Annotated in this window: 50 protein-coding genes and 1 other RNA gene (2 of these 51 running past the window's edge); 30 read left to right on the top strand and 21 right to left on the bottom strand. The window is 66.3% G+C overall.

Translation table 11 applies throughout. The features are described from left to right. Nucleotides 1–344 carry the start of a glycoside hydrolase family 15 protein gene (locus ABIE24_RS01900; protein ID WP_354496246.1) on the bottom strand. The gene continues 1,507 nt to the left of window position 1, outside the view, so 344 of the gene's 1,851 nt are visible here — the first part of the coding sequence; its start codon is at nt 342–344; the stop codon falls past the left edge of the window. A 144-nt stretch (nt 345–488) separates the two neighbouring features. Continuing rightward, nucleotides 489–629 carry a hypothetical protein gene (locus tag ABIE24_RS01895; protein WP_354496244.1) on the bottom strand — a complete coding sequence of 47 codons (141 nt, stop codon included), beginning with the start codon at nt 627–629 and terminating at the stop codon, nt 489–491. A gap of 169 nt (nt 630–798) precedes the next feature. On the opposite strand from ABIE24_RS01895, the gene ABIE24_RS01890 reads away from it, so the two are divergent. From ABIE24_RS01890 to rnpB, 7 genes are all read left to right on the top strand, one after another. After that, nucleotides 799–1,551 carry an enoyl-CoA hydratase/isomerase family protein gene (locus ABIE24_RS01890; protein WP_354496242.1) on the top strand — a complete coding sequence of 251 codons (753 nt, stop codon included), beginning with the start codon at nt 799–801 and terminating at the stop codon, nt 1,549–1,551. Continuing rightward, on the top strand, nt 1,548–2,420 hold the full coding sequence (locus tag ABIE24_RS01885) for a 3-hydroxyacyl-CoA dehydrogenase family protein (protein ID WP_354496240.1): 873 nt from the start codon (nt 1,548–1,550) through the stop codon (nt 2,418–2,420). Before ABIE24_RS01890 ends, ABIE24_RS01885 begins: the two co-directional genes overlap by 4 nt. A gap of 109 nt (nt 2,421–2,529) precedes the next feature. Next, nucleotides 2,530–2,895, top strand: coding sequence for a hypothetical protein (locus tag ABIE24_RS01880; RefSeq protein ID WP_354496238.1), 366 nt, complete (start codon nt 2,530–2,532; stop codon nt 2,893–2,895). A gap of 307 nt (nt 2,896–3,202) precedes the next feature. Next, a complete protein-coding gene (locus ABIE24_RS01875) occupies nt 3,203–4,138 on the top strand; it encodes an aggregation-promoting factor C-terminal-like domain-containing protein (protein ID WP_354496236.1) in 936 nt (311 codons plus the stop codon). Nucleotides 4,139–4,230: 92 nt separating this feature from the next. Beyond that, the gene (locus tag ABIE24_RS01870; protein ID WP_354496234.1) at nt 4,231–5,049 is read left to right on the top strand and encodes a Nif3-like dinuclear metal center hexameric protein; all 819 of its coding nucleotides are present in this window, start codon (nt 4,231–4,233) and stop codon (nt 5,047–5,049) included. A gap of 43 nt (nt 5,050–5,092) precedes the next feature. Further along, complete coding sequence (locus ABIE24_RS01865) at nt 5,093–5,830, top strand: zinc ribbon domain-containing protein (protein WP_354496232.1); 738 nt, start codon at nt 5,093–5,095, stop codon at nt 5,828–5,830. A 157-nt stretch (nt 5,831–5,987) separates the two neighbouring features. Then, nucleotides 5,988–6,351: RNase P RNA component class A (gene rnpB / locus ABIE24_RS01860), an RNA gene on the top strand. Nucleotides 6,352–6,357: 6 nt separating this feature from the next. Here rnpB and ppgK read toward each other — a convergent pair. Both ppgK and map read right to left on the bottom strand, forming a co-directional pair. Next, nucleotides 6,358–7,122: a polyphosphate--glucose phosphotransferase gene (gene ppgK, locus ABIE24_RS01855; protein WP_354496230.1), complete on the bottom strand. Its 765-nt coding sequence runs from the start codon at nt 7,120–7,122 to the stop codon at nt 6,358–6,360. Continuing rightward, nucleotides 7,122–8,003 (bottom strand): type I methionyl aminopeptidase, encoded by an 882-nt coding sequence (gene map / locus ABIE24_RS01850; RefSeq protein WP_354496229.1) that lies wholly within the window; start codon nt 8,001–8,003, stop codon nt 7,122–7,124. Before map ends, ppgK begins: the two co-directional genes overlap by 1 nt. A 36-nt stretch (nt 8,004–8,039) precedes the next feature. Between map and ABIE24_RS01845 the strand changes: the two genes are divergently transcribed. After that, nucleotides 8,040–8,228, top strand: coding sequence for an SPOR domain-containing protein (locus ABIE24_RS01845; RefSeq protein WP_354496227.1), 189 nt, complete (start codon nt 8,040–8,042; stop codon nt 8,226–8,228). Between the two features lie 9 nt (nt 8,229–8,237). Here ABIE24_RS01845 and panB read toward each other — a convergent pair whose 3' ends face one another. After that, on the bottom strand, nt 8,238–9,083 hold the full coding sequence (gene panB, locus ABIE24_RS01840; RefSeq protein ID WP_354496225.1) for a 3-methyl-2-oxobutanoate hydroxymethyltransferase: 846 nt from the start codon (nt 9,081–9,083) through the stop codon (nt 8,238–8,240). A 115-nt stretch (nt 9,084–9,198) separates the two neighbouring features. On the opposite strand from panB, the gene ABIE24_RS01835 reads away from it, so the two are divergent. The 3 genes from ABIE24_RS01835 (at nt 9,199) to ABIE24_RS01825 (ending at nt 14,012) form a co-directional block, all read left to right on the top strand. Next, complete coding sequence (locus ABIE24_RS01835; RefSeq protein ID WP_354496223.1) at nt 9,199–10,554, top strand: glutamine synthetase family protein; 1,356 nt, start codon at nt 9,199–9,201, stop codon at nt 10,552–10,554. An 11-nt stretch (nt 10,555–10,565) separates the two neighbouring features. Beyond that, entirely contained in the window at nt 10,566–13,583 is a 3,018-nt protein-coding gene (locus ABIE24_RS01830; RefSeq protein ID WP_354496221.1) for a bifunctional [glutamine synthetase] adenylyltransferase/[glutamine synthetase]-adenylyl-L-tyrosine phosphorylase, read from the top strand. A gap of 93 nt (nt 13,584–13,676) precedes the next feature. Beyond that, on the top strand, nt 13,677–14,012 hold the full coding sequence (locus tag ABIE24_RS01825; RefSeq protein ID WP_354496219.1) for a hypothetical protein: 336 nt from the start codon (nt 13,677–13,679) through the stop codon (nt 14,010–14,012). A gap of 72 nt (nt 14,013–14,084) precedes the next feature. Here ABIE24_RS01825 and glnA read toward each other — a convergent pair whose 3' ends face one another. Continuing rightward, entirely contained in the window at nt 14,085–15,521 is a 1,437-nt protein-coding gene (glnA, locus tag ABIE24_RS01820; RefSeq protein WP_354496217.1) for a type I glutamate--ammonia ligase, read from the bottom strand. Between the two features lie 133 nt (nt 15,522–15,654). Between glnA and ABIE24_RS01815 the strand changes: the two genes are divergently transcribed. Beyond that, nucleotides 15,655–16,104 carry an RDD family protein gene (locus ABIE24_RS01815; RefSeq protein WP_502916227.1) on the top strand — a complete coding sequence of 150 codons (450 nt, stop codon included), beginning with the start codon at nt 15,655–15,657 and terminating at the stop codon, nt 16,102–16,104. A 662-nt stretch (nt 16,105–16,766) separates the two neighbouring features. On the opposite strand, the gene ABIE24_RS01810 is transcribed toward ABIE24_RS01815, so the two are convergent. Continuing rightward, complete coding sequence (locus tag ABIE24_RS01810; protein ID WP_354496213.1) at nt 16,767–17,477, bottom strand: DUF4191 domain-containing protein; 711 nt, start codon at nt 17,475–17,477, stop codon at nt 16,767–16,769. Nucleotides 17,478–17,632: 155 nt separating this feature from the next. On the opposite strand from ABIE24_RS01810, the gene ABIE24_RS01805 reads away from it, so the two are divergent. After that, nucleotides 17,633–19,036 carry a serine/threonine-protein kinase gene (locus tag ABIE24_RS01805; protein WP_354496211.1) on the top strand — a complete coding sequence of 468 codons (1,404 nt, stop codon included), beginning with the start codon at nt 17,633–17,635 and terminating at the stop codon, nt 19,034–19,036. Here ABIE24_RS01805 and sucB read toward each other — a convergent pair. From sucB to ABIE24_RS01790, 3 genes are all read right to left on the bottom strand, one after another. Beyond that, entirely contained in the window at nt 19,033–20,517 is a 1,485-nt protein-coding gene (gene sucB / locus ABIE24_RS01800; protein ID WP_354496209.1) for a 2-oxoglutarate dehydrogenase, E2 component, dihydrolipoamide succinyltransferase, read from the bottom strand. The two genes, ABIE24_RS01805 and sucB, sit on opposite strands and share 4 nt — an antisense overlap. Nucleotides 20,518–20,585: 68 nt before the next feature. After that, a complete protein-coding gene (lpdA, locus tag ABIE24_RS01795; protein WP_354496207.1) occupies nt 20,586–21,959 on the bottom strand; it encodes a dihydrolipoyl dehydrogenase in 1,374 nt (457 codons plus the stop codon). A 95-nt stretch (nt 21,960–22,054) separates the two neighbouring features. Further along, the gene (locus tag ABIE24_RS01790) at nt 22,055–23,551 is read right to left on the bottom strand and encodes a leucyl aminopeptidase (RefSeq protein ID WP_354496205.1); all 1,497 of its coding nucleotides are present in this window, start codon (nt 23,549–23,551) and stop codon (nt 22,055–22,057) included. A gap of 102 nt (nt 23,552–23,653) precedes the next feature. Between ABIE24_RS01790 and ABIE24_RS01785 the strand changes: the two genes are divergently transcribed. The 5 genes from ABIE24_RS01785 (at nt 23,654) to ABIE24_RS01765 (ending at nt 29,530) form a co-directional block, all read left to right on the top strand. Continuing rightward, nucleotides 23,654–24,592: a proteasome assembly chaperone family protein gene (locus ABIE24_RS01785; protein ID WP_354496203.1), complete on the top strand. Its 939-nt coding sequence runs from the start codon at nt 23,654–23,656 to the stop codon at nt 24,590–24,592. A gap of 82 nt (nt 24,593–24,674) precedes the next feature. Beyond that, on the top strand, nt 24,675–25,988 hold the full coding sequence (locus ABIE24_RS01780; RefSeq protein WP_354496201.1) for an MFS transporter: 1,314 nt from the start codon (nt 24,675–24,677) through the stop codon (nt 25,986–25,988). 197 nt (nt 25,989–26,185) lie between these two features. Next, entirely contained in the window at nt 26,186–27,526 is a 1,341-nt protein-coding gene (locus ABIE24_RS01775) for an RNA polymerase sigma factor (protein WP_354496199.1), read from the top strand. Continuing rightward, nucleotides 27,519–28,814 (top strand): Mur ligase family protein, encoded by a 1,296-nt coding sequence (locus ABIE24_RS01770; RefSeq protein ID WP_354496197.1) that lies wholly within the window; start codon nt 27,519–27,521, stop codon nt 28,812–28,814. Before ABIE24_RS01775 ends, ABIE24_RS01770 begins: the two co-directional genes overlap by 8 nt. Further along, complete coding sequence (locus ABIE24_RS01765; RefSeq protein ID WP_354496195.1) at nt 28,811–29,530, top strand: type 1 glutamine amidotransferase; 720 nt, start codon at nt 28,811–28,813, stop codon at nt 29,528–29,530. The genes ABIE24_RS01770 and ABIE24_RS01765 overlap by 4 nt, the downstream gene beginning before the upstream one ends. Before the next feature lie 100 nt (nt 29,531–29,630). Here the strand turns inward: ABIE24_RS01765 and ABIE24_RS01760 are convergent, their stop codons facing one another. After that, the gene (locus tag ABIE24_RS01760) at nt 29,631–30,710 is read right to left on the bottom strand and encodes a DNA polymerase IV (protein WP_502916221.1); all 1,080 of its coding nucleotides are present in this window, start codon (nt 30,708–30,710) and stop codon (nt 29,631–29,633) included. Nucleotides 30,711–30,841: 131 nt separating this feature from the next. Further along, nucleotides 30,842–31,084, bottom strand: a complete 243-nt coding sequence (locus tag ABIE24_RS01755) for a DUF7455 domain-containing protein (RefSeq protein ID WP_354496193.1) — start codon at nt 31,082–31,084, stop codon at nt 30,842–30,844. A gap of 163 nt (nt 31,085–31,247) precedes the next feature. Between ABIE24_RS01755 and ABIE24_RS01750 the strand changes: the two genes are divergently transcribed. Next, complete coding sequence (locus ABIE24_RS01750) at nt 31,248–33,338, top strand: DNA gyrase/topoisomerase IV subunit B (protein ID WP_354496432.1); 2,091 nt, start codon at nt 31,248–31,250, stop codon at nt 33,336–33,338. Between the two features lie 292 nt (nt 33,339–33,630). On the opposite strand, the gene ABIE24_RS01745 is transcribed toward ABIE24_RS01750, so the two are convergent. Next, nucleotides 33,631–36,111 carry a DNA gyrase/topoisomerase IV subunit A gene (locus ABIE24_RS01745; RefSeq protein ID WP_354496191.1) on the bottom strand — a complete coding sequence of 827 codons (2,481 nt, stop codon included), beginning with the start codon at nt 36,109–36,111 and terminating at the stop codon, nt 33,631–33,633. A 75-nt stretch (nt 36,112–36,186) separates the two neighbouring features. On the opposite strand from ABIE24_RS01745, the gene ABIE24_RS01740 reads away from it, so the two are divergent. Then, complete coding sequence (locus ABIE24_RS01740) at nt 36,187–37,326, top strand: alkaline phosphatase family protein (RefSeq protein WP_354496189.1); 1,140 nt, start codon at nt 36,187–36,189, stop codon at nt 37,324–37,326. A 143-nt stretch (nt 37,327–37,469) separates the two neighbouring features. Here the strand turns inward: ABIE24_RS01740 and sepH are convergent, their stop codons facing one another. After that, the gene (gene sepH, locus ABIE24_RS01735; RefSeq protein ID WP_354496187.1) at nt 37,470–38,516 is read right to left on the bottom strand and encodes a septation protein SepH; all 1,047 of its coding nucleotides are present in this window, start codon (nt 38,514–38,516) and stop codon (nt 37,470–37,472) included. Nucleotides 38,517–38,716: 200 nt separating this feature from the next. Between sepH and ABIE24_RS01730 the strand changes: the two genes are divergently transcribed. Next, on the top strand, nt 38,717–39,010 hold the full coding sequence (locus ABIE24_RS01730; protein ID WP_354496185.1) for a DUF4193 domain-containing protein: 294 nt from the start codon (nt 38,717–38,719) through the stop codon (nt 39,008–39,010). Here ABIE24_RS01730 and ABIE24_RS01725 read toward each other — a convergent pair. Further along, the gene (locus ABIE24_RS01725) at nt 39,007–39,471 is read right to left on the bottom strand and encodes a DUF3093 domain-containing protein (protein ID WP_354496183.1); all 465 of its coding nucleotides are present in this window, start codon (nt 39,469–39,471) and stop codon (nt 39,007–39,009) included. The genes ABIE24_RS01730 and ABIE24_RS01725 overlap by 4 nt on opposite strands. 39 nt (nt 39,472–39,510) lie before the next feature. On the opposite strand from ABIE24_RS01725, the gene dut reads away from it, so the two are divergent. The 6 genes from dut to ABIE24_RS01695 all read left to right on the top strand — a co-directional run bounded on the left by dut (nt 39,511) and on the right by ABIE24_RS01695 (nt 47,655). Beyond that, nucleotides 39,511–39,969 (top strand): dUTP diphosphatase, encoded by a 459-nt coding sequence (dut, locus tag ABIE24_RS01720; RefSeq protein WP_354496181.1) that lies wholly within the window; start codon nt 39,511–39,513, stop codon nt 39,967–39,969. Then, nucleotides 39,966–40,673, top strand: a complete 708-nt coding sequence (locus tag ABIE24_RS01715; RefSeq protein WP_354496180.1) for a DUF3710 domain-containing protein — start codon at nt 39,966–39,968, stop codon at nt 40,671–40,673. Before dut ends, ABIE24_RS01715 begins: the two co-directional genes overlap by 4 nt. A gap of 8 nt (nt 40,674–40,681) precedes the next feature. Further along, nucleotides 40,682–41,407 (top strand): DUF3159 domain-containing protein, encoded by a 726-nt coding sequence (locus ABIE24_RS01710; RefSeq protein ID WP_354496178.1) that lies wholly within the window; start codon nt 40,682–40,684, stop codon nt 41,405–41,407. 156 nt (nt 41,408–41,563) lie between these two features. Continuing rightward, nucleotides 41,564–44,374 (top strand): aconitate hydratase AcnA, encoded by a 2,811-nt coding sequence (acnA, locus tag ABIE24_RS01705; protein WP_354496176.1) that lies wholly within the window; start codon nt 41,564–41,566, stop codon nt 44,372–44,374. Nucleotides 44,375–44,493: 119 nt separating this feature from the next. Next, nucleotides 44,494–46,425 (top strand): 1-deoxy-D-xylulose-5-phosphate synthase, encoded by a 1,932-nt coding sequence (dxs, locus tag ABIE24_RS01700; protein WP_354496174.1) that lies wholly within the window; start codon nt 44,494–44,496, stop codon nt 46,423–46,425. A gap of 60 nt (nt 46,426–46,485) precedes the next feature. Next, nucleotides 46,486–47,655 carry a N(5)-(carboxyethyl)ornithine synthase gene (locus tag ABIE24_RS01695; protein ID WP_354496172.1) on the top strand — a complete coding sequence of 390 codons (1,170 nt, stop codon included), beginning with the start codon at nt 46,486–46,488 and terminating at the stop codon, nt 47,653–47,655. Nucleotides 47,656–47,752: 97 nt separating this feature from the next. Here the strand turns inward: ABIE24_RS01695 and ABIE24_RS01690 are convergent, their stop codons facing one another. From ABIE24_RS01690 to ABIE24_RS01675, 4 genes are all read right to left on the bottom strand, one after another. Then, nucleotides 47,753–49,897 (bottom strand): 3-hydroxyacyl-CoA dehydrogenase NAD-binding domain-containing protein, encoded by a 2,145-nt coding sequence (locus ABIE24_RS01690; RefSeq protein WP_354496171.1) that lies wholly within the window; start codon nt 49,895–49,897, stop codon nt 47,753–47,755. A gap of 5 nt (nt 49,898–49,902) precedes the next feature. Then, the gene (locus tag ABIE24_RS01685; protein ID WP_354496169.1) at nt 49,903–51,099 is read right to left on the bottom strand and encodes a thiolase family protein; all 1,197 of its coding nucleotides are present in this window, start codon (nt 51,097–51,099) and stop codon (nt 49,903–49,905) included. 73 nt (nt 51,100–51,172) lie between these two features. Continuing rightward, nucleotides 51,173–52,372: an HRDC domain-containing protein gene (locus ABIE24_RS01680; protein ID WP_354496167.1), complete on the bottom strand. Its 1,200-nt coding sequence runs from the start codon at nt 52,370–52,372 to the stop codon at nt 51,173–51,175. Beyond that, a complete protein-coding gene (locus ABIE24_RS01675; RefSeq protein ID WP_354496430.1) occupies nt 52,365–52,946 on the bottom strand; it encodes a DUF3000 domain-containing protein in 582 nt (193 codons plus the stop codon). The genes ABIE24_RS01680 and ABIE24_RS01675 overlap by 8 nt, the downstream gene beginning before the upstream one ends. 40 nt (nt 52,947–52,986) lie before the next feature. Here ABIE24_RS01675 and ABIE24_RS01670 point away from each other — a divergent pair, with 40 nt between their 5' ends. Then, complete coding sequence (locus tag ABIE24_RS01670) at nt 52,987–54,174, top strand: alpha/beta hydrolase family protein (RefSeq protein ID WP_354496165.1); 1,188 nt, start codon at nt 52,987–52,989, stop codon at nt 54,172–54,174. A 2-nt stretch (nt 54,175–54,176) separates the two neighbouring features. Here ABIE24_RS01670 and ABIE24_RS01665 read toward each other — a convergent pair whose 3' ends face one another. After that, nucleotides 54,177–54,611, bottom strand: coding sequence for a SufE family protein (locus ABIE24_RS01665; protein ID WP_354496163.1), 435 nt, complete (start codon nt 54,609–54,611; stop codon nt 54,177–54,179). 60 nt (nt 54,612–54,671) lie between these two features. Then, nucleotides 54,672–55,568, bottom strand: a complete 897-nt coding sequence (locus ABIE24_RS01660) for a sulfurtransferase (RefSeq protein WP_354496162.1) — start codon at nt 55,566–55,568, stop codon at nt 54,672–54,674. A 146-nt stretch (nt 55,569–55,714) separates the two neighbouring features. Between ABIE24_RS01660 and zapE the strand changes: the two genes are divergently transcribed. Further along, nucleotides 55,715–56,752 (top strand): cell division protein ZapE, encoded by a 1,038-nt coding sequence (gene zapE / locus ABIE24_RS01655; RefSeq protein WP_354496160.1) that lies wholly within the window; start codon nt 55,715–55,717, stop codon nt 56,750–56,752. A gap of 163 nt (nt 56,753–56,915) precedes the next feature. Next, nucleotides 56,916–57,388: the 5' end (the start) of an ammonium transporter gene (locus tag ABIE24_RS01650; protein ID WP_354496158.1), read on the top strand. 760 nt of this gene lie beyond the right edge of the window; 473 of the gene's 1,233 nt are visible here — the first part of the coding sequence; it begins with the start codon at nt 56,916–56,918; the stop codon falls past the right edge of the window.

Below are 57,388 nucleotides of genomic sequence, written 5' to 3'. Positions count from 1 at the left end.
CGGACGCATCGCATCACCCGAACGAGGCGGTGACGGTCGCTCTCGGAGGCCTCGGAGGAAACGGGCATGAAGTCGATGACTTCGCCCACGCCTTCTTCGGTGAGGAAGCGGGTGATGAGCACGGCGGTGTCGGGGAAATACAGCTGTTTCCTCTCGTACGCCCCGTTGTGCGGGCGTGCACTGAAATGCCCGCCCTTAGCACGGTCGAGGAGCGACCCGAAGATGCTGGGGGAGTCGAATCGTGGACTGCAGAACCAGTCGATCGTGCCGTCCGTCGACACAAGCGCCGAGGTTTGCAGGTCCCCGATCAGACCGTGCTCCGCGATAGCGGGGTATTCATTCATGACTGCGTTCCTTCTCTTTCAGACGTCCGGGCACGGCTTTATCCACGATTTCTCGCGGTGGACGCGGTTGCGCCTCGGTGGAGGGAGCACGGGGCTCCGCCCGATACTGCGCGGGAGATTCCCGTGCCAGTGCGCATCCACGCCTTACTGTTCCTCGACCTGTTCCGCAACGGGTTTCGCACCCTCATCCGCCCTGCTGACGGGCGTCGACAGGTCACGTATAGAGCTGATGTCGATGGGCTGCGTCGTCGGTGGCTCGAACGCCTCCGTGTCGATGGGGTCCATGGTCGTACTTTCCGTTGTGATCGCGAGTGTGAACTGAAGCTTGCGCCCGCTCGGCTGGCGCGGTCCTCACCCAGACCGGATGATTATCCCCACCCACTCGCGCTGGTGTGGGTGCGGCCGGGGCATCCGGTAGTGGACTTCGACTGATCAGCAGTGCGATGGTGGCCTAGTGAAGACGATCACCATCCATGACGAGGACGCGACCATCCACGTCGAACTCGACAGGCCGGAGGTCCGCAACGCCATCGACCGGCTGATGGTGGAGGAGCTTCACTCGGTCTGCACGGATCTGGAGCGTTCTCCCAGAATTCTGATCCTGTCCGGGGCGCAAGGTCCCAGTGGCGGGGTGTTCGCGTCCGGGGCGGACATCGCCGAGCTTCGCGACCGGCGGCGGGACGATGCGCTTGCCGGCATCAATTCCGGTCTTTTCCAGCGAATCGCCAGATTGCCCATGCCGGTGATCGCAGCCATCGACGGCTTCGCACTCGGCGGCGGGGCGGAACTCGCCTACGCGGCAGACTTTCGAATCGCGACAGCGAGAGCCAGGATCGGTAATCCTGAAGCCGGGCTCGGCATCCTTGCGGCGGCGGGCGGGGGATGGCGCCTGGCCGAGCTCGTCGGCGAGCCCGTGGCGAAGGAGATGCTCCTCGCCGGGAAGGTGCTCGACGGTGAGGAGGCACGTGCACTGCGACTCGTCACCGAACTGCACGAACCCGACCAGCTGATCCCCGCGGCCTTCGCCCTGGCAGCCCGGATCGCCGCCCAGGACCCGCTCGCGATCCGCCTCACCAAGAGCGTCCTCGCCGCCCCGCGTGACGCGCACCCGGCAATCGACGAACTCGCCCAGGCCATCCTCTTCGAATCTGAGGCCAAGCTCGAGCGGATGCAGGCATTCCTGGACCGGAAGAAGAGCAAGGAATGAGCACGTCCCTGTCACCGGGCGAAGGCTCGTTTCCCACGACGGTCGGCGTTCTCGGCGGGGGCCGCATGGGTGCGGGAATCGCTCACGCTTTCCTCGTCTCTGGAGCGAAGGTGACGGTCGTCGAACGGGATGCAGCTGCCGCAGACGCGGCGCGTGAGCGTGTGGCCGCGACGCTGACGAAGGCCGTCGAGAAGGGAGCGGTCTCAGAGGGGCTGGACGTGCTGCTCCGCCGATTTTCCGTCTCGACGGACGTCGGCGACTTTCGTACGGCCAGCCTCGTCGTCGAAGCCGTACCGGAGGACTTCGACCTCAAGCGGGACGCCCTGCTGAACGTTGAACGCAATCTCGGCACGGATGCCTGGATCGCGACCAACACGTCCTCGCTCTCGGTGACCCGGCTGGCGGAATCGCTGGCCAGGCCAGAGCGCCTATGTGGCCTGCACTTCTTCAATCCTGTCCCGCCGTCGACGCTGGTCGAAGTCGTCGTCGGGGACCGGACCGACCCGGACCTGTCCAGTCTCGCCAGCGGATGGGTGCTTGGTCTGGGCAAGACGCCGATCGTGGTCCATGACGCGCCCGGTTTCGCGAGTTCCCGGCTGGGCGTCGCGCTGGCCCTCGAGGCGATGCGGATGCTGGAAGACGGCGTGGCCAGTGCGAACGACATCGACACCGCCATGGAACTCGGCTACCGGCACGCAACGGGGCCGCTTCGTACGACTGACATCGTCGGGCTCGATGTGCGACTCGGTATCGCTGAGTACCTCCACGAATCCCTCGGTGAACGGTTCGCCCCACCCCAGATCCTGCGCGACATGGTGGCGCGAGGCGAGCTGGGGCGAAAGTCAGGAAAAGGGTTCTACGACTACTGAGGTCGCGTTGGCAGTTACCGGTGCGGTGGGCGCGACCATGTCGTTCCGAACGTGTCACCCAGCTGAATCCCGCGATCGTCGGAGCCGACGTCGCCTAGCATTGGAGGAGATGATTACTCGACGAGAAGCAGCCCTCCGCCTGGACATTCCGCTGGAAATGGCGGTGCGTCACGGCATCCCGAACCGGCTCTCCGAAGAGGAGGTCTCGGACCTGAACGACAACCCGCCTGCGTGGCTCGCGCAGTCGCGGGCGAACCGCACGGGTAAGAAACCGGTGTGGGTGCAGTTGACGTGCGACATCTGCGGATTCACCGAGTCGGCGCGGCCGAAGAAATGGTGGCCCGAGTTCGCCTACCTGAGCTGTGAGCACCATGGTTCGGACGAGCTCCCGGACCCCCAGCCGGGACAGGTACGCACCGAGATCGACGGCATCGGCAGCCGATTCATCGGCATCGTGGATGACGCTGCGTCCTAACGCCGAGTTGAGCCGTGCACACCGTTTTCACAGGTTCGGTGCAGAACCTTCCCAGTGGAGTCGGACAGTATGGCCACTTCAGCCGCCCGCGCAGGATCCGATCCCGCGGGCGCACAGCGGGCAAGCCCGAGCCGCTGTGATCCCGACACTGACCGTCACCACCATGTAGCCGCTGAGCGCGTGCAGGCCCTGCCCACGTGTTCGCGATGGTTGAAGCTTCCCGTTGAAAGAACGATTTCTGCGAGCTGCTTCACCGAGGCTTCGTTCCCGCTTGTGCTGATCCGCGGGGACACAACCCCGGAGACCCATGCTCAGTCCTACAGAAGAAGTAATCCCGACCGAAGACACCACCCGAGTGTCGAAGAAACGCATCCACGCGTCGCAGAAGCTCAAGCGCGTGACCTCGATCACCGCCGCCCTCGCCGCTGCCGGCGTTCTGGTCGCATCCGCTGTCACCATCCAGGCGAACGAAGCCCACGCTGAGGCAGGAGCCTCGCTCACGAGTTCCATCACAGGGATCACGTCGACGCTCGCCGGAACCACCGAAGAGATCACCGAAGCCCACGCCGACAAGCTGGCCGAGACCACGATCGCCGACGCGAATGCCGTCGTCGCCACCGCCAAAGACAAGGTGGATGTGACGCCGCTGACGGCATCCGTCGCCTCCCTCGCCGGCTACAAGACGCTCAAGCCCGCCACGGTCGCCGTGCTGGCCACCTTCACTGACGGGACCAAGGAGCGGATCCAGGCCCAGGTCGCCGAGGTTGATCGCATCGCCGCCGAGCAGGCCGCTGCTGCTGAGGCCGCACGGGTCGCCGCCGAAGCCGCCGCAGCCGCCGAAGCCGCTGCCGCCGCTGAGGCCGCGCGGGCCGCGGAGGCTGCCGCCGCCAAGGCTGCCGCCGAGGCCGCCGCTGAGCAGACCCGCACCGCCGGCTCTCCCGACGGAGCCCGCGCCATCGCCGCCCAGATGGCTGCCTCCCGCTATGGCTGGGGCTCGGGAGAGTTCTCCTGCCTCAACAAGCTCTGGCAGAAAGAGTCCGGCTGGTCGCACACCGCCTACAACGCGTCGAGCGGCGCTACCGGCATCCCGCAGGCCCTCCCGGGCAGCAAGATGGCGTCGGCCGGTTCTGACTGGAAGACCAACCCCGCCACCCAGATCGCCTGGGGACTCAACTACATCAACGGCGTGTACGGCAGCCCCTGCGCCGCCTGGTCGCACTCGCAGTCGGTGAACTGGTACTGATCCCCCTGCACTGAACCCTGTGCACTGAACCCTGTGCACTGGGCGAGCCGCCTGCCGGAACATTCCGGCAGGCGGCTCGCTAGGCTTAAGCGGTGTCTTACTCCCTCGCCGACGTCTCCGCAGCCGTCGAAGAACTCTGGCCGATCCGAGGCGCGGAAGGCTGGGATGCCTCCGGCCTCATCGTCGGACATCCCGATGACCGGGTATCTCGCATCCTGCTCGCCGTCGACGCGGTCGACGCCATCGTCGAAGAAGCGCTCGCCACAGCGACAGACCTGCTCCTCGTGCACCATCCGCTCCTGCTGCGCGGCGTCACGAGCATCGCTGAGGATCAGTACAAAGGGTTCGTCCTCACGTCGCTGATCCGCGGGAGATGCGCCCTCCTCGCCGCTCACACCAACGCTGACGTCGTCGACGAAGGAACGTCTGGAGTCTTCGCCGAGCTACTCGGCCTGAGCGCCCTGGAACCGATCACGCCCAGCGCCGACGGGTCGACAGGGATCGGACGCATCGGCGTGCTCGAGGAGCCGACCACCCTCGGCCATCTCGCCCACCGTATCGCCCATCTGCTGCCCGCGACCGCGACCGGCATCCGGGTGGCGGGGGAGTACGACCGGATCGTCGAGCGGGTCGCCCTCTGCGGCGGCGCCGGCGACTCCCTGCTCAGCGAGCGGGCAGTCCGATCCGCCGACGTGTACATCACCAGCGACCTGCGCCACCACCCGGCATCCGAGTCGATCGAGCAGTCCCGGGTCGGCGGCGGACCTGCCCTGATCGACGTCTCGCACTGGGCCAGCGAATGGCTGTGGCTCGACCGGGCCGCCCAGCAGCTCGCTACCCTGCTGCCGGATCTGGAGATCGCGGTGAGCGACCTGCGTACCGACCCGTGGGATTTCGTCGTAACCCAGTAATCTGGGCAGGACACCCGCAGCACCACTCAGAGAGAACCCCCACGTGAAATCCAGCCTCGCCGAGCAGAAAAAACTGCTCGAACTGCAGACCATCGATTCGGGTCTCGCCCGTGTCGCCCACCGTGAGCGCAGCCTGCCGGAGACGGCGGAGTACAGCCAGGTGTCGGCGGAACGCACGGCCCTGAGTGGGCGCCTCGCCTCAGAACTGGGCGTTCTCGAAGACGCCAAAACCGAACTGGGCCGCCTCGAATCGGATGCCGCTGTCGTCGACGCGCGGATCGCCCGCGACACCGATCGGGTGAACCACAGCTCATCGGTCAAGGATGTGACCGCCCTCGAGACTGAACTCGAGTCGCTGCACCGTCGCAAGAACAACCTTGAAGACATGGAACTCGTCGTGATGGAACGGGTCGAGCAGGCCGAAGCACAGCTCGCCGCCACCCGGTCCATCGACGAAGCACTCCAGGAGAAGCTCGCCGACATCGCCGCTCGACGCAAAGCCGCACTCGATTCGCTGTCACAGGAGCGGGCCACCTTCACCGCCAAGCGCGGGATGCTCCAGGACTCGGTGGCCGCAGACCTCCTCTCGCTGTACGAGAAGGTGCGCATCCGCGGCGGAACCGGTGCTGCCCTGTTCCGCGCCGGCACCTGCGGGGCCTGCACGATCAGCCTGACCGGCAATGAGCTGCAGAAGATCCGCGCCGCCGAAATCGACGAGGTGCTGCAGTGCCCGGAATGTTCCGCCATCATGGTGCGCACGGAGGAGTCCGGCCTCTGGTGACCGCCCCCCGCTGACGGCATACGGGAGCGTAGTCACCCGTTCCGGTCGCAGTCACCCGGCGCACCGGGTGACTGCGTCCGGAACGGATGACCTGGCCGCGAGCACTCGTACCCGGGCACCGGGCCACGGATGCCGCGCGGTAGGCTGGAAACGTGAATGGGTCGGCAAGACGACCGCGTCGCCAGCAATGGCGCCGAGGAACGTCCGGGCTCCGCAGAGCAGGGTGGTGGGTAACACCCACCCGGGGTAACCCGCGAGACAGTGCAACAGAAAGTAGACCGCCGGGCGCGCAAGCGCCAGGTAAGGGTGAAACGGTGGTGTAAGAGACCACCAGCGGCCGGGGCGACCCGGCCGGCTCGGTAAACCTCGCCCGGAGCAAGGTCAGACAGAGGACTATGGGGCTGCTCGTCCCGTCCTCGGGTAGGCCGCTGGAAGGCTGCGGTAACGCAGTCTCGAGAGAGATGGTCGTCCAGGGCGCGAAAGCGCCTGAACAGAACCCGGCGTATCAGCCGGCCCATTCACCCTGTTCAGTTCAGCGGCGGGATGGTGCGCACCGCGAGTGCGGCCGCACCGAGGATCCCGGCGTTGTTCCGGTGTACCGCCGGAACGATCGGCGTCGTCAGCTGCAGCAGGGGCAGGAACTGGGAATGCTGTTTCGAGATGCCACCGCCGACGATGAAGAGGTCGGGGGAGAGGTAAACCTCGAGCGCACGGTAGAACTTCTGCAGTCGCTCCGCCCACTCGGACCAGCTGAGGCCGTCACGTTCCCGGGCAGCGTTCGAGGCCCGGGTTTCGATGTCATGGCCATCGATCTCGAGGTGGCCGAGCTCGGCGTTGGGCACCAGGACGCCGTTGTGCAGGATCGCCGTGCCGATTCCGGTACCGAGCGTCGTCATGATCGCGACCCCGTCGACCCCGCGCGCCGCTCCGAAGGACGCTTCAGCATAACCGGCAGCATCCGCGTCGTTGGCGAAGGTGATGTCGCGGCCGAGCGCCGTTTCGAAGAGTTCCTCGGCGTGCAGCCCGATCCATTTCTTCGAGATGTTGGCCGCAGACAGGGTGACACCGTGCTTCACGACGGCTGGAAAGCAGACGCCGACCGGGGCATCCGGATCGAGGCCCTGAAGCTGGTTCATCAGCTCGACGGTCGTGGCCAGGATCGCGTCGGGTTTTCCTCCCTTGGGCGTCGGCAGCTTGATCCGGTCGGTCAGCAGGTCACCGCTCGCAAGGTCGACGAGAGCGCCCTTGATCCCCGTGCCGCCGATGTCGATTCCAACGGCTGTTCCGGCCATCACAGCGCCGCAGACGTGGGCAGGGTGAGGATGTCCGCGCCGCGTTCGGTCACGACGAGGGTGTGCTCGAATTGTGCGGTAATGCTCTTGTCCTTCGTCGTCACCGTCCAGTTGTCACCCCACATGTCCCATTCGTGCGTGCCGAGCGTGAGCATCGGTTCGATGGTGAAGACCATACCTACCTCCATGACGGTGTCGTATTGGGGAGCGGAATCGTAGTGGGGGATGATCAGACCGGAGTGGAACGCTTCGCCGACGCCATGGCCGGTGAAGTCGCGGATGACGCCGTAGCCGAAGCGTTTCGCGTACGACTCGATGGCGCGACCGATGACGTTGACCTCCCGGCCGGGCGCGACGGCCTTGATGCCGCGGCGAAGGGACTCCTCGGTCCGTTCGACCAGGAGCCGCACGTCCTCCGAGGGTTCCCCGGCGAGGAAGGTGCGGTTGCTGTCACCGTGCACGCCGTCGACGTAGGCGGTGATGTCGATGTTCACGATGTCGCCGTCCTCGAGCACGGTGTCGTCGGGGATGCCGTGGCAGACGACTTCGTTGACGGAGCTGCACAGCGACTTCGCGAAACCCCGGTAGCCGAGGGTTGAGGGGTACGCGCCATTCTCGACGAGGTAACGGTGGCCGATCTCGTCGAGTTCGTCGGTGGTGACCCCGGGCCGCACGTTCTCACCGACGAGAGCGATGGCATCCGCGGCGATGCGACCGGCACGGCGGATTCGTTCCACGGCCTCGGGCGCGTACACGTCAGACCCGGTGAACGGGCGCGGCGCGGTCTTGCCGACATACTCGGGGCGCGGGATGCCCGGCGGCACGTTTCGGTGGCTTGTCGAGGCTCCGGGAATCAGATGGCCGTTGCGGTCCTTAGGCATAGGATCAAGCTTAGCCATCCAGCGAAGGGACAGCTCATGACTGAGGATCCGTCGAAGCAGTACTGGTACAACCTGAAGACCGGCGCCGTCGAGCGGGGTTACGTTTCACCGGCCGTCGACCGGGCGGGCCCGTTCGCCACCGCGGAGGAAGCAGCGCACGCGCCTGAGCGCCTCCGTGAGCGAGCTGCGGCGTGGGCCGCGGAGGAAGCCGCCGAAGACCGCTAGCCCCGGCGCTCAGCTGTAGCTGTGCTCCTCGCCCGGGTACACGCCTTCGGCGACTTCGTTCCTGAACGTGGTGACAGCATCCGTCAGCGCCCCGCGCAGATTCGCATACTGCTTCACGAATGAGGGGATGCGGCCGGTGGTGAGGCCGGCGAAGTCGGTCCAGACGAGCAACTGCCCCGACACGTGCGGTCCGGCGCCGACGCCGATGGTCGGAATGTCGAGTTCTGCGGTCACCCGCGCGGCGGCTTCGGCGGGCACCATCTCGAGGACGACGGCGAACGCGCCGGCGTCCTGCACGGCGCGGGCGTCCCGGAGCAGCTGCTCCAGTCCAGGGCCGCGGCCCTGGATGATGTGGCCGCCGAGGCCATGCTCGCTCTGCGGGGTGAATCCGATGTGGCCCATGACCGGGATGCCGGCAGACACGATCCGACGGATCTGCTCGTGACTGCGTTCCCCGCCTTCGAGCTTCACCGCCTGACTGCCGGTCTCTTTCATGAAGCGAAGAGCCGTCTTCAGGGCATCCTCGGGGCCGTTCTCGTACGACCCGAAGGGCAGGTCAGCGATGACGAACGCGCGTTTCGCGGCCCCGGCGACGGCCCGCGTGAGGGGAATGAGCTCGTCGACGGTCACCGGGAGAGTCGTGTCGAACCCGAGTACCGTGTTGCCGGCTGAGTCGCCGACGAGGAGAAAGTCGATCCCGGCCTCATCGAAAATGGTCGCCGTGAGCATGTCGTAGCTCGTCAGACCGGTGATCTTGATGCCCTGTTCCTTCGCGCGCTGGAAGTGACGGGTGCGGACACGAGCAGGGCCGGGCGTTGCAGCGGGTGCGGGAACAGGCTTCATTGGCTCAGACATGGCGCCAGTCTAGCGAGGCTCCCGCAGCCCCGGACGGCCCGGCTGACCACGCCGGGGGCCCGAAACCGGATACCCTAAGAACGCAGCAGCGCGACGGACTTTTTGAGGGGACCAGATGGATAAGCAACGCGACTTTGTTCTTCGTACGATCGAGGAGCGGGGAGTCAAATTCGTCCGCCTCTGGTTCACCGACGTGGTCGGCACGCTCAAGTCGGTGGCGATCGCCCCGGCTGAGGTCGAAGGAGCGTTTGCCGAGGGCCTCGGCTTCGACGGCTCCGCGATCGAGGGACTCAGCAGGTCGTACGAATCCGACCTGCTCGCCGTGCCCGACCCGACGACGTTCCAGCTGCTGCCCTGGCGCGGTGAGATCGACCCGACCGCTCGCATGTTCTGCGACATCACCACGCCGGACGGCCTGCCTGCGCTGTCCGACCCGCGCAACGTGCTCAAGCGCACCCTCGAGAAGGCTGCAGACCGCGGCTTCACGTTCTACACGCATCCCGAGATCGAGTTCTACCTGCTGAAGTCGGCCCAGATCGGGCCGGAGGGTCCCATCCCCGTCGACTCCGCCGGCTACTTCGACAACGTGCCGGGCGGAACCGCCCACGACTTCCGCCGCCGCTCGGTGCGGATGCTCGAGGACCTCGGCATCTCCGTCGAGTTCAGCCACCACGAGGCAGGCCCCGGCCAGAACGAGATCGACCTCCGTTATGCCGATGCTCTCACCACGGCCGACAACATCATGACCTTCCGCACGGTCATCAAGGAGGTCGCCATCGAGCAGGGCGTCTACGCCACCTTCATGCCGAAGCCTCTCTCCGACAAGCCGGGCTCAGGCATGCACACGCACATGTCGCTGTTCGAAGGCGACACCAACGCGTTCTACGAAGCAGGCGCCACGTACCAGCTGTCGAAGATCGGCCGGCAGTTCATCGCCGGCCTGCTGCACCACGCGCCGGAGATCACCGCCGTCACCAACCAGTTCGTCAACTCGTACAAGCGGCTGTGGGGCTCGGTCGGCAACAACGGCCTCGCCGAAGCGCCGAGTTTCGTCACCTGGGGGCACAACAACCGCTCCGCCCTCGTCCGGGTGCCGCTGTACAAGCCCAACAAGACCGGAAGCGCCCGCGTCGAGTACCGCGCCATCGACTCGGCCGCCAACCCGTACCTCGCGTACTCGCTGCTGCTCGCGGCGGGGCTCAAGGGCATCGAAGAGGGCTACGAGCTTCCGCCGGAGGCCGAGGACAACGTCTGGAGCCTCAGCGACGCCGAGCGGCGTGCGCTCGGCTACGCGGCTCTTCCGGCCAGCCTCGACCACGCCGTCCAGCTGATGGAAGAGTCCGAACTCGTCGCAGAGACCCTGGGCGAGCAGGTCTTCAACTATGTGCTGCTCAACAAGCGACAGGAATGGGCCGAGTACCGCGCGCAGGTCACTCCATTCGAGCTGTCGAAGAACATCGAGATCCTGTAGATCGACCTCAGATGCGACGGGACCAGGCCACCCTCACCGAACTCGCCCGGCTCGGTTTCGCCGCGCTGAGCGAGGTACGGGCGCAGCTCGATGAGCTCGGTGAAGCTGTCCCCGTCGACCTCGACGAGGTCCTGCCCCTCTTCGCCAAGGCGGCAGACCCGGACCAGGCCCTCCGGGGGCTGCTCGGACTCGCCCGCAACCACCCGGATGCCGTGGCCGGCGTGTTCGGGGTGCCGGAACGCCGGCTTCCGCTGATCCGGATTCTCGGGGCATCCGTCGGACTCGCTGATTTCTTCGCCCGGCACCCCGCCGAACTGGCGGCGCTCGGCGAGTGGGACGGCGGGCTGCCCAGCCGGCGCGAACTCGTGGAGAGCCTGCTGGAGTCGGTCGGCGCGACCGACGGTTTCGCCGCGTACGGTGAAGACGAAGGCTATACCCGGCTGCGGGTGCGTTACCGGCGCTGGCTCGCCCGGATCGCTGCCCACGACCTCGCCGCCGAGAATCCGAGGGACGTCTTCGACGCCGTGGCGACGACCCTGTCGGATGCCGCGGCCGCGGCCCTCGAGGCCTCGATCGCGGTCGCACGGACCCAGCTGACGACCGCTGCAGTCGGGCCGGTCCGGTTCGAGCGCGACGAAGTTCGCCGCACCAGGTTCTCCGTCATCGGCATGGGCAAGGCCGGGGCGGGGGAGCTGAACTACGTCAGCGACGTCGATGTCATCTTCGTGGCCGAGGGGAACGACGAGCAGGGCCTCAGCAACGCACGCGCGGTCGACATCGCCACGAGGATCGCCGTGCTGTGCATGCGCGGAATCAGCCAGCCCGACATCGAACCGGAGCTATGGGAGGTCGACCCCAACCTGCGCCCGGAGGGCAAACAGGGCGCCCTCGTCCGGACCCTCGAGTCACACCTGGCCTACTACGACCGCTGGGCGAAGAGCTGGGAGTTCCAGGCCCTCCTCAAAGCCCGCGCGTTCGCGGGCGACCTCGATCTCGGCCGGCGTTACGTTGACGCGATCTCACCCCTCGTCTGGTCGAGTGCCGGCCGGGAGAATTTCGTAGGCTCCGTACAGCGGATGAGGGAACGGGTGACCGAGAACATCCCGACCAACGAAGTGCATTACCAGCTCAAGCTCGGGCCCGGCGGGCTCCGCGACGTCGAATTCACCGTGCAACTGCTCCAACTCGTGCACGGCTCGGCCGAGCCGGGAGTGCGCGAACGCGGCACGATCCGCGCCCTCGAAGCGCTGTCAGAGCACGGGTTCATCGGCCGGGAAGAATCGGCAGAGTTCGCCGCCGACTACCGCCTGCTTCGGGTGCTCGAGCACCGTCTCCAGCTGCACCGCCTGCGCCGGACCCACCTCATGCCGCGGGACCCGGACGCTCTCCGGGTGCTCGCTCGGGCGTCGACGTTCGCGCCGACCGGTGAAGCGCTCGTCGCCCTGTGGGAGCGGACCAAGCATGAGGTGCGCGCGCTCCACGAGCGACTCTTCTACCGGCCGCTGCTCTCCGCCGTGGCCGCTCTGCCCGAGGAGGAAGTCCTGCTGAGCCCGGAGCAGGCGGGAGCGCGCCTCGCCGCGATCGGATTCGTGGACCCCCAGGGCGCCCTCACGCACATCGCCGCGTTAACGGCCGGGATGAGCCGCCGGGCGATCATCCAGAGGAACCTCCTGCCGGTGATGCTCCGCTGGCTCGCCGACGGGGCGGACCCGGACTACGGCCTGCTCGCCTTTCGCCGGCTGAGCGAATCCCTCGGCACGACCCACTGGTTCCTGCGGATGCTCCGCGACTCGTCAGGTGTGGCCGAGAAGCTCACCCATGTGCTCAGCGGTTCGCGGTTCATCGGCGAACTGCTCGACCAGATTCCCGAAGCGGCCGCCTGGCTGGAGCAGCCGGGAGAGCTCCGGGCACGATCGCTGGGGGCGCTCCAGGAGGAGATCACAGCCATCCTCGGCCGTCACGACACGGATGCTCCGGCGGCGAAAGCAATCCGTCGGCTCCGCCGACGCGAGATCCTCCGCCTCGCCCTGGGGTCTGTGACCGGTGACCTGCAACTCGGCGACCTCGCCAGCGGCCTCACCGACGTCACGACGGCGACGATCGAGGGACTACTCCTGACCATCCGCCGGGCCGAGGGCCTCGGCTCCGACTCCCTCGAGTTCGCGGTGATCGGCATGGGCAGGTATGGGGGAGCCGAACTGGGTTTCGGCTCCGATGCGGATGTCATGTACGTCTATCGGGCGACCAGCCTTCCCAACGAGCAGACCCACCTCGCCGCCAACCGCATCATATCCGAGCTGAACCGGCTGAGCGAGGACCACCGGCTGCCTCTCGACCTCGACGTCGGGCTCCGGCCCGAAGGCAAGAACGGGCCGGTGACCCGTTCCCTCGAGTCGTACCGGGCGTATTACGCCCGGTGGTCGCTGACGTGGGAGGCGCAGGCGCTCCTGCGGGCCCGGGGAGTCGCAGGGGACAACGACCTGCAGCGGGACTTCGAGACCCTCGCCGACGGCATCCGTTACCCGGAGGACATTGAGGAGAGCGCCGTTCGCGAGGTCAAACGGATCAAGGCGCGGGTCGAGAACGAACGACTGCCGCAGGGCGCCGACCCGACCCGCCACGTGAAGCTCGGCAGGGGATCGCTCAGCGACGTCGAATGGTTCGTCCAGCTTCTGCAACTGCAGCACGGTGCGGCGATCCCCGGGTTGCGGACGACGAGCACCCTCGATGCCCTCGCCGTGGCCGTCGAGAGCGGCCTCGTGACGGGGGAGACCGCGGACCGACTGAGGGCCGCCTGGATCTTCGCCTCCCGGCTGCGATCCGCCATGACCCTGTGGCTCAACCGGACGACCGACGTGCTGCCGAGCGACCGGATGCAGCTCGAGGGAATCGCGCGAGTCCTCGAGTACCCTCCGGGGTCTGCAGCGCGGCTGGAAGAGGATTACCTCCAGGTCACCCGCCGCGCCCGGAGCGTGTTCGAGAAGCAGTTCTATGGCGGTCAGACCCGCCCGGAGCCAACTACCCGGTGAATCCCTGGGCCGGACGCCCCACATGGTCGGAACCGTTCCAGCGCGGAAGGCAACCCCCTTTGCCAGGGATTCGGGCGTGCCTATCGTCAGGATATGAAACACATCACGTTCTCCGACAAGTCTCTTCTCGTCGACGACGACGCGGCCGACCTGCTGCTGGAGTACGCGGCGCTGCTGGCCGACCGTCGCAAAGCCGACACGGTTGACGTCATCGGAATCGAGCCGAACGGCAACGAAGTGACGGCGACGTTCCTCCTCGATGCGGGGGCACCGCTGATGGCTGAATCGACGAACTCGACGATGACACCGCCAGACAACGCCGAAGCGATCATCTATATGCAGGAGAGAATCATGTTGCTCTCATCGCCGCCTGCTGTGCGACCCGAAAATGAGAGCATGCCGACCAACTACGAGGACCTCCACCTGTAAACAGGCCGCCGCAGCACCAAACAGCCCACCCCGTCACGGAGACGGGGTGGGCTGTTTCGTGGATGCGGAGAATCAGACGCCGTAGTACAGCTCGAACTCGAACGGGTGCGGGCGCTGCGCGAGCGGCTTGATCTCGTGCTCGCGCTTGTAGTCGATCCAGGTCTCAATGAGCTCACGCGTGAACACGTTGCCCTGGAGCAGGAACTCATGGTCGGCCTCGAGGGCCTGAAGTGCGCCTTCGAGTGACGACGGCACCTGGGGGATGCTCTTCGCTTCCTCCGGCGGCAGCTCGTAGAGGTCCTTGTCGACCGGCTCGTGCGGCTCGATGCGGTTCTTGATTCCGTCGAGGCCGGCCATGAGCTGAGCGGCGAAGCCCAGGTACGGGTTTCCGGAGGCGTCAGGCGCGCGGAACTCGATGCGCTTGGCCTTCGGGTTGGTTCCCGTGATCGGGATGCGGATGGATGCCGACCGGTTACCGGCCGAGTAGACCAGGTTCACGGGTGCCTCGAAACCGGGCACCAGACGACGATAGCTGTTGATCGTCGGGTTCGTGAAGGCGAGCACCGCCGGGGCGTGCTTGAGCAGGCCGCCGATGTACCAGCGAGCGACGTCGGAGAGTCCGCCGTAGCCGGCCTCATCGTAGAACAACGGGGTTGAGCCGTTCCACAGCGACTGGTGCACGTGCATGCCGGAACCGTTGTCGCCGAACAGTGGCTTCGGCATGAAGGTCGCGGTCTTGCCCCACTGGTGGGCGGTGTTCTTGACGATGTACTTGAACTTCAGGATGTCGTCGGCCGAGTGCGTCATCGTGTCGAAGCGGTAGTTGATCTCGCCCTGGCCGGCGGTTCCCACCTCGTGGTGGCTGCGCTCGAGGATCAGGCCGGCGTCGACGAGCTTGAGACAGATGTCGTCGCGGAGGTCGGCGTGCTGGTCGACGGGGCTGACCGGGAAGTAGCCGCCTTTGTACGGGGTCTTGTTCGCGAGGTTTCCGCCGAGGCCGTCGACCCTCTCGTCCTTGCCTGAGTTCCAGGCGCCTTCGCTCGAGTCGACGGAGTAGAAGCTCGAGTGCTGGTTGATCTCGTAACGGACGTCGTCGAAGATGTAGAACTCGGCCTCAGGCGCGAAGAACGCGGTGTCGGCGATGCCGGTGGAGGCGAGGTACTTCTCAGCCTTCTTCGCAACCTGACGCGGGTCCTTGGCGTAAATTTCGCCGTTCCGCGGGTTGTAGATGTCGAAAATCATGATGAGCGTGCGCTCGGTGCGGAACGCGTCGATGTATGCGGTGGTGACATCCGGAATCAGCTGCATGTCTGACTCGTGAATGCTCGCGAAGCCCCGGATGGACGAGCCGTCGAACAGCTGGCCGACGGTGAAGAATTCCTCGTCGACGGTCGATGCCGGGATGTTGAAGTGCTGCTGGACACCGGGAAGATCGGTGAACCGCACATCGACGAACTTGACGTCGGTGTCCTTGATGAACTTAAGCACCTCGGATGAATCGCTGAACATATGGAGAACTCCAAATAGGTTTGGTACCGAGAAGGATGCAGTGCGCAACCTCTTGAGAGGGTAATGACACCGCGTTACCCGGCGGTCACACCCATGTTTCTGGCATGTTACACCGGTGTGTGCCACGTAAGATCTGAGTGTGTCACCTGCTCAAAAGCCTACCGCCGGATTCGACGGCACCGTTCCCAGCCGTTACCCGGGGGAGCGCCTCGGACTCCCGCAGCACGGTCCCCGCAGCGTCGGACGGCCGGGCCGCCGGCTCGCCGCTCTCGCGATCGACTGGGCATCCGCACTGCTCATCGTTGCTGCTTTCTTTCCAGGCACGGTCGGAATCGGCAACGGCTGGTCCAACAGCATCGTCTTTGCCGTCCTGCAGGTGGTCTTCGTGGCCACCACCGGCGGGAGTGTCGGACACCGGCTCGTCGGCCTGCGCGTCGTGCCCCTGTCCGGCGGATACGTCGGCCTGTGGCGCCCGGCTGTTCGCGCCCTCCTCCTCGTTCTCATCCTGCCCGCGCTGGTCTGGGACTCCGACCAGCGCGGGTTCCACGACAAGCTCGCCGGCACGGTTCTCATCCGGGCCTGAAACCCGGGCACGTTCCCGCACCGGTCGGTGTGCCGCGCGCCGAGCCGCACCCGACCGATTCAGCCCCTCGCGCGGGTGCGTACGTCGCGCGCGGCTGCAACTGCACCCGCGGGCTGCCCAAAGACCGGCGCGAGCGGCGGCAACGCCAGGATCCCGGACCCGACGGACGCAGGACCCGCAACCGACAGCGGATGCGACGGGCGGGCCCCGGGGACGGCTCACGCGGGTGCGTTTGTCGCGCGCGGCTGCAACTGCACCTGCGGGCTGCCCACAGACCCGCGCGAGCGGCGGCAACGCCAGGATCCCGGACCCGACGGACGCAGCACCCGCAACCGACAGCGGATGCGACGGGCGGGCCCCGCGGACGGCTCACGCGGGTGCATTCTTCGCGCGCGGCTGCAACCGCACCCGCGGGCTGCCCACAGACCCGCGCGAGCGGCGGCAAATCCAGGATCCCGGACCCGACGGACGCAGGACCCGCAACCGACAGCGGATGCGACGGGCGGGCCCCGCGGACCGCACACGCGGGTGCGTTCGTCGCGCGCGGCTGCAACTGCACCCGCGGGCTGCCCACAGACCCGCGCGAGCAAAAGCGGCACCCGCCCGAATGCAGAGAACCCGCCCGGGCTCAGGCCCGGGCGGGTTCTTGGGGGTGCAGGAGGTCAGCGCGCCCGCTGGGGGCGAACCTTGAACGGGTCGACTCCCTTGGGGATCGGCAGCGAGCCAGCGCTGAGCGAGGCGAGCCGGTTGACGACCGCGAGAGCTTCGGGCTTGGTCAGCGTCTTCTTCACCGAGCGGAACGACTTGGTGAGCTTGTACAGCGGCACCGAATCCTTGTCAGGGCCCACGAAGAACATGGTGACCGGAACGTTCGGGACGACGCGGTTGATCTTGCGCTTTTCGTCTTCGACGAGTCGGCCCACCCGGGAACGGGGGCCTTCTCCGACGAGCACGACACCGCCGCGTCCGACGGCGCGATAGACAGCATCCTGGGTCTTCGCGTTGGCGTTGATCGGCATTTCGCTGCCCTGCCAGCCGCGGGGGAGCGAACTGCGGAACACGGCGCCGACGGCGCCGGGCTGCCCGGCGATCTGGCTGTACGCGGCACGCTCAGCACGGCGACCGAGAATGATCATGGCCAGAAGCACTCCAGTGAGGAGACCGGCGATGGCCCACAGCACGAGCGAGAGGATGTTCCCGGGGGAGAAGATGAGGGACGCTGCGACGGCCACGGCGATGCTTCCGAGGAATGCGAGGAGCATTCGCCAGACGACACTCTTGTCGTAGCGGCGGGTCATCTGGAAGACCTGCCCCATCTGCTTCAAACGGCCTGGTTCCTTCGCCGCCTTGACGGGTTTTTCTTTACGTGCCATGGGAACAAGGATACCGGCATTGTGCGAGCCATGAGATGCGCTTTCCGGACCCCACCGGCGGTCGAGGTCCCCTCACAGGCGCACCCGTGCAACCGTCCCTCCCCGCCCCAGGCTGCGCGCCTCGGACGGATCGACGTACCTGCGACTATTCCGTCATGCCCGAGATCCGTTCGACAGCGCCAGACTCCGCCGGCCAGCCCATGGGCCCGGGCGCCGTCGTGGCGGGTTACCGACTGATCCGGCAGGTCGCCGGCTCCGATGCCTGGCTGGCGCGTTCGGACACGGACCAGACCGTCTGTCTCGAGGTCGGGCCGCCGACGGATGCCGTCGAACGACGGGTGACGGCGCACGGCACAGTCCGGTCGCCCCACGTTCTCGCCTTGCTCGACCTGGCGACGGATGCCGACGGTCGCGTCGTCCTGGTGCGCGAACGAACCGACTGGACGCTGGCCACCCTTCTCTGCTCCCGGGCGAGCCTCGCCCCGGGGGAGGGCGTCACCGTCCTCGCGCCCCTCGCGGCCGGCCTGGCGGCGATCCACCGTGCCGGGCTTCTCCACGGCTCGCTGACGGCCGACAACGTGCTGTTCTGCCCCGATGGACGGCCCGTGATCGGAGGACTCGCAAACATCCGTGCCAGCGCGGCCGGGAACCGACCCGGTAGCCCGTTCGAGAACGGACTGGTCGCCGATTACCGCTCCCTGGCGGAGCTCGTCGCGGCGGTCGCTCTCCTCATCGACGAGCCAGCCCAGGCTTCCTTCTCTGCGGTCGCTGCCTGGATTCACGAGCAGCTCGCCCTCGAACCGGCCGGTTCGTTCCTCGGCCAGGTCGAATGCCGGCTCTTCGCGCTGGCGCCGCCGCTTCCTGTCGTGCTCGTGGCCGACCGGCGTCCTTCCGCATCGGATGCCGCCGGTCGTCCTGAACCGAGTCCGCGGCCGGCACTCGGTGCCGGACCAGCGGCGAGTGCCGTCCGGAGCCTGCCGCGCCGCGCCGTCTCAGCCCTGGTGCGCAGCGGACTCCCCGGGTGGTTTTCTCGCGTGCTCCGCGGACGAGCTTTAGCCGTGTGCCTGGGGATCGCGTTGCTCCTCACGACGCTTCTTGCGGGACTGACCCTTCTCCCCGACCGATCAGCGGACTCGTCGGCGGCAGCGGGGACACCGCCGGCCCGGCCGACCGACTCGGGGCCCTCAACGACCGCTCCCACTGCGAGCGAAGCTGAACGGACCGCCGTGGGCGGGGAAGACGCCGTGGCTGCGACGCAGGCTCTGCTTCGATTACGGGCACGCTGCATGGTGGCGCACTCGATGCCCTGCGTTCCGCTCTACGCCGAGCCGAACTCCGCCCTGGCCGACACCGACCGCCACATGATCGGCGGGGCCGGCCGGGACGATCCGTTGCTCATCGATGAGCAGGTGCGGTCCGGCGTCCAGATCGTGCAGGTTCTGGGCGACGCTGTGCTTCTCCGGGCTTCGCCGGCCAACGAGAAACGCCAGCCGGTGCTCGTCCTCGCCGTGAGAACGGACACCGGCTGGCGTCTGCGTGATGTGTTCGAACCGGGCTAGATTCCGAGGTCGGCCTCGAAGTTGCCATCCTCGAGGCGGTTCTTCACGGCGACGAGGAACCGGGAGGCGTCCGCCCCGTCGACGATCCTGTGGTCGTACGAGAGCGCCAGGTAGACCATCGAGCGGATGGCGATGGCTTCCTGTCCGGCTGCCTTCACGACGACGGGCCGCTTGGTGACGATTCCGGTGCCGAGGATGGCGACCTGGGGCAGGAACACCACGGGCGTGTCGAACAGTGCGCCACGTGAACCGGTGTTGGTCAGCGTGAACGTGCCGCCCGAAAGCTCATCCGGCTTCAGCTTGTTGTCGCGGGTACGCTCGGCGAGATCGGCGATCTGGGCGGCGAGTTCTGCGAGGTTGAGTTCGCTCGCATCCCGCACGACCGGAGTCAGCAGCCCGCGCGCGGTGTCGACCGCGATGCTCATGTTCTCGTGCTCAGGGTAGACGATCGAGTCGCCCTCGATGGTGGCGTTGACGACCGGGTACGCCTTGAGGGCCTCAGCGGCTGCCAGTGCGAAGAACGGCAGGAACGACAGCTTGTTGCCGGTCTTCGACTGGAAGTCGGTCTTGACGCGGTCGCGGAGCGTGGCGATGTTGGTGACATCCACCTCGACGACACTCGTCAGCTGTGCCGACGACTGCATGGAGATGACGGCGCGTTCCGCGACGACCTTGCGCAGTCGCGACATCGGCTGGGTGGTTCCGCGGAGCGGCGAGACCTCGAGCGGAGCGGCCTTGGCCGGGGCGCTCGAAGCGGATGCCGCGGAGCGCGCCTGCAGGACGTCTTCCTTGCGGATGCGCCCACCGACACCGGTGCCGGTGATGGTGGAGAGGTCGACGCCCTGCTGGTTGGCGAGGCGACGAACCAGGGGAGTGACGTAACCGCTTCCGCCCAGCGAGTCGCCGGCCGGGGCCGCAGACGCCGCGGGAGCAGGAGCGGCGGGTGCCGCAGGAGCGGGAGCAGGTGCGGCGGCTGCAGCCGGAGCGGGAGCAGGTGCGGCGGCTGCAGCCGGAGCTGCCGGAGCAGGCTCAGGCGCGGCCGGGGCCGGAGGCGCTGGTGCGTCAGCCGGGGCGGGCTCACCTTCGGCAGGTGCTTCAGCTTCCTCGGGAACCTCGGTGGACGGCTCCACGGACGGAGCCTCTTCTTCCTGCGTCTCGGCGGCTTCCTCAGCCGGAGCAGCCTCCTGTGCCGGAGCTTCCTCCGCCGGAGCCTCGTCTGCGGGTGCTTCCGCACCTGACGACGAACCGTCACCGATCTTCACGAGTGCCGTGCCGACCTCGACGGTTTCGTCCTCCTGCACGAGGATCTCTTCGATCACGCCGGCAATGGGGGAGGGGATCTCGGTGTCAACCTTGTCAGTTGAGACCTCGAGCAGCGGCTCGTCGACCTCCACCCGATCTCCAACATTTTTCAGCCAGCGGGTGACCGTGCCCTCGGTGACACTCTCACCGAGCGCCGGAAGGCTTACGGATTCTGCCATGACCTTGTCTCCTTTGAAACCAGTTCTTCGTATGTAGCTTAGTTTGATCGCACCCGGGCGGGCGCGACCTACAGTGCGTGGAGGGGCTTGCCCGCCAGGTGAAGGAACGCCTCACCGAGCGCTTCGCTCTGTGTCGGGTGGGCGTGGATGAGAGGAGCGAGGTCCTCGGGATACGCCTCCCAGTTCACAGCCAACTGGCCTTCGGTGATCATTTCGCCGACGCGCGCGCCGATCATGTGCACGCCGATCACGGGGCCGTCGTTGACGCGGACGACCTTGATGTTTCCGGTGGTGCCGATGATCTCGCTCTTGCCGTTCCCGGCGAGGTTGAACTCGTACGACGTGATCTTGTCTGCGCCGTACTCCTCGACTGCCTTCGCCTCGGTGAGTCCGACAGACGCGACCTCCGGGTCGCAGTACGTGATCTTCGGGATGTTGACGTCGGGGATGAGAACCGGCTTGAGGCCGGCGATCTCCTCCACCGCGAAGATGCCCTGCTGGAATCCGCGGTGTGCGAGCTGAAGACCGGGAACGATGTCACCGACGGCGTACAGCCCGGGGATGTTGGTCTCGAGACGGTCGTTGGTGATGACGAAACCGCGGTCGATGGTGACACCGACCTCCTCGTATCCGAGGTTGGCCGTCGACGGGCCGCGGCCGACGGCGACGAGAAGCAACTCGGCCTCGATCGTCTTGCCATCCTCGAGCGTGATGACGACGCCGTTCTCGTCCTGGGTCACGCCCTGGAAGCGCACGCCGAGCGAGTAGTTGATTCCGCGCTTGCGGAATGCGCGCTCGAGGCCCTTGCTCATGGCCTCGTCCTCGTTCGGGACGAGGTGCGGGAGCGCCTCGATGATGGTGACGTCGGCGCCGAACGACTTCCAGACGCTGGCGAACTCGACGCCGATCACACCGCCGCCGAGAACGGCGACCTTCTTGGGGATGAAGTCGAGCTGGAGTGCCTGCTCGCTCGTGATGACACGGCCGCCGATGTCGAGGCCGGGAAGCGAACGGCTGTACGAGCCGGTGGCGAGGATGACGTTCTTGCCGGTCACCGTCTGGTCGCCGACCTGCACGGTCGTCGGGGAGGTGAGGCGTCCTTCGCCTTCGATGACGGTGATGCCGCGAGCCTTGATCAGGCCCTGCAGTCCCTTGTACTTCTTGGCGACGATGCCTTCACGGTATGAGGTCACGCCGGCGATGTCGATGCTCTCGAACGTGGCGTTGACGCCGTACTTCGAGGAATCCCGTGCAACGTCGGCGACCTCGGCCGAGTGCAGGAGCGCTTTCGTGGGGATGCAGCCGCGGTGCAGGCAGGTGCCACCGAGCTTGTCCTTCTCTACCAGTCCGACGGTGAAACCGAGTTCGGATGCGCGCAAAGCTGCTGCGTATCCGCCACTTCCACCACCGAGAACGACGATGTCAAAATTCTGCTCCGACACTGAGCTTCTCCCTTGTGCATCTGGGTTCGTGCGTGAGTTCCCAACACAGGTTCGCGTTGGCAACGATGAGGGGCTGACTAGCCCATACGACCTTACTACGGGCGACCAAACACTTCGGCCACCTTGACGAGGGTGCGAACGCCCACGCCGCTCGGGCCGCCGGCCGTGAAGCCGTACGGCGAGTCAGGGTTGTTGGCTGGGCCGGCGATGTCGAGGTGCACCCACGGGATGGTCGGGGCGTCGGCTGCGTCACTCCGGGTGCCGATGAACTCCCGGAGGAACACTCCGGCGACGAGCATCCCGCCGGCTGTGTTCCCCACCTTCGCGTTCGTGAGGTCCGCAACGTCGGAGCGAAGCAGCGCCCGGGTCTCAGCGGGGAACGGCATGGCCCACATCGGTTCGCCCGCGGAACGAGCGGCGCCGAGGACGTCGCCGACGAACTCCTCGTCTCCCATCACCCCGGTGAAGCGTTTGCCGAGAGCGACGACCGCGGCCCCGGTGAGGGTGGCGATATCGATGATGGCATCCGGGTGTTCCTCGCTGGCCGCGACGAGGCCGTCGGCCATGACGAGCCTTCCCTCCGCGTCGGTGTTCGTCACTTCGACGGTGCGCCCGCCCTTGATCCGGAGCACGTCGTTCGGGCGGATGGCCGTGCCGGACGGCATGTTCTCGGCGATGCAGAGCCACGCGGTCAGGCGCACGGGCAGGTTCAGCCGGGCCGCCGCGACGATGACGCCGAGAACGGATGCCGCACCGGTCATGTCATATTTCATCCCCACCATCGACGCGGCCGGTTTCAGTGACAGCCCGCCGGTGTCGAAGGTGATTCCCTTGCCGACGAGGGCGAGGTGCTTCGTCGCCCCGGAGGGCGAGTAGGCCAGTTTCACAAGCCGCGGTCCACGGCTGGACCCCTGACCGACGCCGAGGATGCCTCCGAACCCGTCGGCCGCGAGTGCTTCTTCGTCCCAGGTGGTGACCTCGATCGGCAGGTCGGATACCGCTTCAGCGGCCGCATCGGCGAGGGCCGCCGGATAGAGGTCGCCGGGGGGAGTGTTGACGAGGTCTTTCACCTGCGCGACCGCGTCGGCGACGATGCCCGCGCGCGCGATGGCCGCGTCGAATGAGTTCCCAACCCCGTCCAGGTGGACGGTGACGGCGGAGACTCCGGGCTTGACCGAGTCGAGGGAGGTGTTCCGATAGGCGGTGAAGGTGTAACCGCCGAGGGCAGCGCCTTCAAGGAGCGCCTCCACGATCTCGGCGGAGGCCGTCGGGAATGCGAACGCGACGGTTCCGGTCCCGGCGAGCTGACGGACGGCGGATCCGGCCGCGTTCCTCACGCTGTCCGCGTCGGCATCCGTGCCCAGCCCGATGATCGCGATGCTTCGCGCGGAGCCGACGGACGCGGGAATCCGGACAAGCTGGTCGGCTGACCCGGAGACACCGATCGCGTCGAACACGTCCCCGAGCGCGGAGAATCCTTCGGCGGCGTGAAGCACCGCCGACGAACCGGAGCTCAGCGCTCCGACGACGAGCACGTCGGCAGTGGACTCGAGGGCGGGGGAGGAGGACACGGAAAGTGTGGGCACAGACATGCCCTTCATGCTAGAGGTTCACGTCGACGCGCCCGGCGCTGTGTTCGCTGAGCGCGTTGTCTGGCCGCTTATGGGCGACAGGTGGCCGATTAGAGTAGGGGTATGAGTGTTTCCGGCGATCTTTTCGAGTTGACGGCTGCGGCATCCGACGTGCCTGATGGTCTCGACCTCGTCGTCGCGCTCACCGGGTTCTCCGATGCCGGGGGAGCCGCGGGCCAGTTCAACGATTATTCGCGCGGGGCTTTCGAGAGCGAGCCGGTCGCGATTTTCGACAACGACCTGCTGCTGGACTACCGGGCCCGCCGCCCGATCATCTACTTCGACCAGGATCATCTCACCGAGTACACGCCGCCGAGGCTCCAGGTCTCACTCGCCTACGACGACCTGCATCACCCCTTCCTGCTGCTCACCGGCTACGAGCCTGACTTTCTCTGGGAACGGTTCGTGCGCGACGTCCTCGGCCTGATCGACCGTTTCCGGGTCGCCCGGACGACGTGGGTTCATGCGATCCCCATGCCGGTTCCGCACACGCGGCCGATCGGCGTCACCGTCAGCGGCACGCGAGAGGAACTGATCGAGTCGATGAGCGTGTGGCGCCCGCACACGCAGGTTCCCTCGAACGTGCTTCACCTTCTCGAATACCGGCTGACCGAACGCGGCTCCGGCGTCGCCGGTTTCGCACTGTTGATTCCGCATTACCTGGCGGACACGGAGTTCCCCACGGCCGCCATCGCCGCCATCGACAGCATCAGCGCGGCGACCGGGCTGATCCTGCCCACTGACGAGCTGCGCGAAGAAGGCCGTGAGTTCGTCTCGCGCATCGACGAACAGGTCGGCGGGAACGAGGAACTCAAGAGGCTGGTCGGCACCCTCGAAGAGCGGTACGACACATACATGGAGGGCAGTGCGCTCCGCTCGCCGCTCATGGACTCGGATGGCACACTCCCGTCGGCAGATGAGATCGCCGCTGAACTCGAGAAGTTCCTCGCCGGCCGCAAAGGCCCGGACGAGCGCCGCCCACCGGGCGACGAAGCCCCGTAAGCCGGCTCACGCGGCGTCGCCGTTCCCCGGTGCAATCCCTGGGTGGAGTCGTGGCGTTCGCCGCCGCCGTTAAGCTGAAGCCATGAACTCTGCGAAATCCTGGCTCGTCTTCTGGGTTGGGGTTCTCGCCTACATCTCCGCCGTGATGCAGCGCTCCACGCTCGGGGTCGCCGGAGTCTCGGCCGTGGAACGCTTCGACGCCACCGCCTCGGCGCTGTCCACGCTCGCCGTGCTCCAGCTCCTGGTCTACGCCGCGATGCAGGTTCCCGTCGGTGTGCTGATCGACCGGCTCGGGCCCCGCGTCCTCATCACCGCAGGACTCACCCTGCTCATCGGCGGGCAGGTCGTGCTCGCCTATTCACCCTCCGTCTCGGTGGCCGTCGTCGGCCGCATCCTGGTCGGAGCCGGCGATGCCGCCATCTTCGTGTCCGTCATGCGGCTCGTCAGTTCGTGGTTCTCCGGGCCGGTGGTGCCGCAGCTGTCGCAGTGGATGGGCAACCTCGGCCAGGCTGGCCAGATACTCTCAGCGATCCCCTTCGCCTTGCTGCTGCACGCCCTCGGCTGGACCCCTGCCTTCCTTTCCGCGGCATCCTTCGTCGCCCTCGCACTGGTGCTCTCTCTTGCCGTGATCCGGGACCGGCCGAAGGACTCCTCCGAAGCCGAACGGGCGGCGAGCTTCCGCGAAGCGTTCACCGCGCTCAAAGCCAGCTTCCGTCGCCCCGGGACACAGCTCGGGTTCTGGTCGCACTATGTGACCCAGTCGTCCGGGACCGTGTTCGCACTGCTGTGGGGATTCCCGTTCATGGTCTACGGGCTGGGACTGTCCGAGCCGATGGCGGCGTCGTTGCTGCTCGTGATCGTGGCATCCGGCGTTCTCATCGGTCCGATGCTTGGGCTGCTGTCGGCGCGGTACCCCTACCGCCGGAGCAACGTCGTCCTCGGTATCGTCATCGCGATCGGGTGCGCGTGGACCGCATTGCTCCTCTGGCCGGGAACGCCACCGCTGTGGCTGCTCATCGTGCTCCTCGTCGTGCTCGGCGCTGGCGGCCCCGGGTCGCTGATCGGCTTCGACTTCGCCCGGACCTTCAACCCCGCGCGCGTCCTCGGCTCGGCCAACGGCGTCGTGAACGTCGGCGGCTTCCTCGCCAGCTTCGTCATGATGTTCCTGATCGGCCTCATCCTCGACGCCCAATCCCCATCCGGCGCGGCAGCGGTCGAACTCTATCGGCTGGATGCCTTCCGGGTCGGCTTTCTCATTCAGTACCTCGTCGTCGGTTTCGGTGTGGTCATGCTGCTGCGCGCACGCCGGCGCACCCGGAGACGGATCGTCGAGCTGGAGGGAATACAGGTGGGGCCTCTGTGGGTTGCAGCCTGGGAGGCGATCCGTCGCAGATGACGGGAGGAATGGCTCGTTCTCTCAGCAAAGCGTGACATAATGTGGACTAAGGACCCGTTCAAGTCCGTGCTGCTCGCGTCTGTCGACGCGTCCCCAGTGCCAGGGCTTGACATGGGTCTTAGTAATGTCCGAAAACAATCTGGGCCCATGAGCGGGTGTCCGTGACAAACACGCTCCCGGGACTGAAAGGTGCTCCAATGGCCAGCAAGGCCGCACAAACTTCGGCAACGGAAGAACAGACGACGGCAACGAAGGCCGCAACCGAGCCCGCGGAGTCGGCTACCGCGGCTCCGACCAAGGCGCCCGTCAAGAAGGCGCCTGCGAAGACCGCGGCAGCGAAAGCCCCGACGGCAGCTGCCCTCAAGAAGGCCGAGGCCGCGAAGGCCGCCGAGTCCGGTGCGAAGACGCCGAAGGTCGCCCCTGCCAAGCGCGGGGCAGCCAAGAAGAAGGCAGAAGAAACCGAAGAGGTTCACGTCGACCAGACGGATTCCGAACGCGAAGAAGCCGAAGAGGCTCGTAAGAAGAAGGCTGAAGAAGCCGAGGCCCTGCCGCAGGGCGCCCTCGTCCTCTCTCTCGTCGACGATGAGGATGAAGTCCCTGTCTACTCGTCCGCCATCACCGGCGCGACCGCTGACCCGGTCAAGGATTACCTCAAGCAGATCGGTAAGGTCGCGCTTCTCAACGCGGCCGAAGAAGTCGAGCTCGCCATGAGGATCGAAGCCGGCCTGTTCGCCGAGGACAAACTGTCGCAGATGGACGACACCGAGAAGCGCACGCAGCTCGGTCGCGAACTGCAGTGGGTCGCCAAGGACGGCGCGCGGGCGAAGAGCCACCTGCTCGGAGCCAACCTGCGTCTCGTCGTCTCGCTTGCGAAGCGGTACACCGGGCGCGGCATGCAGTTCCTGGACCTCATCCAGGAAGGAAACCTGGGCCTCATCCGTGCCGTCGAGAAGTTCGACTACACCAAGGGCTTCAAGTTCTCCACCTACGCGACCTGGTGGATTCGCCAGGCGATCACCCGCGCCATGGCTGACCAGGCCCGCACGATCCGTATCCCCGTGCATATGGTCGAGGTCATCAACAAGCTCGCCCGTGTGCAGCGCCAGATGCTGCAGGATCTGGGCCGCGAGCCCACGCCTGAAGAACTCAGCCGCGAACTCGACATGACCCCCGAGAAGGTCATCGAGGTGCAGAAGTACGGTCGCGAACCGATCTCGCTGCACACGCCGCTCGGTGAAGACGGCGACAGCGAATTCGGTGACCTCATCGAGGACACCGAAGCTGTCGTCCCGGCGGACGCCGTCGGGTTCACCATGCTGCAGAAGCAGCTGGAGAGCCTGCTCGACTCCCTCAGCGAACGTGAAGCGGGCGTCATCCGCATGCGCTTCGGACTCGGCGACGGCATGCCCAAGACCCTCGACCAGATCGGCGACACGTTCGGCGTCACCCGCGAACGCATCCGTCAGATCGAGTCGAAGACGATGGCCAAGCTCCGTCACCCGTCCCGGTCGCAGTCGCTTCGGGACTACCTTGAGTAAATCGACCGGCCTGCACTACGTCCTTCCCATCCTCGCCGGCCGCCTGACGCGTTTCGTGACGCGTCTGCGCGGCGGCGGGAGTGCGATGCCCGGGGTGGTCGTCCAGAAGCTCGCGCCGAACGTGATGCGTGATGTCGCGTCGCAGCTTCCGTACGGCGTCGTGTTCGTCCTCGGATCGAACGGCAAGTCGACGACTACGAACCTGCTCTCCGCGGTCATGCGCGAGCACGGTCTGAAAGTGTTCACCAACCCGTCCGGCGCGAACATGCCCCAGGGCATCGCGTCAGCGATGCTCGCCGAAACCTCCCTCACCGGCCGGATGGACGCGGACATCGCCATCCTCGAGATCGACGAGGGTTATGGCGCCGTCATCGCGAGGCAGCTGAAGCCGCAGACGGCCGTGATCCTCAACCTTCTCGTCGACCAGATCTATCGCTTCGGCGAACCGGACAAGGTTGCGCAGATGTTCCGGGGGATCGCCGCCGAGATCAGCTCGTCGATCGTCCTCAACCGCGACGACAACTTCCTCAGCACCCTCGGAACCGAACTCGAGGCCGAGGGCCGCCTCGCCGTCGAGTACTTCGGTGTCACACCGGAGGTACAGGCGTCAGCGCCGCACGGACAGGTCTCGGCACGCGACTTCTCCGGCGCAGCCCTGACTGCGGTGCGGAACGCTGTCGCCGAGGTCGTCCAGGCCGACGGGTATGACGCGAAGATCAGCTTCGCCGGAACGGTCCACGATGTGCGGATGCCGTCACGCGGCATCCACTACGCCGTCGACATCGCCGCGGCATTCACGCTCGCTGCCCGCAACCTCGGGGACCGGTTCGACATCGCCAAAGCCGTGTCAGCCGTGCAGACCACGAAGACCGTCTACGGCCGAGGTGAGATCCTCCACGTGAACGGGGTCGAGGTCGAGATCCTCATGCTGAAGAACCTCGCGAGCCTGCAGCTGAACCTCGACTACCTCCAGGACACCCCGGACTCCGTGCTGTTCGCCTACGACGAGTCCAGCAAGGACCCGTCCTGGCTGTACGCCGCCGACCTGAGCCGCCTCGACCACGTCGATGTCATCTCGGGTCCGAAGGGTGCGTTCGTCGCCCTCCGGCTGGCGTACGAGGGCAAGGACTTCGGCGTCATCGAGCCCGACATCACGAAGGCAGTGCAGCGGATGCTCGACGGCCCGCGGCCCGAAAGCGGCCGTCACACCTTCTTCCTCGACTACGACCAGATGATGGCCACCCGCCGGTACCTCGGCTACAAAGACCTGGAAGCGGGTGCCGCATGAGTATCCGCGTCCTCGAGCTGTACCCCGCCGATCTCTCGCTCAACGGCGATGTCGGCAACCGCACGGCGTTGGTGCGCCGGATGCGCCTGGCCGGCATCGACGTCGAGGAGCTCAGCTACTCGCCCGGTGACGACCTGCCGGAGACCGCAGACTTCGTCCTCATCGGAACGGGCACCTCGAGCGCCGTCCGGTCGATCGCCGCTGACGTCGAACGCATCGCGCCGACGCTCCGCGCCTGGTCCGAGGCTGGCGTCGTCTTCGTCGCGGCCGGTGCCGGTTTCCACCTGCTCTCCACCTCCGTGCGGCTCAGCGCCACCGAAGTCTTCCCGGGGGCAGGGATCTTCGCCGGTTCCGTCGACAGCAGCTCCATGCGGATCATCACCGAGGCGTTCGCCATCGACAGTGAATTCGGGCTGCTCATCGGTACCGAGAACCACACCGCGCTCTACACCGGGCGGCCGGACCAGAAGCCGCTCGGACGGGTCCGCAACGGCTTCGGGAATGGTGACGGGACCGAAGGTGCGCGCGTGAACAACAGCATCGGTACCCACTGCCACGGGCCCTTCCTCGTGCTGAACCCGGTCGTCGCCGACGCGCTGATCGAGGTCGCCGCGAAACGGGCCGGTGTCGAGTATCAGCCGGGCCCGGAGCATGCGGAACTCGACGGGGTCATCGACCTCGCCCGCGCGATCCTGCTCGCCAAAGTATCTGCCTGATTCCTCCTCCAGGAACGACGAAACCGCCTCCCGGATCGGGCGGCGGTTTCGTCGTCTGCGGAGAGTTGTCGGGTGCGGAGAGTTGTCGGGTGCGGAGTCGTCACCAGCCGCTGCGTGTCGGCGTGTGTCCGTCCCGCGCATCCTCCGGCATGGACATTTCGGCGCGGAAACCGAGCAGCCGAATCGGCCGGTCCTTCTCCATCCTCGCGACGAGGTCAAAGGCTCGTGCCAGCACGACCTCACGGTCAGCGGTCTCCGGGATCTTCTTCGTGAAGATCTTGGTGATGAACGGCGCGTAACGCACCTTGAGGGTCACACCGACCACCGGCCGCGCCTCCGCTTCGACGTCCTCGAGCACACGGTCGACGAGCTCGCGCACTGCTGCTTCGATCTCGGCGGATGTCACGAGGTCCTGCTGGTAGGTCGTCTCCCGACTATGCCCGCGAGCCACCCACGGCGTGTCGTCGACCTCCCGGGCTCCTTCGCCTCGTGCGAGCTGGCGGTACCAGAGACCCATCTTCGGGCCGAACTCGTCGACGAGGGTCTCTGCATCGGCGCCGGCGAGGTCGGCGACGGTGCTGATGCCGTGGCCGGCGAGGCGGCGGGACACCTTGGATCCGACGCCCCACAGCTCGATGGCTGGTCGGGTTCCCATCACCTCCAGCCAGTTGGCGGCGGTCAGCCGAAAGACACCGCGGGGTTTGCCGAACCCGGTGGCGACTTTCGCCCGGACGAGTGTGTCGCCGATACCGACGCTGCAGTGCAGCCGGGTGCGGTCCAGTACCGCGCGCTGGATGTTCCTGGCGTAAGTCTCGGGGTCGTCACTGTCGATCCCGACGAATGCCTCGTCCCAGCCCAGGACCTGCACGGTGGCACCGGGCTGTTCCCGGAGGGTCGCCATCACCTCATGCGACGCCGCGGTGTACGTTTCGGCGTCCACCGGCAGAAGAACGGCATCCGGTGCCTTGCGGGCGGCGATCCGCAACGGCATCCCGGACCCCACCCCGAACGCGCGTGCCTCATACGAGGCAGTCGAGACGACGGCACGCTCGGTGGGGTCGCCACGCCCGCCCACGATCAGCGGCTTGCCCGCGAGTTCGGGATGCCGCAGCACCTCGACGGCGGCGATGAACTGGTCGAGGTCGACGTGCAGCACCCACGGAGAAGGCCCTGGTTTCACGCGACCAGTCTGGCTTCCGCCGTCCGATTTGCAAAGGTCAGATGCGTAGAAAAGGGTGACAGGGAACAGAAAACCGCCGCCCGAAAAATCGGGACGGCGGTTCTGTCACTTCCGGGCGAGGCCCGGCGAAATCAGCGAGGGTCGTTGAGGAGCCGGCTGGACTCGTCGTGCCAGCTGTGTGCGATGGCCGACAACTTCTCCTGATACTTCTTACCGTGGTGAGCGCAGAACAGCAGTTCTCCACTGTTCACCACCACCCGAATGTACGCCTGTGCTCCGCAGCTGTCGCAACGATCCGCAGCGGTCAGCTGTGGCTCAAGGGTGTCGACGCTACCGTTTCCGACCCGACCGGTACCGTGTTCTCCTGATGACATGAGCTCCTCCTGACCTTGGTGTTCGAGCATGTGCTGTCACCCAATGAAACCACGAGCGGCTGCATATCTACCCATCGTCCTCCCTATTTCGCTGTGCGCGTACCCCACAGGCTGGAAATCGTGTCACTTCCGAGGTCTCAGGAGGGGGTCGGTAGGCTTGAACATTGTGAGTTCCGACTATTCTGCCCGCCATCTCTCCGTTCTCGAAGGTCTGGAGGCGGTCCGCAAACGCCCGGGCATGTACATCGGCTCGACAGACTCCCGTGGTCTGATGCACTGCCTGTGGGAGATCATCGACAACTCGGTCGATGAGGCCCTCGGTGGGCACGGCGACCACATCAACGTCGTTCTCCACGAGGACGGCAGCGTCGAAGTACGCGACCGTGCCCGTGGCATCCCTGTCGACATCGAGCCGAAGACCGGGCTCAGCGGTGTCGAGGTCGTCTTCACCAAACTCCACGCGGGCGGAAAATTCGGGTCCGGATCGTATGCGGCATCCGGTGGCCTCCACGGCGTCGGGGCATCCGTCGTCAACGCTCTGAGCGAGCGGCTCGACGTCGAAGTCGACCGCGACGGCAAGACCTGGGCCATGTCGTTCCACCGCGGAGAACCCGGCATCTTCACCGACTCAGGCGAACCGAGCCCCGACGCCCCGTTCACTCCGTTCGAGTTCGGCAGTGAACTCCGGGTCGTCGGCAAGGTCAAGAAGGGGGTCACCGGGTCGCGCGTCCGATACTGGGCCGACCGGCAGATCTTCACCAAGGGCGCCGCCTTCCAGATGGACGACCTCGTCACGCGCGCCAGGCAGACCGCGTTCCTCATCCCCGGCCTCGGTCTCACCATCGAAGACAAACGCGCCGGCGAGACAACGGATGCCGACACCCACCTCTTCCAGTACGAGGGCGGCATTTCCGAATTCGTCGAGCACCTCGCCACCGACACGCCGGTCACCGACATCTGGCGGCTCACCGGTACGGGCACGTTCAAGGAAACCGTGCCTGTGCTCAGCGACAGCGGAGCCATGCTCGCCACCGAACTCGAGCGGACCTGCGAGGTCGACATCGCCCTGCGCTGGGGGACCGGCTACGACACCGTGGCGAAGAGCTTCGTCAACATCATTGCCACGCCGAAGGGCGGAACGCACCAGGTCGGCTTCGAGCAGGCGCTGCTCAAGTTCCTCCGGCAGCAGGTGGAGCAGAACGCGCGCCGGCTGAAAGTCGGGTCGGACAAGCTCGAGAAGGACGACGTGCTCGCCGGCCTCACCGCGGTTCTCACCGTGCGCCTCCCCGAGCCGCAGTTCGAAGGGCAGACGAAAGAAATCCTCGGCACACCCGCGGCGCGCAGCATCGTCGCGAGCGTCGTGGCATCCGCGTTGAAGGATCGGTTCGCATCGGCGAAACGCGACGACAAGTCGCAGACAGCGCTCGTGCTCGACAAGGTCGTGTCCGAGATGAAGTCCCGGATTTCCGCGCGCGCCCACAAGGAGACCCAGCGCCGCAAGAACGCGCTCGAGAGTTCGTCGCTGCCGGCGAAGCTCGTCGACTGCCGCAGCAACGACGTCGCCAACAGTGAACTGATGATCGTCGAGGGTGACTCGGCTCTCGGAACGGCGAAGAACGCCCGCGACAGTGAATTCCAGGCGCTGCTCCCGATCCGCGGCAAGATTCTCAACGTGCAGAAGGCATCCGTCTCCGACATGCTCTCCAACGCCGAGTGCGCCGCGATCATCCAGGTGATCGGCGCGGGCTCCGGCCGCAGCTTCGACATCTCGACGGCGCGTTACGGCAAAGTCATCATCATGAGCGACGCCGACGTCGACGGCGCCCACATCCGCACCCTGCTGCTCACCCTGTTCTTCCGCTACATGCGTCCGATGATCACCGAGGGGCGCGTGTTCGCCGCCGTGCCGCCGCTGCACCGGGTCGTCGTGATGAACAACGGGTCGAAAGCCAACGAGACGATCTACACGTACTCCGAACAGGAACTGCACGCGCTGCTCGCGAAGCTCAAGAAGACGAATAAGCGTTACAAGGAGCCGATTCAGCGGTACAAGGGACTCGGAGAGATGGATGCCGACCAGCTCGCGACCACGACGATGGACCGCAGGCACCGCACGCTCCGGCGGGTGCAGATGCACGACGCCGAGCAGGCCGCGCACGTCTTCGAGCTGCTCATGGGCAACGACGTTGCGCCGCGCAAGGAGTTCATCGTCGAAAGCTCCGACCGGCTGAACCGGGACCGCATCGACGCCTGACGGTTGTCGCCGGACGGGTTCAGTTGTCACTACTGCTGGTTTTGATGCCCGATGACCGGAATTCGCGCCAACTGAACGGACGCGGTTCGCGGCATCCGCGGTTCATTTGACGGTTATGCGGGTTTCGGCGCCCGAAAACCGGCGTTTGCGTCAACTGAACGGTCAGCTCTCCGCGCGCAGTGTTCATCCGTCCCATATGCCCGGTGCCGCGGCAAGAACCTTGCATTCGGGACCGACGAGCTCACCCACCTTCGCGGGAAGGGCATGGCCGCCGATCGCACCCGAACCCGGATCAGTCCGTGGTGATCTCGCTGCCGATCGAGCCGATCACGGAGTCGATGGCGGTTCCCGACCCGTCGCGCCTCGCGCCGGCATCCGGGAGTGTCCGCGCGGAACCGTCTGCCCCGACCGCGTGCGCGGGCGCGGGACCAGCCCAGGCCAGCGAGAGACCGTCTTCGCCTTTCAGGAACGCGTGCGACCGCACACCGGCTGTGGCGCGCCCCTTCGCCGGGAACTCGGAGAAGAAAGACACCTTGACCCGGCCGGGGTCTGTGCCCGGGATCGTCGCGGACGACACTGAAACCGTCGCCACGACGTTCTCGGCGTCGGGATCGACGGCGCCGAAGAAGATGATGTGCGCATCGGACGGCAGGTTCATTCCGGCGACACCGCCGGCGGCCCGGCCCTGGGGCCGGACGTTGGAGGCGGGGAAGTGCAGCAGCTGTGCACCCGAGCTGATGAAGACCAGTTCGGCGGTGTCGGGTGCCTGGGCCGCTCCGATCACTTCATCGGACGGTTTCAGTCCGACGAGTTCGAAGTCGGGCTTGTTCGGCCAGTCTCCGGGCGTGACCCGCTTCACGACTCCGAGCTTGGTGCCCAGGGCGATCGGGTCCGGGCTTTCGAGGGAGACGAAAGCGAGGATTTTCTCGGCCTTGTTCGGCAGGGCGAGGTAGTCGGCGATCCGCGCGCCGGCGGCCAGCTGCAGGGAGTTCGCGGGAACCACCGGCAGGTCGACGGCCGTGAACCTGATGAGGCGCCCAAGCGACGTGACCGCGCCGATCTCGGCGCGCGACGTCGTGTCGAGGAAGGACCGGACGGCGTCGTGCTTGCTGCGCCGGCGAGCTCGCGCCGGTGCCTGTACCTCTTCGGGGTCGACAGGATCGGCACGATCGACGCGGACAGCCCGACCGGTGGTGCTGAGGAACACCCGGCAGGGGGTGTCGGCGACCTCGAGTTGGGCGGCCTGTCGCTTGGACGCTGCCGTGGCGATGCTCGGGCGCGCCTCGGTGAGGAGGGTCCGGCGTGGCGTGCCGAAACGCTCGGCGACATCCGCCAGTTCGTCGCCGACCTGCTTGCGGATGAGCGCCGGACTGGCGAGGAGACGTTCGAGCTCCGCGATCTCGGCGAGGAGTTTGTCGCGCTCGGCCTCGAGCTCGATCCGCGAGAACCGGGTGAGCCGGCGCAGCCGCAGTTCCAGAATGTACTCGGCCTGGAGCACCGACAGGTCGAAGACATCGATGAGCCGGAGCCGGGCCTGGTCGGTGTCGTCGCTGGCCCGGATGACCTGGATCACCTCGTCGATGTCGAGGATGGCGATGAGCATGCCCTCCACGAGGTGCAGGCGTTCCTTGCGTCGGGCGAGGCGGAACGCCGAACGGCGGGTGACGACCTCGATCCGGTGGTCGACGTAGACCTGCAGCAGTTCCCGGAGTCCCAGCGTCTGCGGACCGCCGCCGACGAGGGCGACGTTGTTGATACTGAACCCGTCTTCGAGCGGCGTGAACCGGTAAAGCTGCTCGAGCACCGCCTGCGGGCTGAAACCCGTTTTGATGCCGATCACGAGCCGCAGCCCGTGCTTGCGGTCGGTGAGGTCCGTGACATCCGAGATGCCGCTGAGCTTCTTGCTGGTGACGCCGTCCTTGATCTTTTCGATCACGCGCTCAGGACCGACGAGGTAGGGGAGTTCGGTGACCACCAGGCCGCTCTTGCGGGCAGAAAGGCTTTCGATGCTCACTTTGGCGCGGGTCTTGAAACTGCCGCGACCGGTGGCGTAGGCGTCCTTGATGCCGTCGAGCCCGACGATCGTGCCCCCGGTGGGAAGGTCGGGGCCCGGGACGTATTCCATCAGCTCGTCGAGCGTGGCGTCGGGGTGGGACAGCAGGTATCGGGCAGCGCCGATGACCTCGATGAGGTTGTGCGGTGCCATGTTCGTCGCCATACCGACGGCGATGCCGCTGGCGCCGTTGACCAGCAGGTTGGGGAACGCAGCCGGAAGCACGTCGGGCTGCATCAGCTGGTTGTCGTAGTTCGGAACAAAGTCGACGACGTCCTCGTCGAGCCCCTCGGTCATGGCGAGGGCTGAGGCGTCGAGGCGGGCCTCGGTGTACCGGGCGGCAGCGGGGCCGTCGTCGAGCGAGCCGAAGTTCCCGTGCCCGTCGATCAGCGGAACCCGCAGAGTGAACGGCTGCGCGAGCCGTACGAGGGTGTCGTAGATGGCGGAGTCGCCGTGGGGGTGCAGTTTTCCCATCACCTCGCCGACCACGCGCGCCGACTTCACGTGGCCACGCTCGGGGCGGAGTCCCATCTCGCTCATCATGAAGAGGATGCGACGCTGCACCGGTTTCAGTCCGTCCCGGGCGTCGGGGAGTGCCCGGGAGTAAATCACCGAATAGGCGTACTCCAGGAACGACCCCTGCATCTCGACGGAAACATCGACGTCTTCGATGCGTTCGGTGAAGTCGTCGGCCGGCGGAGGAGTGTGTGTTCGGGACATCCGGGATTTCTGAGGGAAAGGGGCAGAGGTTCGGGCGATCGGCGGCCGCGTCGCGGTTATGCCAGAATTGCCCGGATGGCCACCATGCTACCCACCGAAAAACCCGGAGCCCGCAGCCTTGCCGAGGTTCTGCCGAATTCGGCACGATCCCTGGCCGGGGAATCGAACGATCTCGACCTGCCCCCGGTGCGTTCGGTGGTCGTTGTGGTGGTCGATGGTCTCGGCCGGTCCCAGCTGGCCGCCCGCGCCGGGCACGCCCGGTTCCTGGGGGCGCGCCCGCGTGAGGCGATCACCTCGGTCTTCCCGACGACCACCGCTGCAGCGCTCACCACGCTCACCACGGGCGTTGCGCCCGGGCAGCATGGCCTCGTCGGATATCGCACCCTGGATGCCGCGAACGACCGCCTCGTGAACCAGCTCACCGGCTGGGACGACGGGATGGTTCCCGAACAGTGGCAGCGGGAGGCGACCGTCTTCGAGCAGGCCGCGGCAGGCGGCATCCGCAGTTATGCGGTCGGACCGTCGAAGTTCCGGACGTCGGGGTTCACCCGTGCCGTGTTGCGCGGAGCCGACTATCGGGGTGCGAACTCGATCGCTGAGCGATTCACCGAAGCCAGGCGCATCGTGGCCACGGGGGAGCCGACGCTCACCTACCTGTACATCTCCGAGCTCGACAAGGCGTCACACCAGTACGGCTGGGAATCGCCGCAGTGGCTCAGCGTCCTCGAAGCTGTCGACGCCGAGCTGCAGTCTTTCCTGCGCTCGGTACCGGCGAAGGTGGGTGTGCTCGTCACCGCCGACCACGGATCCGTCGACGTGCCGCATCGTGCGCACGTGCTGTTCGACCAGGCACCCGAGCTGGTCGCGGGCGTCCGCCACGTCGGCGGCGAACCCCGCTGCCTTCACCTCTACCTGGAGCCGGGCGCGACGGATGCCGACCGGGTCGCCCTTGGGACGCTCTGGGAGCAGAGCGAGGGGGAGCGGGCGTGGGTCGCTACGCGGTCCGAGGCGGTCGCAGCCGGGCTGTTCGGTGACGTGCACCCGGATGTTCTGCCGCGGATCGGCGATGTGCTCGTCGCCGCCCGCAAGCGAGTCGTCTACTACGACTCACGCCCCGTCGACCAGTCGGCCCGGAATATGATCGGCCAGCACGGGTCGCTCACGGCCGAGGAGCGCATCGTGCCGCTCGTGCGCCTGGGGGCGTTCGAGCGCTGACCGCGGCCGGGCCCGTTGAGTTGCCAGAAATGGTTGTTCGAGCAATCGAGAGACCGCGAATTGTCGTCCGAGTCGCTCGGGAGCGACACAGTGTGGTGATTCGAGCCGGACGCCGCTGCAGTCTCGATTGCAGCAGCGGCAGGCTAGTCCTCGTCGGACTTCGCGCCGAAGACGATCTCGTCCCACGAGGGCATGGCCGCGCGGCCACGCTTAGCACGGGACGATGAGTTCGGCACGCTGGGCGCCGGCGCCGGCTCCGGCGGAGTCGGCACGTCGTTCGACGGCAGGCCGTCGATCTCGAGCGGAACGTCGACGAGGCGGGGCGTCGGGCGCGCAGGGCTTTCGTCGGACGGTCGATGGGCTGACTCGCGTTCACCGCGACGCTTCCTGAGCGCCTCGAGGAGGTCGGCCGTCTGATTCGACTGGGCGCCGGCATCCTCGGCGCGGTTGACGGCCGCAGCCGCTGCGGCCTTCGACGACGACTGCGGACGCGGGGCGATCTCGATATGCGGCGAAAAGTCTCCGCTGTCGTCTGCGTTGCGGAAGTTGAAGGCGCCGCTGTCGAAACGGCTCTCGTCGGGGTGGGCGTCCTCACGTTCGACCGCCCGGAGCCGGGGGATCAGTGCTGTCGGGAGTTCGCCCTGCTTGGAGAGGGTGACCGCTTCGCTGTTGAGCGGAGCGAGGCCCTGCCTCTTCGGCTCGAAGCTCCAGCGTGCGTCGTGGTCGACGTTCGACGCCGTGAACGACAGTTTCACCGTCCAGCCGCCGCCGGCTTCCTTCCAGCTGGTCCAGCGCTCATCGCTCGCACCGAGTGATTCAAGCCGTGCGCGAATCGCCGATCCGAACGTGGAGTCATCCTCGTCCATGCCCGGCTCGATGGCCGTGAGGACCTGGACGCTCAGTGCCGCGCCGACGATGTGCTCCCGTTCGGCGAGGACCGGGCCCTCGAACCGCTGGATGTAGTCCAGGTCGGCGCCGGTCAGCGTCGCCACTTCTTCGGCCGACAGGCCGCCACGGATGTGCGCCTGGACCTCCCGCGGGCTCAGCTTCGGGCCGTTCGACGGCTCCTGGCGGCTGCGGCGCACGTGCGACTGCAGCACGTCGTCGATGAGGAGACGGAACCGCTCCCCGCTTTCGGTGGCCGCGATGAGCGCGCCGTCCTCGACGCCAATGACTTTCAAGTCGTGCATGATCAACTGCCTTTCAGGCTGTGATTTGTTCCTCAAATGGTGCCACGGCTTGCGCGATTCTTTGGGAATACCGTGGGCGTGCCGTGGGTTCAGCTATCCGGAAACGTAAAGAGACCGTTGTCGGTTTGCTATTCACTTGGGAATCATGCAAACTATCGCCGCCGACAGCGATCGGATGACAACATAAGAAGTGGATGGACATGGCAACGGATTACGACGCCCCCCGCAAGACCGACGATGATTCTGAGTCGATCGAGGCCCTCAAGGAGCGCGTGCCAGACAAACTGTCAGGATCCGTCGACGCCGAGGACGCCGACAATCCCGGCGGTTTCGACCTTCCTGGAGCGGACCTCTCCGACCTCGACCTCGACGTCGTCGTGCTCCCGCCCCAGGCGGACGAATTCACCTGTGTGAGCTGCTTCCTGGTGAAGCACCGCTCACAGATCGACCACGAGTCAAAGCTCGGACCGATCTGCGCGGAGTGCGCAGCCTAACGATTTTCCTCAGCACCCGCTGGCCGTCGCGATCCCTCGATCGCGGCGGCCAGTTCTCGTGGTCGGCGCGTCGAGATCAGCCAGTAGGGCGTCGGATCGGCGGGGTCGTTCACCGGGACCTTGACCACCGGGTCGATCGAGCCACGGATCAGCAGCCAGGCCCGGGCGTCCAGCCGCTGCCCGCGTTCGAGCGACGCGTCCTGCCCGGTGAAGGACTGGGGCTCCCCGAGGAGGTCGAGCGCAACCCGCGCCCGGCCGGCCCGCAGCATCCGCTCGTCCACTTCGATGGTGGGGGCGCCGAGCACGAACAGCACGACGCAACCGCCGTAGAGGACGATCGCCGTCGCGATGCCCGCGGGCACCGAGATCGGGGCGAGCACCAGCATGCTCGCGGGCATCACAAGCGCTGTAGCGATCAGGAGCCAGGGCGCGGGCCACAAACGTTCGCGATATCGGGTCATCGGCTCTTCTCATTCAGACTTCTGCACTACCCTCGACACGTGATCGAAAGCGTTGACGTACTCATTATCGCCCCGGAGCTTCCGGTGTACTCGCACCCCGGCGACGCCGGCGCCGACCTGAAATCGACGGATGCCGTCACCCTGGCGCCCGGGGAACGTGCCGTCATCGGCACGGGAGTTTCGATCGCCCTGCCAGACGGCTACGTCGCGTTCGTCGTGCCGCGTTCCGGCCTCGCGGCCAAGCACGGCATCACCGTGGTGAACGCCCCCGGCACGGTCGACGCCGGTTACCGCGGCGAGATCAAGGTCACCCTCCTCAACACCGACCAGTCGACCCCGTACACGATCGCCCCGGGTGACCGGATCGCGCAGATGATCGTGCAGCCGGTCTCGCGCGCACGCTTCGTGCCGGTCGAGATCCTCCCGGGCAGCCTTCGCGGCGATGGAGGCTTCGGCTCCACCGGGTACAACACTTCAGGAACAGGACCCCAGGAATGATCAGGAAGAACAAGCAGAAAGACATCGAAACGACCGGGACGGATGCTGACACCTCCGTCGACGACGCAACAGTCGACGAGACAGAACTCGAGACCCTCGACGCGGATGCCGAGGATGTTGGCACCGACCTGTCGAAGTCGGCGCCGCTCGACCGCGACACCGAAGGACCGCTCGACGAGGCCGAAGCCAACTCTGTGCGTCCGTACATCGACCTCGGCGGAGTGAAGATTCTTCCCAGGGAGGGCCTGAACCTTCGCCTCGAGGTGGAGGAGAGCACCAAACGCATCGTCGCCGTGGGCCTCGACTACGCCGGCTCGACCCTTCAGGTTCAGCCGTTCGCGGCGCCGAGGAGCACCGGGCTGTGGAACGAGACCCGGCTCCAGATCCAGGAGCAGATCGCCAAGCAGGGCGGAACCGCCACCGAGCGCGAAGGCGTCTTCGGACCCGAGCTCGTCGCCGAAGTCCCCGTCGTGCAGGGCTCGAACGGCGCTGCGGGCATGCGCATCGCCCGATTCGTCGGGGTTGACGGACCGCGGTGGTTCCTCCGCGGCGTCATCGCCGGCGAAGGAGCAACCGACCCGGATGCCGCCGCGAAGATCGAAGACCTCTTCCGCAGCATCGTCGTGGTGCGTGGTTCGGCGCCGATGCCGCCGCGCGACCTGATTCCGCTGAAGATGCCTGCGTCGGCGACGCCCACCGCCTGAGGGCGATCATGACCAGCAACCCTCCAGAGGATCGCAAGGGCGAACCGGACACCGCCGAGGCGATCGCTGCAGCCCTCGGAAGCGCCGCCGCCAAGTCCGGCCTCGGCGCTCTCGCGGAGGCGGACAAGCCCAACGGCAAGGTTCTGCTCGAGGCCATGGGCGGCATCCGCGGAATCGTCGAGGCGATCCTCCCCGGTCTCCTGTTCCTCCTTGTCTACACGGCAAGCAAGAACCTTCCGCTGGCGCTCGGCATCTCGGTCGGCGTGGCAGCGATCTTCACGGCGTTGCGCCTCGTCCAGGGCACTCCGGTCTCTTCGGCCCTCGGCGGACTCATTGCTGCGGGCGCCTCCGCGGCGCTCGCGCTGATGACCAACCGGCCTGAAGACAACTTCGTTCTCGGCTTCGTCACCAATGGCGTGTATGCCACCGCCCTCCTGATCTCGGTCGCGGTTCGCTGGCCGATCATCGGACTGGTCGCCGGCTACCTGATGGGCGAGGGGACCGCGTGGCGGCAGGTCGCCGTCAAACGACGCGTCTTCGCCGTACTCACCCTCTGCTGGGCGGGGATGTTCCTTCTCCGGCTCGCCGTGCAGCTCCCGCTGTACGTCGCCGGCAACGTCGAATGGCTGGCCGCGACCAAACTGATCATGGGCATCCCTCTCTATGCGCCGCTTTTGATTCTGACCTGGCTGGTCGTCCGCGCGGTGTACCGCAAATATCCGGCCGCCGCCTGATAGAGTTATCTCGACATCAAGATAAATCTGGTCGATGGCCGGGTCGGATGCCACGCTGCTGGTTAGGTTCGCCTTGCTAGCCATGCGCGGGGTCGGGAAACCACTATTGACCTATGGCAGGCGTGTCAGTGCCTGTGCCAACGAAGGAGAAGGCCAGTGTCTACCGTAAATAGCTTTGGGGCAAAAAACACACTCTCGGTCGGGGGCACCGACTACGAGATCTTCCGGCTTGACGCCGTCGAGGGATCGGAGAAGCTCCCATTCAGTCTCAAGGTTCTCCTCGAGAATCTCCTGCGCACCGAGGACGGCAAGAACGTCACCGCTGAGCAGATCACGAGCCTCGGCGGATGGGTCCCCACCGCGGAGCCCGACACCGAGATCCAGTTCACCCCGGCCCGCGTCGTGATGCAGGACTTCACCGGAGTCCCCTGCATCGTCGACCTCGCCACGATGCGAGAAGCGGTCGCCGAGCTCGGGGGAGACCCGACGAAGATCAACCCTCTCGCGCCTGCTGAACTCGTCATCGACCACTCGGTCATCGCTGACCTGTTCGGCACGGAGGACGCCCTCGAGCGCAACGTCGAGATCGAGTACGAGCGCAACGGCGAGCGGTACCAGTTCCTCCGCTGGGGCCAGACCGCATTCGAAGATTTCAAGGTCGTCCCGCCGGGCACCGGTATCGTGCACCAGGTCAACATCGAGTACCTGGCCCGGGTCACCTACACCCGCACAGTGGGCGGCGCTCTCCAGGCGTACCCGGACACCCTCGTGGGCACCGACTCCCACACCACGATGGTCAATGGACTCGGCGTGCTGGGCTGGGGCGTCGGTGGCATCGAAGCCGAGGCGGCCATGCTCGGCCAGCCCGTCTCCATGCTCATCCCCAAGGTCGTCGGCTTCAAGCTCAGCGGTTCAATCCCGACCGGCGTCACCGCGACCGACGTCGTCCTCACCATCACACAGAAGCTGCGCCAGCACGGCGTCGTCGGCAAGTTCGTCGAGTTCTACGGTGAAGGCGTCGCCGAGGTTCCCCTCGCCAACCGCGCGACCATCGGCAACATGAGCCCGGAGTTCGGCTCGACCGCCGCCATGTTCCCCATCGATGACGTCACCCTCGGCTACCTGCGTCTCACCGGCCGCAGCGAGGAGCAGGTCACCCTCGTCGAGGAATACTCGAAGATCCAGGGCCTCTGGCACGACCCCGCCGTCGAGCCTGTCTTCAGCGAGTACCTCGAACTCGACCTGTCGACCGTTGTCCCGTCGATCGCCGGCCCGAAGCGCCCGCAGGACCGCATCGAGCTCAGCCGCTCGAAGGACCAGTTCGAGATCGACCTCAACAACTACGCCGACATCGATCACGATCTCGTCGACCTCGAGATCGCGGAGTCCTTCCCGGCATCCGACCCTCCCGGAAACACGCCCGAGAACGAGAAGAGCACGCACGCCCATCACCACCGCAGCCACGCGCCATCCACGGCGTCGAAGCCCAGCCCGGTGACGCTGGAAGACGGCTCGTCGTTCACGCTCGACCACGGCGCCGTCACCATCGCCGCGATCACCTCGTGCACGAACACCTCGAACCCGTCGGTCATGCTCGCCGCAGGCCTTCTCGCCCGCAACGCCGCGAAGAAGGGCCTCACGTCGAAGCCGTGGGTCAAGACCACGCTCGCTCCCGGGTCGAAGGTCGTCACCGACTACTACGCCAAGGCAGGGCTCACCGACGACCTCGAGAAGCTCGGCTTCTACACGGTCGGCTACGGCTGCACGACCTGTATCGGCAACTCGGGCCCCCTCCTCGAAGAGGTCTCCGCGGCCATCAACGAGAACGACCTGGCCGTCACCGCCGTTCTGTCGGGTAACCGCAACTTCGAAGGCCGGATCAACCCGGACGTGAAGATGAACTACCTGGCGAGCCCGCCTCTCGTCATCGCCTACGCACTCGCCGGGTCGATGAACTTCGACTTCGAGACGGATGCCCTCGGCAAGGACCACGACGGCAACGACGTCTTCCTCAAGGACATCTGGCCCGACGCCGCCGAAGTGCAGCACACCATCGACACCTCGATCGACACCGAGATGTTCTCGCACGAGTATGCCTCGGTCTTCGAGGGTGACGAGCGCTGGCGTTCGCTGCCCACCCCGGCCGGCAACACCTTCGAGTGGGATCCCGAGTCGACCTACGTGCGGAAGCCCCCGTACTTCGAAGGTATGACCATGGAGACCACCCCGGTGGCCAACATCACCGGGGCCCGGGTCCTCGCGAAGCTCGGCGACTCGGTCACCACCGACCACATCAGCCCCGCCGGTTCGATCAAGGCTGACAGCCCGGCCGGTCACTACCTGACCGACCACGGCATCGACCGCAAGGACTTCAACTCCTACGGCTCGCGCCGTGGAAACCACGAAGTGATGATCCGCGGAACCTTCGCGAACATCCGCCTGAAGAACCAGCTGCTCGACGGAGTCGAGGGTGGTTACACCCGTGACTTCACCCAGCCGGATGCTCCGCAGTCGTTCATCTACGACGCCTCGCAGAACTACCAGGCAGCGGGCACGCCACTCGTCATCCTCGGCGGCAAGGAGTACGGCTCGGGGTCATCCCGTGACTGGGCTGCCAAGGGAACAAGCCTGCTCGGGGTCAAAGCGGTCATCACCGAGAGCTTCGAGCGGATCCACCGCTCCAACCTCATCGGCATGGGCGTCGTTCCGCTGCAGTTCCCTGCTGGGCAGAGCTGGGAGTCCCTCGGCCTTGACGGTACCGAGTCGGTCAGCATCACCGGGCTGGACGAGCTCAACACCGGCACCACACCGAAGACGGTGCACGTCGTGGCCGAACCGACCGAGCACTCGCCGGCCGGCAAGCAGACCGTCGAGTTCGACGCGGTCGTCCGGATCGACACCCCGGGTGAGGCCGACTACTACCGCAACGGCGGCATCCTGCAGTACGTCCTGCGCAGCCTCGTCTAAGCACGCCTAGCACGAACGCACCCCTCCGCGATTCCACCAGGAATCGCGGAGGGGTGCCGCGTAGAGTAGGGGAGTCGGTGTCGACCGGCAGCACCACAGAACCAAGGGAGTTGAAAGCGATGGGTCTTCTTGAGACGATCAGGGGTCCCCGTGACCTCGACGCCCTCTCAAGAGAACAGCTGACCCAGCTAGCCGCTGAGATCCGCACGTTCCTGGTCAGCGAGGTGTCCCGGACCGGAGGGCACCTGGGGCCGAACCTCGGCGTGATCGAACTCACCCTTGCCATCCACCGGGTGTTCGATTCACCGAAGGACGCCATCGTCTTCGACACCGGACACCAGTCCTACGTGCACAAGATGCTCACCGGCCGCCAGGACTTCGCCCGGCTGCGCGAACGCGGCGGACTCGCCGGGTACCCCCAGCGCAGCGAATCACCCCATGACATCGTCGAAAGCTCCCACGCGTCCAGCTCGCTGAGCTGGGCCGACGGCATCTCCCGCGCATTCGAGATGACCGGCCAGGACGACCGGCACGTCGTCGCCGTGGTCGGCGACGGCGCGCTGACCGGAGGCATGACCTGGGAAGCCCTCAACAACATCAGTGACGACAACACCCGCAAACTCATCATCGTCGTCAACGACAACGGCCGCTCGTATGCGCCGACAATCGGCGGCATGGCCCGGTTCCTCAACACGGTACGGACGAGGCGCACCTACCGCGATCTCTACCTGACGAGCCAGAAGGCGTTCGACAAGCTCGGGTCTCCTGGTCGCGCCGTCTACCGCGGCGTCCGTGGCGGCATGCACGGGTTCCTCGCCAGGTTCAGCAACAACGAGGCGCTCTACTCCAACCTCGACATCAAATACCTCGGGCCCGTCGACGGTCACGACGAACAGGCGATGGAAGAAGCGCTCAGCCAGGCGAAGAACTACGGGGCTCCGGTCATCGTGCATGCGATCACCCAGAAGGGCAAGGGATACGCTCCCGCCGTCGACGACGAAGCCGACCAGTTCCATGCTGTCGGCAAGATCGACCCGGCAACGGGGGAGCCGATCTCGACGAGCACAACGCCGTCCTGGACCGGCGTGTTCAGCGACAAGCTGGTCCGGCTCGCCGAAGAGAATCCGCGCATCGTCGGTATCACCGCCGCCATGCTCCGGCCGACAGGCCTGCATAAGCTGGCCGAACGATTCCCCGATCGTGTCCATGACGTCGGCATCGCCGAGCAGCACGCCGCGACCTCCGCCGCCGGCCTCGCCTTCGGCGGGCTGCACCCGGTGGTCGCCATCTACGCGACGTTCATCAATCGGGCCTTCGACCAGATTCTCATGGACATCGCCCTGCACAAGGCCGGAGTGACGTTCGTGCTCGACCGCGCCGGCGTCACCGGCCCCGACGGCCCGTCTCACCACGGGATCTGGGACCTCTCCATCCTCCAGGTCGTTCCCGGCATCCACCTCGCCGCCCCACGCGACGGCGCGCGGCTCGAAGAGGAGCTCGCCGAAGCGGTCGCCATCGACGACGCACCGTCCGTGATCCGGTTCCCGAAAGGCAACGTGAGCGTGGACATCCCCGCCGTGCGGCGCACCGCGGATGGCGTCGACGTTCTCCGCGAAGAGGGCAGCCGCGACGTGCTGATCGTCGCCGTCGGCCCGATGGCACGACTCGGTCTCGACGTCGCCGACCGCCTCGCCACCGCCGGCGTCGGCGTCACCGTGCTCGATCCCCGCTGGGTGGTGCCCGTCGCCCCCAGCATCGTCGAACTCGCCGGCAGTCACCGCCTCGTCATCACCATCGAAGACGGGCTCCGAGTTGGTGGGATCGGCACACGCATCCGCCAGGAGTTGCGCAAAGCCGGCGTAGACACCGGTGTCGACGAACTCGGCCTGCCCGACGAGTTTCTGCAGCACGCGACACGCGAGCAGATCCTCGAGGATGCCGGTCTCACCGTCGAGCGAATCACCGCCGATATCCTCGCGCAGGTCTCCGGGCACCGCATCCCGGTCGCCCGACCGGCGGAGTCCACCGTCGAACGCGCCCAGCGAGGTTGAGCGGCGCCCTCACACCCGGCAGCGCACCGTCGCCGTTCTTCCCCCGCGCAAGGAGTTCCGATGAATGACAGCCCGCCCACCGCATCCGACCGCAGCCTTCTGATGGGCGTGCTGGCGACGTCGCGCAAGAAGAACGAACGCCGACTGCCGATCCACCCTCTGCATCTGGAACGGATCGACGCGGACCTCCGGAATCGCATCATCCTGGAAACGGGGTACGGCGAGCGATTCGGCCAGTCCGACGCGCAGCTCGCCCCCCTCGTGCATCGGATCGCGTCGAGGGAGGAGCTCATCGCCGACTCCGACATCGTGCTTCTGCCCAAACCTCAGGCAGCCGACCTCGCCGACCTTCATGAAGGACAGGTCCTCTGGGGCTGGCCGCATTGCGTCCAGGACCGCGAACTCACCCAGACCGCCATCGACAAGCGACTGACCCTCATCGCCTTCGAAGCCATGAACCACTGGACGCCCGAAGGCGGGTTCGCACTCCACGTCTTCCACAAGAACAACGAGCTGGCCGGATACGCATCCGTGCTGCACGCCCTCGAGCTGACCGGCTCCACCGGGCACTACGGTCGGCGGATGAGCGCGGTTGTCATCGGGTTCGGCGCGACCGCACGCGGCGCGGTCACGGCGCTGAACGCGCTCGGGATCCACGACGTCCAGGTGCTTACCAGCCGTGGCATCGCCGCTGTTGGCTCACCCATCCACTCCGCCACGATCGTCCAGTTCGACCAGGACGAGGACGGGTCTTTCCTGTCAGCGGTTCTCGACGGTGACAAACGCAAACCGCTTGCGCCGTTCCTGGCCGGGCATGACATCGTGGTCAACTGCACCCTGCAGGACCCAAACAACCCGATCGTCTACCTGTCCACGTCTGACCTGTCCCTGTTCAGGCCGGGAAGCCTCATCATCGATGTGTCCTGTGACGAGGGTATGGGCTTCGAATGGGCGACGATGACATCATTCGACGACCCGATAATCGAGGTGGGCGACCACATCCGCTACTACGCCGTCGACCACACTCCCTCGCACCTCTGGAACTCCGCCACGTGGGAGATCAGCGAAGCCCTGCTCCCGTTCCTCCGCACGGTGATGGACGGCCCGACAGACGAAGAGCGCAACGAGACGATCCGCCGTGCCGTTGAGATCCGCGACGGGGTCATTCAGAATCCGGCCATCCTGACCTTCCAGAATCGCTCCTCCGAGTACCCGCACGCCGTTCTCTAGAGACGACGGCGGGATTCCGCTGTTCCGGTGACGCAAAAACCCCGAATACGTCGGTATTCAGGGTTCTTGCGTCACTGGAACGCGAACGACTTGCCGGTCAGCCCTCGTCCCGGATGCCGCGGACCTGCGGGTCGTGGAAGCTGCCCCCGAAGACGCGCTCACTGGCGCCCTCGCGGTCGAGGTACGGCGTCACGCCACCCATGTGGAACGGCCACCCGGCTCCGAGAATCATGCAGAGGTCGATGTCCTCCGGCCCTTCGACAACCGAGTCTTCGAGCATGCGGTGGATCTCGTCGGCGAGGCCGTCCACCAGACGCAGCAGAATGGCATCCGCCGTCAGCGGTTCGGTTCCGCCCGAGATGATCTTCAGCGCGCCCTTGTCGAAGCCCTTGACCTTACCCTTGGAATCCTTGTCGAGCAGGGTGCCATACTCCGCCAGTTTGTGCAGGTTCTCGCTGCGGTAGAACCGGTCGGGGAACGCGTTGTGATGGGTGTCGAGCACGTGGGCGCCGACCTTGAGCCCGACGAGGTCAAGCAGCTGCGACGGCGGCATCGGCAGTCCGAGAGGAGCCATGGCCTTGTCGACGACCTCGAACGAGGTGCCGGAGTCGACCGCGTGCATCGCTTCACCGAGGAGCTTCGCGAGCACGCGGTTGACCACGAAACCGGGGGTGTCTCGTGTGATCACGGCGTTCTTGCGCAGCTTCTCGGCGATCGACATGGCCGTCGCGAGGGCCTCGGGAGTGGTCTGCGGTGTCTTCACCACTTCGATCAGCGGCATCACGGCCACCGGGTTGAAGAAGTGGAATCCGACGAGCCGTTCGGGGTGGGCCAGCTTCTCACCGATCCGCTCCACCGAGAGCGACGAGGTGTTGGTGGCGAGGATCGCCGTGTCGGAGAGGTACTGCTCGACGTCGGCAAACACGTCCTGCTTCACCCCGAGCTCTTCGAAGACCGCTTCGATCACCCAGTCGCAGTCGGCGAAGTCGCTCTTGTTCGTCGTGCCCGAGATGAGTCCGTTCAGGCGGTTGGCTTCGTCGGGGGAGATGCGCTTCTTCTGCAGCAGCGCATCGATCTCACCGCGGATGCTGTCGATCCCCTTGTCGACACGGGACTGGTCCAGGTCGGTGATGACGACGGGCACCTGCAGCTGACGCACGAAAAGCAACGCGAACTGGCTCGCCATGAGACCCGCACCGATCACGCCGACCTTGGTGACTTTCTGGGCGAGCGTCTTGTCCGGCGCCCCGGCCGGGCGCTTAGCACGCTTCTGCACGAGGTTGAAGGCGTACACGCTGGCCTTGAACTGGTCGCCGCAGGCGAGCCGGGCCAGCGCCGCGTCTTCGCGTTCGAACGCTTCGGCCTTTGTGCCGCTCTTCGCTGCCTTGAGGAGGTCGAGCGCGACGTACGGCGCCACCGGGACGGTGCCGATCTTCGACTCCAGCGACTTGCGGGCAATACCGACGGCAACGTCCCACTTGACCAGGCGTTCGACCTTGCCTGGCGCGTTCTTCCGCTCTACTTTCGTCTTTCCGGCGAGGACATCGCCAGCCCAGGCGAGGGAATTCTCCAGGAACGAGGCGGCCGGGAAAATCGCGTCTGCGATCCCGAGCTCGAACGCGTCCGGCGCTTTCAGCATCCGGTTCATTTTCAACGGGTTCTCGAGAACCACCTTGAGGGCGTTCTCGATGCCGATCAGGTTCGGCAGCAGGTAGGCGCCGCCCCAGGCGGGGACCAGACCGAGGAAGACCTCGGGCAGGGCGATGCCAGCCGCCGACGCGTCGACGGTGCGGTAGGTCGCGTTCAGGGCGATCTCGAGACCGCCGCCGAGCGCGAGCCCATTGATGAACACGAACGACGGCACCCCGAGGGTGTCGAGCTTGCCGAACACGTGGTGTCCGAGTTGCCCGAGAAGGCGCGCCGAGTCGAGGGAGTCGACCTCGCTGACCTTGCTCAGGTCCGCGCCCGCGGCGAAGATGAAGGGCTTGCCGGTGATGGCGACGGCGACGATTTGTTTCGCTGCCGCGCGTGCGCGCTGGGCGTCGAGCACGCCGCCCAGTTCCAGCAGGGTGACCGGTCCGAGCGTGTTCGGCCGGGTGTGGTCCCTTCCGTTGTCGAGGGTGACCAGGGCGATCACGCTGCCGTCGGGCAGCGCGATGTCACGAACGAACGAGTGGGTGACGACTTCGTCGGTGGCGTGGGCGAGCAGCGGGCTGAAATCGATGGTGGAGTAGTCGGTCATCGCGATTACTTCTTTCCCTTCCAGTTCGTGTTCTCCCAGACGACGCTGCCACCCTGCCCAAGCCCCACGCACATGGCAGTGAGGCCGTATCGCACGTCCGGTCGCTCCGCGAATTGGGCCGCGAGCTGGGTCATCAGGCGCACACCGGATGCCGCAAGGGGATGGCCGACGGCGATGGCCCCGCCCCACTGGTTCACACGGGGGTCGTCATCGTCGATGCCGAAGTGGTCGAGGAGCGACAACACCTGAATCGCGAAGGCCTCGTTCAGTTCGAACAACCCGATGTCGTCGATCGTGAGCCCCGCCTTCCGCAACGCCTTCTCGGTCGACGGCACAGGACCGATGCCCATGATCTCCGGTTCGACACCGGCGAAGGCGAAGCTCACCATCCGCATTTTCGGCTTCAGCTTGAATTCCTTGACGGCCGGCCCGCCGGCCATCAGGCTCACCGTAGCGCCGTCGGTGAGTGGCGACGCCGTGCCGGCGGTGACACGGCCGTGCGTGCGGAACGGCGTCCTCAGGTTCGCCAGCCCTTCCATCGTGGTCTCCGGACGGGTGCCTTCGTCGCGGGTGGCGAGACCCCAGCCCGATTCGCTCCGGATCGCCACCGGAATGAGGTCCGGCTGGATCTTGCCCGCGTCGTACGCTGCCTGCAGCTTGTGCTGGCTGCGCATGCCGTACCGGTCGGCGCGTTCCTTGGTCAGGTGGGGGAACCGGTCGTGGATGCGCTCCGCCGTCTTGCCCATGTCGAGGGCGTCAGCCGAGACGAGCTTCTCGCTGACGAACCGCGGGTTCGGGTCTGCGTTCGCGCCGAGCGGGTGACGGCCCATGTGCTCGACACCCCCGGCGATCGCGAAGTCGTACGCTCCGAACGCAATGGCGCTTCCGACCTGCGTCACGGCGCTCATCGCGCCGGCACACATCCGGTCGATGGCATAGCCGGGGACGGACTGCGGAAGGCCGGCGAGCAGGGCCGTCGTGCGGCCGAGCGTCAGGCCCTGGTCACCCTGCTGCGTGGTGGCCGCGATCGCGACCTCGTCGATTCGGTCCTTGGGAACATCCTGGTTGCGGTCGAGAAGTCCGATCATCGCCTTGACGACGAGGTCATCTGACCGGGTGTTCCAGTACTGGCCTTTTTCTCCGGCGCGACCGAACGGGGTTCGCACACCATCAACAAAAAAGACATCGGCTATTTCGGCCACGTTGCCTCCCATTTCTCGTAGTGCTACTGATCCTAGGAGGAGCCAAATCCGACCTGGAATCGTTTGATTCTTCCTACGACTCGGGTTTCTCGGCCTCCGACGGCGATTGGCTCGACTCTACAAAAGCCGAGGCAATTGCCTGTGCAGTAGCTTCAATTTGCCACGGCCGGGCCGATAACGCCGACAGTGCCTCTGCGACGGACTCGGGGGTGACCGGTTCGGGCGGAGCCCAGGCGACACGGCGCAGAAGATCAGGGGTCAGGAGGTTCTCGACCGGTATCGCCAGTTCCTCGGAGATCGCACCGACCGCGACACGGGCCGCTTTCAGGCGGGCGTCGGCATCCGGGTTGCGTTCCGCCCAGCTTCGGGCGGGCGGCAGGGTGTCACCGGACGCTCCGCGGATCGGCGGCAGGTCATCGGTGCTGAGGCCGCGTTCGATCGCCGACCACCAGCGGGGAAGTTCGCTCCGCGAAGCCCTGCCCTTGAATTCGCGCAGCGCCGCGAGGGCAGCCCGGGTGCGGGGTTCAGCCTTGATCGCGGCAACGAGGGAGGAGTCGGGCACGAGACGGCCGGGAGCGATGTCGCTTTCGCGGGCGAAGGCATCCCTCTCGGTCCAGAGCTCACGTGCGACGGCCAGGTTACGGGCACCGCGGACGGTGTTCAGCCCGGAGAGCCTGCGCCACGGGTCCTGGCGCTGCAGCTTCGGCTGCCGGGCGAGTGTCGCTTCGAATTCCTGGGCGGCGATCGCACGTTTTCCACCCTCGTCGAGCATGGCGGCGAGCTTGTCGCGCACGTCGACGAGGAGTTCCACGTCGAGGGCGGCATATTCCAGCCAGGTCGCCGGCAGCGGCCGGGTCGACCAGTCTGCTGCGGAGTGTTCCTTGGCGAGATGGATGCCCAGGAGTTCCTCCACGACGGTGCCGAGACCGACCCGGGGGAGGCCGAGGAGCCGGGCGGCGAGCTCGGTGTCGAAGATCCGAACCGGGTCGAGGCCGACTTCACGCAGGCAGGCGAGGTCCTGGCTGGCAGCGTGGATGACCCATTCTGCCGGCGCGATCGCCTCGTTCAACTCGTCGAAACGGCCGACGGCTGGCGGGTCGAAAAGGAACAGACCGGCGCCACGGCGGTACAGCTGGATCAGGTAGGCCCGCTGCGAGTACCGGTAGCCGGATGCCCGTTCGGCGTCGACGGCGATCGGACCGGTTCCGGCAGCAATGATTTTCACGGCGTCGAGGTATTCGTCCCTCGACTCAATGACGTGGCGTTCAGTCACGCGCCGTCCTGCGGCTAGACAACAGAGTGACACCTTCGGTCGTTGGTGGGAGCCCGGCAAGCATGCAGAGCAGTTCACCCCAGCCTTCCACATGTGATGAGATGTCGTCCTCCAGCGGCGTCCAGGAGGCCCGCAGTTCAATCTGGGCGCCGTCGCCCTGCGCGGCGAGCTCCCCGAAACCGGATGAGATGATCTTGGTGGCGGTGCCCGACGCGGAGCTGTACTTGGCGGATCGGGCGTTGAGTGCGTCCACCAGCCATGACCAGGCGACCTCCGCCAGGAACGGGTCGAGGCCGATCTCGGTCTCGAGCGGCGCCTGTGCGAAGCAGACGATTCGGAAGGCACCGCCCCATGCGTCGGGTTCGCTCGGGTCGTAGAGCAGGATGAACCGGCCGGTTCCGAGTTCGGAATCCGCTCCGTGCCTCGACGGGGTGACGTCGGCCGAGAGCGCCACACTGTACGGCGCCAGGTTGCCGGGCGCGGGAATCTCGGTCACGGCGAGTTCGGGGCGCGCCTTGGCACGACGAACGGAATCCAGTGCTCTCTGGAACGCTGCCGGCACGTCGGTGCCCATCGGTAAATCAGCCACGTTTGCAGACTAGAGTTACTTGCCAATGAATCGTCACAGCCACGCCGACCGGCCATCGCCCCGCCCGTCTGCCCGCCACTGGCGACTTGCGGTGGTTTTCGGCGGGATCCTGCTGACCCTCGCCGGGAGCGCCGTCATCGCTATCGGAACCGTCGCACGACGCGTCGTCACCCCGGCCCGCACCCGGTTCCGGGAGAGCGACGTCGTCGCCATCGATGCAGAGAACGGGACGATCACTCTCGGCACCAATCCTGACACCACGCTGCCCGGGCGCTACGGCCTCTTCTATGGGGCGCCAGAGCGTTACCTTCGCCTCGGCGACATCATCAATTCCAACGATGCGACGGTCACTCGCCAGCTGGAGACCCCGCCAGACGGCCTGCCCGCGAGCGGCCCTGCGACCTTCAGCGGCTGGTACTACTCCCGTCCTGAGGAACTCGGCCTCGACTTCCGCACCGTCGACGTGCCGACGCCGGCCGGAAACGCCCCCGCCTGGTTGTTCCCCGCGCACGAGGACACGGGCCGCTGGGTTCTCATCGTCCACGGCCGCGGCACCACCAGAAGCGAGTGCCTCCGCGCTGTTCCGGTCTGGCGCGAAGCAGGCTATTCGGCCCTTCTCGTGTCGTACCGGAACGACGGCGACGCTCCGCCGAGCGCCGACGGCCTGTACGGGCTCGGCGACACCGAGTGGCAGGACGTCGACGCAGCGCTCGACGTGGCCGTCGCCGGTGGGGCGCGGGACGTGGTGCTCATGGGCTGGTCGATGGGCGGCACGATCGCCCTGCAAACGGCGCTGCGCAGCGACAAGGCCGGTCTGATCCGCGGCATCGCCCTTGAATCTCCGGTGCTCGACTGGGCCCGGGTCCTCGAATTCCAGGCGGATGCCACGAGGATTCCGGTTCCGTTGAGGCTCGCCGCGATCACGGCGATCAGCAGCCCCTGGGGGCGTGCTCTCACCGGGCTCGACTCTGCGGTGAACTTCTCCGGGCTCGACATGGTCAGCCGCGCCGACGAGCTTTCGGTTCCGGTCCTCGTGCTGCACAGCGACGACGACGGGTTCGTGCCCTCATCCGGATCGCACGAGCTCGCGGCGGCCCGGCCGGACCTCGTCACGTTCTCGCCGTTCACCGGCGCGCGGCACACCAAGCTGTGGAACTACGACGAGGAACGCTGGTCGTCTGCCATCCGGGACTGGGCCGCGACGCTGGGCTGACCTCAGGCGGCTACGCGGTCCGTCAGTTGCCGCTTCGCGCGCTGGAGCATGCCATTCATGCCGTGAAGCCGCAGCGGAGAAACCGCCTTGCCGAGGCCGAGCATCTGTGGGAAGTCCGAGGGGATCGCCAGGACCTCATCGACGCTCAACCCGTCGACAGCCTGGGCCAGGATGCTGGCGAACCCGCGGGTGGTTGGCGCTTCGCGGGGCGCCGTCGCGTGCAGGTGCACACCGTCATCTGCGACCTCCATGAAGATGTAGATCGGTGACTGGCATTCGACCACGCGCTCCAGCAGGTCGGGGTGGTCGGCGTACCGGGCCGGAAGGTCCGGGAGCTCCATCGAGAACTCGAGCAGGAGCTGCAGGCGCGACTTCTCGTCGACGTCCAGGAACTCATCACGGATGTCGGCCAGCTGGGCGGGGAGGGTCTCGGTCATGGTGGCCCTATTCTCCCACGTGAAACTGGCGGCCGGCCGGGTGCCCAACCGCTCAGGCGGTCAGCGGGGGAGCTCTCCCGGTTCGGCTCCGAGGACGATCGGCACCCGGACGGCGCTGCCCCATTCAGTCCATGAGCCGTCGTAATTCCGGACCTTGTCGAAACCGAGGAGGTAGTGCAGCACGAACCAGGTGTGGCTTGAGCGCTCACCGATCCGGCAATAGGCGACGACGTCGTCGCCGTCCTTGAGCCCGGCGCCGTCACGGTACACGGTGTTCAGGTCGGCGAGGGAACGGAAGGTCCCGTCGTCGGCGACCGCTTTGGACCATGGCACGCTTGCCGCCGTGGGGATGTGGCCCGACCGCAACGCGCCCTCCTCGGGGTAGGCGGGAGCGGTGTTGCGCTCACCGCTGTACTCCTCAGGGGAGCGCACGTCGATGAGCGGCTTCCCGAGGTGCGCGAGAACGTCGTCCTTGTACGCCCGGATGGCCGAGTCGTCGCGTTCGACGACCGGGTAGTCCGTTCGCGGCCGCTCGGTGGCATCCGTGGTCATCTCGCGTCCTTCGGCGATCCACTTGTCGCGGCCCCCGTCCATGAGCCGCACGTCGCGGTGCCCGAACAGCGTGAACACCCACAGCGCATATGCGGCCCACCAGTTGCTCTTGTCACCGTAGAGAACGACGGTGTCGTCGCGGGCGATGCCCTTCCGCGACAGCAGCTCGGCGAATCCGGCACCGTCGATGTAGTCGCGCTGCACCGGGTCATTGAGATCGGTGTGCCAGTCAACCTTCACGGCACCGGGGATGTGGCCGATCTCATAGAGCAGTACGTCTTCGTCGGATTCGACGACGACGAGGCCCTCCGTGCCAAGTCGCTCCTGCAACCATTGAGTGGAGACCAGGCGTTCGGGGTGGGCGTACTCGGCGAACGCGAGGGACTGGTCGGCTTCGATGGGCATGGTCTACCTTCTTCAATGGGCCGCGACGCGGTGTGTTCAGGGCGTCGGCTGCCTTAGGCTGGGAACTCGTTCTTCCTGCGAAAATACGCAGCTTTCCCGACAGCGGATAAAGCGCCGTAAGACTTCGACACACGAGGTATTCTCCCATGAGCCACACTGCCGAGACGGCACGCATCCGCATCTCCGACCGCACGCCCACGATCACCGGCGAGGAGATCGCCGCCAGTCTCGTGCCGCCGCGCCAGTTCACGGATGCCAGCTTCGCAAGTTACCGGCCTGATCCCGACTTCGCGTCGCAGCAGGAGGCGGTGGAGTTGCTGCAGGCGTTCTCAGCAGGCTGGGCTCCGGCGAAGTCCTCCGGGTTCTTCGGTCGCAAGAAGAAGGAGCCCGAGGTCAAGCCGGGCGTCTACCTCGACGGTGGATTCGGCGTTGGGAAGACCCACCTGCTCGCTGCTCTCTGGCACGCGGCACCGGGTCCGCGCAAATACTTCGGCACCTTCATCGAATACACCGCACTCGTCGGCGCCCTCGGTTATGCCAAGGCCGTCGACGCGCTCACCGGGTCCGCGTTGCTCTGCATCGACGAGTTCGAACTCGACGATCCGGGCGACACGATGATGATGACCCGGCTGCTCACCGACCTGGTGGCCAAAGGGACCCGCGTCGCCGCGACGTCGAACACCCCGCCGAATGCACTCGGTGAAGGCCGCTTTGCCGCATCGGACTTTCTGCGGGAGATCCACGCGATGTCGAGCCACTTCACGACGCTGCGGATCGACGGCAACGACTTCCGCCGCCGCTCCATGGAAGGCCATGCCGGCAATCTCGACGACGCTGCCTACGCCACTCGGCTCGAAAGTTCGGCACAGGCCGGCGAGCGAATGTCAGACGACTCCTTCGACGGGCTCATCAGCCACCTGGCAACGGTTCACCCGTCGAAGTACATCAAGCTGATCGACGGCATCGACCGGATCGGCCTTCGCGAGGTCCACGAGTTGCACTCGCAGACGGAGGCACTGCGACTGGTGGCGTTCATCGACCGTGTCTACGACGCCCAGATTCCGATCTCGGCAACCGGCATCCCACTCGACCAGGTGTTCGCCGGTGACATGCTCTCGGGCGGGTACCGCAAGAAGTACCTCAGGTCGATGTCGCGCATGGTCGCTTTGTCCGAGGGCTCGTAGCTCCACGAAACCTTCTTTTTACATAGGCACCCGCGCCGTAACAGACCCGAAACATCGGGTGCACCGCTCTCGAAACGTCCGGCATCCATGCTGGCTACACCGACAAACGCTCAGCGTTCCCCGTCGGCAGCCCCGATGCACCCGAGAGAACTAAGGACACGATATGGACACCGGCAGCATTGCCTGGGGGATCACAGCTACCGCACTGGTACTTGTGATGACTCCCGGCGTCGCATTCTTCTATGGCGGGCTCGTGAAGGCCAAGAGCGTCATCAGCATGATGATGATGAGCTTTGGCGCACTCGGCCTCATCACCGTGCTGTGGATTCTCTACGGCTTCAACATGAGCGCAGTCGCCAACCCGCTCGACTTCGCCGGCAACCCCTTCGCCGACTTCGGGCTCACGGCCCTCTCGCAGGGTGAGGATGCCAACACGAACCTCCTCGGTGCGACCTACGGCGCCACCTTCGCGATCATCACCGTCGCCCTGATCTCCGGTGCGATCGCCGACCGGGCCAAGTTCGGGTCCTGGATGCTGTTCGCCGGTATCTTCGCGACTCTCGCCTACTTCCCGATCGCAGCCTGGGTCTGGGGCGGCGGCTGGATCATGAACCTCGGCACGGCGCTCTTCGGTGA

This window comes from Mycetocola sp. 2940 (genome assembly GCF_040548835.1).
GTDB lineage: Bacteria > Actinomycetota > Actinomycetes > Actinomycetales > Microbacteriaceae > Mycetocola_A.
This window is presented reverse-complemented; position numbering and strand designations above follow the sequence as displayed.

What these genes read in the sequence shown, in the direction of transcription:
- ABIE24_RS01895 (WP_354496244.1), bottom strand. Translation starts at nt 629, where the DNA reads ATGGACCCCATCGACACGGAGGCGTTCGAGCCACCGACGACGCAGCCC.
- ABIE24_RS01885 (WP_354496240.1), top strand. Translation starts at nt 1,548, where the DNA reads ATGAGCACGTCCCTGTCACCGGGCGAAGGCTCGTTTCCCACGACGGTC.
- ABIE24_RS01880 (WP_354496238.1), top strand. Translation starts at nt 2,530, where the DNA reads ATGATTACTCGACGAGAAGCAGCCCTCCGCCTGGACATTCCGCTGGAA.
- ABIE24_RS01875 (WP_354496236.1), top strand. Translation starts at nt 3,203, where the DNA reads ATGCTCAGTCCTACAGAAGAAGTAATCCCGACCGAAGACACCACCCGA.
- ppgK (WP_354496230.1), bottom strand. Translation starts at nt 7,122, where the DNA reads ATGGCCGGAACAGCCGTTGGAATCGACATCGGCGGCACGGGGATCAAG.
- map (WP_354496229.1), bottom strand. Translation starts at nt 8,003, where the DNA reads ATGCCTAAGGACCGCAACGGCCATCTGATTCCCGGAGCCTCGACAAGC.
- ABIE24_RS01845 (WP_354496227.1), top strand. Translation starts at nt 8,040, where the DNA reads ATGACTGAGGATCCGTCGAAGCAGTACTGGTACAACCTGAAGACCGGC.
- panB (WP_354496225.1), bottom strand. Translation starts at nt 9,083, where the DNA reads ATGTCTGAGCCAATGAAGCCTGTTCCCGCACCCGCTGCAACGCCCGGC.
- ABIE24_RS01835 (WP_354496223.1), top strand. Translation starts at nt 9,199, where the DNA reads ATGGATAAGCAACGCGACTTTGTTCTTCGTACGATCGAGGAGCGGGGA.
- ABIE24_RS01830 (WP_354496221.1), top strand. Translation starts at nt 10,566, where the DNA reads ATGCGACGGGACCAGGCCACCCTCACCGAACTCGCCCGGCTCGGTTTC.
- ABIE24_RS01825 (WP_354496219.1), top strand. Translation starts at nt 13,677, where the DNA reads ATGAAACACATCACGTTCTCCGACAAGTCTCTTCTCGTCGACGACGAC.
- glnA (WP_354496217.1), bottom strand. Translation starts at nt 15,521, where the DNA reads ATGTTCAGCGATTCATCCGAGGTGCTTAAGTTCATCAAGGACACCGAC.
- ABIE24_RS01810 (WP_354496213.1), bottom strand. Translation starts at nt 17,477, where the DNA reads ATGGCACGTAAAGAAAAACCCGTCAAGGCGGCGAAGGAACCAGGCCGT.
- ABIE24_RS01805 (WP_354496211.1), top strand. Translation starts at nt 17,633, where the DNA reads ATGCCCGAGATCCGTTCGACAGCGCCAGACTCCGCCGGCCAGCCCATG.
- sucB (WP_354496209.1), bottom strand. Translation starts at nt 20,517, where the DNA reads ATGGCAGAATCCGTAAGCCTTCCGGCGCTCGGTGAGAGTGTCACCGAG.
- ABIE24_RS01790 (WP_354496205.1), bottom strand. Translation starts at nt 23,551, where the DNA reads ATGTCTGTGCCCACACTTTCCGTGTCCTCCTCCCCCGCCCTCGAGTCC.
- ABIE24_RS01785 (WP_354496203.1), top strand. Translation starts at nt 23,654, where the DNA reads ATGAGTGTTTCCGGCGATCTTTTCGAGTTGACGGCTGCGGCATCCGAC.
- ABIE24_RS01780 (WP_354496201.1), top strand. Translation starts at nt 24,675, where the DNA reads ATGAACTCTGCGAAATCCTGGCTCGTCTTCTGGGTTGGGGTTCTCGCC.
- ABIE24_RS01775 (WP_354496199.1), top strand. Translation starts at nt 26,186, where the DNA reads ATGGCCAGCAAGGCCGCACAAACTTCGGCAACGGAAGAACAGACGACG.
- ABIE24_RS01765 (WP_354496195.1), top strand. Translation starts at nt 28,811, where the DNA reads ATGAGTATCCGCGTCCTCGAGCTGTACCCCGCCGATCTCTCGCTCAAC.
- ABIE24_RS01755 (WP_354496193.1), bottom strand. Translation starts at nt 31,084, where the DNA reads ATGTCATCAGGAGAACACGGTACCGGTCGGGTCGGAAACGGTAGCGTC.
- ABIE24_RS01745 (WP_354496191.1), bottom strand. Translation starts at nt 36,111, where the DNA reads ATGTCCCGAACACACACTCCTCCGCCGGCCGACGACTTCACCGAACGC.
- ABIE24_RS01740 (WP_354496189.1), top strand. Translation starts at nt 36,187, where the DNA reads ATGGCCACCATGCTACCCACCGAAAAACCCGGAGCCCGCAGCCTTGCC.
- sepH (WP_354496187.1), bottom strand. Translation starts at nt 38,516, where the DNA reads ATGCACGACTTGAAAGTCATTGGCGTCGAGGACGGCGCGCTCATCGCG.
- ABIE24_RS01730 (WP_354496185.1), top strand. Translation starts at nt 38,717, where the DNA reads ATGGCAACGGATTACGACGCCCCCCGCAAGACCGACGATGATTCTGAG.
- ABIE24_RS01725 (WP_354496183.1), bottom strand. Translation starts at nt 39,471, where the DNA reads ATGACCCGATATCGCGAACGTTTGTGGCCCGCGCCCTGGCTCCTGATC.
- ABIE24_RS01715 (WP_354496180.1), top strand. Translation starts at nt 39,966, where the DNA reads ATGATCAGGAAGAACAAGCAGAAAGACATCGAAACGACCGGGACGGAT.
- ABIE24_RS01710 (WP_354496178.1), top strand. Translation starts at nt 40,682, where the DNA reads ATGACCAGCAACCCTCCAGAGGATCGCAAGGGCGAACCGGACACCGCC.
- dxs (WP_354496174.1), top strand. Translation starts at nt 44,494, where the DNA reads ATGGGTCTTCTTGAGACGATCAGGGGTCCCCGTGACCTCGACGCCCTC.
- ABIE24_RS01695 (WP_354496172.1), top strand. Translation starts at nt 46,486, where the DNA reads ATGAATGACAGCCCGCCCACCGCATCCGACCGCAGCCTTCTGATGGGC.
- ABIE24_RS01690 (WP_354496171.1), bottom strand. Translation starts at nt 49,897, where the DNA reads ATGACCGACTACTCCACCATCGATTTCAGCCCGCTGCTCGCCCACGCC.
- ABIE24_RS01675 (WP_354496430.1), bottom strand. Translation starts at nt 52,946, where the DNA reads ATGGGCACCGACGTGCCGGCAGCGTTCCAGAGAGCACTGGATTCCGTT.
- ABIE24_RS01670 (WP_354496165.1), top strand. Translation starts at nt 52,987, where the DNA reads ATGAATCGTCACAGCCACGCCGACCGGCCATCGCCCCGCCCGTCTGCC.
- ABIE24_RS01665 (WP_354496163.1), bottom strand. Translation starts at nt 54,611, where the DNA reads ATGACCGAGACCCTCCCCGCCCAGCTGGCCGACATCCGTGATGAGTTC.
- ABIE24_RS01660 (WP_354496162.1), bottom strand. Translation starts at nt 55,568, where the DNA reads ATGCCCATCGAAGCCGACCAGTCCCTCGCGTTCGCCGAGTACGCCCAC.
- zapE (WP_354496160.1), top strand. Translation starts at nt 55,715, where the DNA reads ATGAGCCACACTGCCGAGACGGCACGCATCCGCATCTCCGACCGCACG.